At 66.6% G+C, this 57,671-nt stretch carries 42 protein-coding genes (1 of these 42 running past the window's edge); 5 read left to right on the forward strand and 37 right to left on the reverse strand.

The window, feature by feature from the left end; all coding sequences use genetic code 11:
* Positions 1-616: 616 nt before the first annotated feature.
* A complete protein-coding gene (locus EO174_RS05035; protein WP_126942750.1) occupies positions 617-3,496 on the reverse strand; it encodes a TonB-dependent receptor in 2,880 nt (959 codons plus the stop codon).
* Positions 3,497-3,761: 265 nt separating this feature from the next.
* On the opposite strand from EO174_RS05035, the gene EO174_RS05040 reads away from it, so the two are divergent.
* On the forward strand, positions 3,762-5,735 hold the full coding sequence (locus tag EO174_RS05040) for a transglycosylase SLT domain-containing protein (protein WP_164740090.1): 1,974 nt from the start codon (positions 3,762-3,764) through the stop codon (positions 5,733-5,735).
* Positions 5,736-6,566: 831 nt separating this feature from the next.
* Entirely contained in the window at positions 6,567-7,799 is a 1,233-nt protein-coding gene (locus EO174_RS05045; RefSeq protein WP_126943204.1) for a multifunctional CCA addition/repair protein, read from the forward strand.
* Positions 7,800-7,980: 181 nt separating this feature from the next.
* On the opposite strand, the gene EO174_RS05050 is transcribed toward EO174_RS05045, so the two are convergent.
* The 25 genes from EO174_RS05050 to EO174_RS05170 form a co-directional block, all read right to left on the reverse strand.
* Positions 7,981-10,512 carry a TonB-dependent receptor gene (locus tag EO174_RS05050; protein WP_104649715.1) on the reverse strand — a complete coding sequence of 844 codons (2,532 nt, stop codon included), beginning with the start codon at positions 10,510-10,512 and terminating at the stop codon, positions 7,981-7,983.
* A 755-nt stretch (positions 10,513-11,267) separates the two neighbouring features.
* Positions 11,268-12,638: a S41 family peptidase gene (locus EO174_RS05055; protein WP_206515041.1), complete on the reverse strand. Its 1,371-nt coding sequence runs from the start codon at positions 12,636-12,638 to the stop codon at positions 11,268-11,270.
* Between the two features lie 220 nt (positions 12,639-12,858).
* Complete coding sequence (gene nagA / locus EO174_RS05060) at positions 12,859-14,013, reverse strand: N-acetylglucosamine-6-phosphate deacetylase (RefSeq protein WP_126942753.1); 1,155 nt, start codon at positions 14,011-14,013, stop codon at positions 12,859-12,861.
* A gap of 2 nt (positions 14,014-14,015) precedes the next feature.
* Complete coding sequence (locus tag EO174_RS05065; protein ID WP_104583817.1) at positions 14,016-15,044, reverse strand: SIS domain-containing protein; 1,029 nt, start codon at positions 15,042-15,044, stop codon at positions 14,016-14,018.
* Positions 15,045-15,049: 5 nt separating this feature from the next.
* Positions 15,050-16,117, reverse strand: coding sequence for a LacI family DNA-binding transcriptional regulator (locus EO174_RS05070; RefSeq protein ID WP_104583816.1), 1,068 nt, complete (start codon positions 16,115-16,117; stop codon positions 15,050-15,052).
* A 40-nt stretch (positions 16,118-16,157) separates the two neighbouring features.
* The gene (locus EO174_RS05075; protein WP_104583815.1) at positions 16,158-17,435 is read right to left on the reverse strand and encodes a sugar MFS transporter; all 1,278 of its coding nucleotides are present in this window, start codon (positions 17,433-17,435) and stop codon (positions 16,158-16,160) included.
* A gap of 46 nt (positions 17,436-17,481) precedes the next feature.
* Complete coding sequence (locus tag EO174_RS05080) at positions 17,482-18,204, reverse strand: GntR family transcriptional regulator (protein WP_164739039.1); 723 nt, start codon at positions 18,202-18,204, stop codon at positions 17,482-17,484.
* 254 nt (positions 18,205-18,458) lie between these two features.
* Positions 18,459-19,625, reverse strand: coding sequence for a heparan-alpha-glucosaminide N-acetyltransferase domain-containing protein (locus EO174_RS05085; RefSeq protein ID WP_126942756.1), 1,167 nt, complete (start codon positions 19,623-19,625; stop codon positions 18,459-18,461).
* A 121-nt stretch (positions 19,626-19,746) separates the two neighbouring features.
* Entirely contained in the window at positions 19,747-22,170 is a 2,424-nt protein-coding gene (locus tag EO174_RS05090) for an alpha-N-acetylglucosaminidase (protein ID WP_126942759.1), read from the reverse strand.
* Positions 22,167-25,061 (reverse strand): beta-galactosidase GalA, encoded by a 2,895-nt coding sequence (galA, locus tag EO174_RS05095; RefSeq protein ID WP_126942761.1) that lies wholly within the window; start codon positions 25,059-25,061, stop codon positions 22,167-22,169. Before galA ends, EO174_RS05090 begins: the two co-directional genes overlap by 4 nt.
* Before the next feature lie 183 nt (positions 25,062-25,244).
* A complete protein-coding gene (locus EO174_RS05100; RefSeq protein WP_126942764.1) occupies positions 25,245-27,947 on the reverse strand; it encodes a TonB-dependent receptor in 2,703 nt (900 codons plus the stop codon).
* Positions 27,948-28,672: 725 nt separating this feature from the next.
* Positions 28,673-29,383, reverse strand: coding sequence for a type II secretion system protein N (gspN, locus tag EO174_RS05105; RefSeq protein WP_104583838.1), 711 nt, complete (start codon positions 29,381-29,383; stop codon positions 28,673-28,675).
* Positions 29,384-29,388: 5 nt separating this feature from the next.
* Complete coding sequence (gspM, locus tag EO174_RS05110) at positions 29,389-29,865, reverse strand: type II secretion system protein GspM (protein ID WP_126942767.1); 477 nt, start codon at positions 29,863-29,865, stop codon at positions 29,389-29,391.
* Complete coding sequence (gspL, locus tag EO174_RS05115; protein WP_126942770.1) at positions 29,862-30,950, reverse strand: type II secretion system protein GspL; 1,089 nt, start codon at positions 30,948-30,950, stop codon at positions 29,862-29,864. The genes gspM and gspL overlap by 4 nt, the downstream gene beginning before the upstream one ends.
* Positions 30,947-31,939, reverse strand: coding sequence for a type II secretion system minor pseudopilin GspK (gene gspK, locus EO174_RS05120; RefSeq protein WP_126942773.1), 993 nt, complete (start codon positions 31,937-31,939; stop codon positions 30,947-30,949). Before gspK ends, gspL begins: the two co-directional genes overlap by 4 nt.
* Positions 31,936-32,559: a type II secretion system minor pseudopilin GspJ gene (gene gspJ, locus EO174_RS05125; RefSeq protein WP_126942776.1), complete on the reverse strand. Its 624-nt coding sequence runs from the start codon at positions 32,557-32,559 to the stop codon at positions 31,936-31,938. Before gspJ ends, gspK begins: the two co-directional genes overlap by 4 nt.
* Positions 32,556-32,936, reverse strand: a complete 381-nt coding sequence (gene gspI, locus EO174_RS05130; RefSeq protein WP_126942779.1) for a type II secretion system minor pseudopilin GspI — start codon at positions 32,934-32,936, stop codon at positions 32,556-32,558. Before gspI ends, gspJ begins: the two co-directional genes overlap by 4 nt.
* Positions 32,920-33,402, reverse strand: coding sequence for a GspH/FimT family pseudopilin (locus EO174_RS05135; protein WP_126942782.1), 483 nt, complete (start codon positions 33,400-33,402; stop codon positions 32,920-32,922). Before EO174_RS05135 ends, gspI begins: the two co-directional genes overlap by 17 nt.
* 27 nt (positions 33,403-33,429) lie before the next feature.
* Complete coding sequence (gspG, locus tag EO174_RS05140; protein WP_126942784.1) at positions 33,430-33,894, reverse strand: type II secretion system major pseudopilin GspG; 465 nt, start codon at positions 33,892-33,894, stop codon at positions 33,430-33,432.
* 28 nt (positions 33,895-33,922) lie between these two features.
* Positions 33,923-35,119 carry a type II secretion system inner membrane protein GspF gene (gene gspF / locus EO174_RS05145; RefSeq protein ID WP_119130695.1) on the reverse strand — a complete coding sequence of 399 codons (1,197 nt, stop codon included), beginning with the start codon at positions 35,117-35,119 and terminating at the stop codon, positions 33,923-33,925.
* The gene (gspE, locus tag EO174_RS05150; protein ID WP_126942787.1) at positions 35,106-36,593 is read right to left on the reverse strand and encodes a type II secretion system ATPase GspE; all 1,488 of its coding nucleotides are present in this window, start codon (positions 36,591-36,593) and stop codon (positions 35,106-35,108) included. Before gspE ends, gspF begins: the two co-directional genes overlap by 14 nt.
* 4 nt (positions 36,594-36,597) lie before the next feature.
* Entirely contained in the window at positions 36,598-38,679 is a 2,082-nt protein-coding gene (gene gspD / locus EO174_RS05155) for a type II secretion system secretin GspD (protein WP_126942790.1), read from the reverse strand.
* Entirely contained in the window at positions 38,676-39,488 is an 813-nt protein-coding gene (locus EO174_RS05160) for a type II secretion system protein N (protein ID WP_126942793.1), read from the reverse strand. Before EO174_RS05160 ends, gspD begins: the two co-directional genes overlap by 4 nt.
* Positions 39,489-39,646: 158 nt before the next feature.
* Complete coding sequence (locus EO174_RS05165; RefSeq protein WP_126942796.1) at positions 39,647-42,298, reverse strand: TonB-dependent receptor; 2,652 nt, start codon at positions 42,296-42,298, stop codon at positions 39,647-39,649.
* 79 nt (positions 42,299-42,377) lie between these two features.
* Complete coding sequence (locus EO174_RS05170; RefSeq protein WP_126942799.1) at positions 42,378-43,856, reverse strand: hypothetical protein; 1,479 nt, start codon at positions 43,854-43,856, stop codon at positions 42,378-42,380.
* Between the two features lie 189 nt (positions 43,857-44,045).
* On the opposite strand from EO174_RS05170, the gene EO174_RS05175 reads away from it, so the two are divergent.
* Entirely contained in the window at positions 44,046-44,906 is an 861-nt protein-coding gene (locus EO174_RS05175) for a 2OG-Fe(II) oxygenase (protein WP_126942802.1), read from the forward strand.
* Positions 44,907-45,521: 615 nt separating this feature from the next.
* On the opposite strand, the gene EO174_RS05180 is transcribed toward EO174_RS05175, so the two are convergent.
* On the reverse strand, positions 45,522-45,938 hold the full coding sequence (locus EO174_RS05180; protein WP_104583797.1) for a VanZ family protein: 417 nt from the start codon (positions 45,936-45,938) through the stop codon (positions 45,522-45,524).
* Positions 45,926-47,179, reverse strand: a complete 1,254-nt coding sequence (locus EO174_RS05185) for an SAM-dependent methyltransferase (RefSeq protein WP_180496884.1) — start codon at positions 47,177-47,179, stop codon at positions 45,926-45,928. Before EO174_RS05185 ends, EO174_RS05180 begins: the two co-directional genes overlap by 13 nt.
* Between EO174_RS05185 and EO174_RS05190 the strand changes: the two genes are divergently transcribed.
* Positions 47,178-47,915: a pteridine reductase gene (locus EO174_RS05190; RefSeq protein ID WP_126942805.1), complete on the forward strand. Its 738-nt coding sequence runs from the start codon at positions 47,178-47,180 to the stop codon at positions 47,913-47,915. The genes EO174_RS05185 and EO174_RS05190 overlap by 2 nt on opposite strands.
* A 12-nt stretch (positions 47,916-47,927) precedes the next feature.
* Here EO174_RS05190 and folK read toward each other — a convergent pair whose 3' ends face one another.
* The 5 genes from folK to EO174_RS05215 all read right to left on the reverse strand — a co-directional run bounded on the left by folK (position 47,928) and on the right by EO174_RS05215 (position 52,945).
* On the reverse strand, positions 47,928-48,440 hold the full coding sequence (gene folK / locus EO174_RS05195) for a 2-amino-4-hydroxy-6-hydroxymethyldihydropteridine diphosphokinase (RefSeq protein ID WP_126942808.1): 513 nt from the start codon (positions 48,438-48,440) through the stop codon (positions 47,928-47,930).
* 93 nt (positions 48,441-48,533) lie between these two features.
* Positions 48,534-50,036, reverse strand: a complete 1,503-nt coding sequence (locus EO174_RS05200; protein ID WP_119129579.1) for a hybrid sensor histidine kinase/response regulator — start codon at positions 50,034-50,036, stop codon at positions 48,534-48,536.
* A gap of 3 nt (positions 50,037-50,039) precedes the next feature.
* Positions 50,040-50,480 (reverse strand): response regulator, encoded by a 441-nt coding sequence (locus tag EO174_RS05205; protein ID WP_104583792.1) that lies wholly within the window; start codon positions 50,478-50,480, stop codon positions 50,040-50,042.
* Complete coding sequence (locus EO174_RS05210) at positions 50,477-52,288, reverse strand: ATP-binding protein (RefSeq protein ID WP_126942810.1); 1,812 nt, start codon at positions 52,286-52,288, stop codon at positions 50,477-50,479. The genes EO174_RS05205 and EO174_RS05210 overlap by 4 nt, the downstream gene beginning before the upstream one ends.
* A 285-nt stretch (positions 52,289-52,573) precedes the next feature.
* Positions 52,574-52,945 (reverse strand): BON domain-containing protein, encoded by a 372-nt coding sequence (locus EO174_RS05215; protein WP_164739034.1) that lies wholly within the window; start codon positions 52,943-52,945, stop codon positions 52,574-52,576.
* A gap of 151 nt (positions 52,946-53,096) precedes the next feature.
* Here EO174_RS05215 and EO174_RS05220 point away from each other — a divergent pair, with 151 nt between their 5' ends.
* A complete protein-coding gene (locus EO174_RS05220; RefSeq protein WP_126942813.1) occupies positions 53,097-54,164 on the forward strand; it encodes an oxidoreductase in 1,068 nt (355 codons plus the stop codon).
* 204 nt (positions 54,165-54,368) lie between these two features.
* Here the strand turns inward: EO174_RS05220 and gnd are convergent, their stop codons facing one another.
* From gnd to EO174_RS05240, 4 genes are all read right to left on the reverse strand, one after another.
* Entirely contained in the window at positions 54,369-55,310 is a 942-nt protein-coding gene (gnd, locus tag EO174_RS05225; protein WP_126942816.1) for a phosphogluconate dehydrogenase (NAD(+)-dependent, decarboxylating), read from the reverse strand.
* Between the two features lie 20 nt (positions 55,311-55,330).
* Positions 55,331-56,701, reverse strand: coding sequence for a hypothetical protein (locus EO174_RS05230; RefSeq protein WP_126942819.1), 1,371 nt, complete (start codon positions 56,699-56,701; stop codon positions 55,331-55,333).
* A 141-nt stretch (positions 56,702-56,842) separates the two neighbouring features.
* The gene (locus tag EO174_RS05235; protein ID WP_104583789.1) at positions 56,843-57,223 is read right to left on the reverse strand and encodes a glycine zipper 2TM domain-containing protein; all 381 of its coding nucleotides are present in this window, start codon (positions 57,221-57,223) and stop codon (positions 56,843-56,845) included.
* Positions 57,224-57,344: 121 nt separating this feature from the next.
* Positions 57,345-57,671, reverse strand: the 3' portion of a protein-coding gene (locus EO174_RS05240; RefSeq protein WP_164740091.1) for a DUF2242 domain-containing protein. 474 nt of this gene lie beyond the right edge of the window; only the last 327 of its 801 coding nucleotides appear in the window; its start codon lies off the right edge, out of view — the gene reads right to left on this strand; the stop codon is at positions 57,345-57,347.

Genomic DNA, 57,671 nt, shown 5'->3' on the forward strand with positions numbered 1-57,671 from the left:
CCTGCAGCCAACTCACAGCGTCGAGGGCGCGGCGAGGACACCGCACCAGACAGTTGGTCGGCGCTTGTTCGAAAAGCTGTCTGTGGTGCGGTGTGCATCACGTGGAGCCGATGCTTGATGATAGAACGAGGCGCATCAGCAACGCTCTTACCCTGCACACCGACTATCTCGACTGGTCCTTGCCCGCCCACCTTCGCGGGACCTTACGCGGCATGGATGCCGCGTAAGAGCCTACACGGACGTACTTGCGGCGTGTCCCGCGAGGGTGGGCGGGCAAGGGCCCTGCAGCCAACTCACAGCGTCGAGGGCGCGGCGAGGACACCGCACCAGACAGTTGGTCGGCGCTTGTTTGAAAAGCTGTCTGTGGTGCGGTGTGCATCACGTGGAGCCGATATTTGATGATCGAACGAGGCGCATCAGCACCGCTCTTACCCTGCACACCGACTATCTCGACTGGTCCTTGCCCGTCCACCGTCGCGGGACCTTACGCGGCATGGATGCCGCGTAAGAGCCTACACGGACGTACTTGCGGCGTGTCCTGCGATGGTGGGCGGGCAAGGGCCTTGCAGCAAATCCGTAGATCAGCCGCTCTCCGCTTTACGACTGCCCAGACAAACTAAAACTTCAAGTCGACCCGCGCATACCAGAAGCGCCCACCGGGGATGTCGTAAGTGGACGCGTCATAACCATTGAGGGAGCACGACAGGCACAGCGGCGGATCCTTGTCGAAGACGTTGTTCAAGCCGGCCGTGAGTTGCAGGCCTTTGAGCCAATCGACGCGATAGCCCAACTGCGCATCATGATAGGTTATCGCATCCAGGCGGTTGGTACCCACTGCAGGATCGGAGCACACCGCAAATTCCACCGCATCGCCGCATTGCTCGGTGAGCTTGGAAATGTGGCGCGCGGTCCATGATGCAGTCCAGCGGCCCAGCGACCAGTCCAGCACCGCGTTGCTGGTCCATTCCGGGATCGCGCTGTCCACCACTTCGATGCCTGGCCCCTGCGGCTGCCGTTGCCCCGCCGCACCGAGCGCCTCGTAACGGCCCACGAAGGTGTTCTGCCAGGACACCTTGAAACGGCCAAACGCCGTCTCCGGCAATGTCCAGAACAGATCCATATCCCAACCGTCGGTCTTGATCGAGCCAAGGTTGGTCAAGCGATTGTTGAACGCATTGATGCCGCCGGTGGACGCGCGCCCGATGCCGTTGCAATACAGCGCGTCCAGGGTATCCACACACAGGTCCAGCTGCGTTTGCGCATTGATCGCCTGGATCGCGCCATCGACATGGTGCCGATAGAACGTCATCTCCAGATCGAGGCGATCGGACCAGCTGGCATTGCTGGCAAAGCCCGGGCTGAACACGAAGCCGGCGCTGAAGCTGCGCGAGCGCTCCGGATCCAGTTGCTCGTTGCCGCCGGTGGTGACCGAGATCTGCTGGTTGGCCTGCTGGTAGCCGGCCGGCACGCCGAGCGATGCGCAGTTGGCGGCGCTGCCGCGCGGCGCGGTGCCACCCAACCCGATCGAGCATGGATCGGACAACTGCAGATCGGCGCGCGCGGCCGAACCGAACAACTCGCCGATGGTCGGCGCACGGAAGCCCTCCGCGTAACTGGTGCGCAACACCAACTCATCGGTGACCTGCCAACGCAAGCCGTATTTTGGCGTGAACTCGCCGCCGAAGGTGGAGTAATCCGAATAACGGCCAGCGATGTTCAAGTCGAGTTTGTCGCCCAGCGACGAATTGGCGAAGATCGGGATATTGAGTTCGAGATAGGCCTCGTTGACGTCGTAGCTGCCCGAGGTCGGCAATGACGGTACACCGTTGTAGCGCCCCGCCACGGTGAGCGGATCGGGTTGGTACGACCCTTCGTACTTGCGGTACTCGTAGCCGGTGGCGAACGACACCGCGCCGCCTGGCAGCTGGAACAACTCGCTGCTGAGATTGGCGGTGAACAGGCTCAACTCGTTCTGGCTGCGGTCGCGCACCACCGGCTGGATCCACCGCAACATCTCCGGCGTGATGCTGCCGGCGCCGCCGAAGATATCCAGCGGCACGCAGCCGGCCACCGCCGCGCACGCGGCCGGATCGCCCAGGCCCAGATTGATGTTGTAGAGGTTGTAGCTGCCGTAGTTGGTCTGTTCGGCCTTGTTCTTGCTGTACATGCCGTTGACGTCCCAGTACCAGGTCCGCGCCGCGCCTTCGAAGGTGCCCACCAGGCCGGTGCCGAAATACTGCGTGTCGACCTGCTGCTCGAACCGGCGCGCGCCGCCTTCCACCGGGCGGCGGCCAATCTGGATCAGGTTGGTGGCCGAGTTCAACGCGAAGCCGAATGGATTGAAGGGATTGAGCGCGGAAATCACGATGTTGTCGGCCAGCGGATTGCCGGTGCCGGCATCGGGGCCGAGAAAGATCGGCTCGGGCGCGGCCTGGTTGGTCGACTCGCGCCGGTTGCCCAGCGCCTTGACGTACCACTGCACATCGTCGTTGAAGTAATAGCGAAATTGCGCGAACACGCCCTTGCGCTCGGACGGCGTCAGCAACAGATTCTGCTCTGCAAAGTTGTAGCGGTCCGCGGTGCCGAAACAGTGGTAATCGTCGCTGCGCGTACAGCCGGCACTGCCATCGTATTGCGGCGTGCCAACGCCGGCGTTGGGCGTGAGGTTCTGGCGCACGCCGGTGTTGGGGTCGACGAACTGGAAGCGGCCATCCGGCGTTGCCGAACTGGCGAAGGTCAGCCCGGTGCCCGGAATCGGGAAACGGGCCTGCGCACGATCGCGCGCGTAGATGGGATCCTGCTTGACGTAGCTGGCCCCCAGAAACAGGCTGAAGTCCTCGCCACTGGTACCCCAGGCCAGGTCCATGCCCTGGTTGGTGCCGTCGCCCTTGCCGTATTGCCCGTAGTTGAGCGTGACCTGCGCACCGTCGAAGCTGCGCCGGGTGATGATGTTGACCACGCCGGCAATCGCGTCCGAGCCGTACAACGACGAGGCGCCATCCTCGAGCACCTCGATGCGCTCCACGATCGCCAACGGAATGGTGTTGAGATCGGTCGACGAGCCCACGCCCGAGGCCGAGGATTCGTTGACCCAGCGGATGCCATCGACCAGGACCAGCACGCGCTTGGAACCGAGATGGCGCAGATCCACCTGCGCCGAGCCGGCGCCCACACCACCGCCATCGGGCGGAAAGCCGAAGTTGCCGGACGAATTGAATTTGGCGTTGAGCGCCGACCCCGAGGCGGTGAGTTCCTGCAGCACCTCGCCGATCGAGGTCAGGCCGGTGCGTTCGATGTCGGCGCGGTTGAGCGTCTGGATCGGCACCTGGCCCTGCAACTCTGCGGTCCGGATGCGCGTGCCGGTGACCTGTACGCTGTCGAGCGTGCGCGTGCTCGGGGCGGCCTCGGGCTGTTGCGCCCAGGCGAGTGTAGGAACCAGACACAAGGACAACGGCACGGCCAGGCATGACCGACGGGGGCCAATCAGACGCTTCATCCTTTCTCTCTCCAGAAGGATTCTTGAGTGTCCGCACGCCCCCGTGCCCTGCGGTCCGCCCCCACTTTTAAACGAAACCTTAACGCCCCGCAAGCCAGCCGTGACGCAGTGGGAAGTGGTCCGCAGTGCTCCGCAGCGGCAGGCCACGGTGCACATGCGCGGTGCGCACCGGCATCGCACGCCCATCGCTGCCGTCAGCGACGGTCGGCACCGGTCTGCTGCGCATTCACTCAGGGGCGCCGGCGTGCTTCGGTATCATCGCGCAATGACCTATACCCCCCGTCTTGCCACTGTTTTCGTCGGTTTGCTGTGCCTTGGCAGTACTGCGCTGCATGCCCAGAGCCTGGACCCGCAACTGACCGCCATGCGCGATGCCATCGCTGCTGCAGAGCGCGGCCAGTCCGATGCCGGTCAGCTGGCCGCGTTGAACCGCCACCCGCTCTATGGCTGGCTGGAATTTGCCACGCTCAAGCGCAACATCGACAACGTCTCCACGGCACAGGCGCAGGGATTCCTGCAGCGTTATGCAGGCCAGCCGGTGGCCGAGAGCTTCCGCGGCACCTGGTTGCCGGCGGTGGCACGCCGCCAGGACTGGAACACGTTGCTGGCCAACTGGAAGCCCACCGACAACCTGGGCCTGCGCTGCGCGCAGCTGACCGCGCGCCAGGCGACCGGCAAGCTGGATGCACAGTGGAGCCGCGACGCGTTGACCCTGTGGCGCACCGGCAAGGGCCTGCCCGATGCCTGCGATCCGGTGGTTGCCGGGCTGGAAGCGCGGGGCGAACTCACCCCGGCGCTACGCTGGGAGCGCGTAGAGGCGGCGGCCGATGCACAGCAGCCTGCGGTGATGCGCACGGCCGCGCGCGGCTTGCCGGCGGCCGATCTGGCATTGGCTAACGATTACGCCGCGTTTCTGGACAAGGTGCACCCGCGTGCACTCGGTTGGCCAAAGACCGAGCGCAGCCGACGCATCGCCGTCGACGGCCTGGCCAAACTGGCCAAGAGCGATCCGGACGCGGCCGAGCAGCAGTTGCCACAGCTGGCTAGCGCACTCGGCTTCAGCGAGGCGCAGCGCGGCCAGGTGCTGTACCAGATCGCGCTGTGGACGGTGGCGTCCTACCTGCCGGATTCGGCACGGCGCCTCAATGCAGTCCCCGATGCCTCATACGACGAGCGCCTGCACGAATGGCGCGCGCGCGAAGCGATGTCGCGTAGCGACTGGCCGGCGGCCCTGGCGGCGATCCGCAAGATGCCGGCGACCCAGCGCAGCGATTCGCGCTGGCAGTACTTCGAAGCGCGCCTGGCCGAGAAGACCGGCGCGGCCGCAGCCGCACAGCCGCTGTATCGCGCAGCCGCGCAATCGCCGACCTTCCACGGCTTCCTGGCCGCCGACCGTCTGCAGCAGCCCTATCGGCTGTGTCCGTGGGAGCCCAAGGACAATTCGCAAACAAAGGCCGCCGTTGCACGCGATCCGGCGTTGATCCGCGCCATCGCCCTGTTCCAGATCGACCGGCCGGGTTGGGCGGTGGCCGAGTGGAACGATGCCGCGAGCCGCTTCGACGACACCCAGCGCCGGCTGGCGGTGCAGGTAGCCAGCGAAAACGGCTGGTTCGATCGCGCAGTGTTCGCGCTCGGCAAGCAGCCGGACGAACAGCGCCTGTACGCGTTGCGCTTTCCGCTGCATCACGACGACAGCATTCGCCGCGAAGCGGCCAAGAACGCGATCGACCCGGCCTGGGTGGCAGCAGAGATCCGTGCCGAGAGCATCTTCAATCCACGCGCGCGTTCGCCTGCCAACGCGATGGGCCTGATGCAGGTCTTGCCGGGCACCGGCGCGGCGGTGGCAAAGGGCATCGCCCTGCCCGGCTACGCGGGCGCCACCAGCCTGTACGAGCCGGACACCAACATCGCCATCGGCACCGCCTATCTACGCCAGTTGCTCAATACCTACGGCCGGCCCTACCTCACCATCGCCGCCTACAACGCCGGCCCGGGGCCGACCGGGCGCTGGCAATCGCAACGCCCCAACTTCGAGCCGGATTTCTGGATCGAGACCATCAGCTACAAGGAAACCCGCGAGTACGTCGCACGCGTGCTGGCTTTCAGCGTGATCTACGACTGGCAACTCAACGGCGACATGCTGCCGCTGAGTGATCGCCTGATGGGCAAACTGGTGGACAAGCGCCTGAAGCCGGTGTGCACGCCAGGCCAGGCGACCACCAACGCGGCGCAGGACTGAGCTTCAAGTCAGCCGCCAGGCACCACCGCCGGATGAGGTGGTCGCGCCTGCGCGGTTGCGGGTGGTTGTCGCTCGGCCACGGGTGCGAGAGTTGGGTGGGCGCGCCATTACCGAACAACGCGTTCCAGGCAGTGCTTGCCCCATGCACACCGACCATCTCGACTGGTCCCTGTCCGCCTACCGTCGCGGGACCTTGAGCGGCATGGATGCCGCGCCAGAGCCTACAAGGACGTACTTGCGGCGTGTCCCGCGATGGTGGCCGGGCAAGGACCCTGCAGCACACTCACGGCGTCGAGGGCGCGGCGCCCTCGCCGCTCGCGGGACATGCCGTGAACCCATCCCTGGGGGCTCGGGGGCGGCATCCATGCCGCCACACGGTCCCGCAACCGGCGAGGACACCGCACCAGACAGTTGGTCGGCGCTCACTTGAAAAGCCGTCTGTCGTGCTGTGTGCATCAGACGTGGAGCCGATGCGTCATGACTAAACAAGGCGTATCGAGCACTGCTCTTAACCTTGCGCCCCGACCATCTCCATTGGTCCTTGCCCGCCCACTGTCGCGGGACCTTACGCGGCATGGATGCCGCGTAAGAGCCTCCATGGACGGATTCACGGCGTGTCCCGCGATGGTGGGCGGGCGAGGGCCCTACAGCCAAGCCGCAGATCCGCCGCTCTCAGCGCTACGACTGAATGACCCGCATTGACCAATCGGGACCAGCTGCCGAGATTTGCATGTTGGCGTCACCTGGCATTCCAAAAACGCTGCGCGGAAATCCCACAGCAATTGATGCATGGTGTTTCGACCCGCGCACCGCATCGGGCATCATGTCGCGATGAAGATCTATCTCGTTGGCGGCGCAGTCCGCGATGCCCTGCTTGGCCAGCCCGCTGGCGACCGCGACTGGGTCGTGGTCGGTGCCGATCAGGCGCAGATGGAACGCCTGGGTTTCAAACCGGTGGGGAAAGATTTCCCGGTATTCCTGCATCCGCGTAGCGGCGAGGAATATGCGTTGGCGCGTACCGAGCGCAAATCCGGGCGCGGCTATCGCGGCTTTGTGGTGGATGCCGATCCGTCGGTGACGCTGGAAGAAGACCTGCTGCGCCGCGATTTCACCATCAACGCGATTGCACGCGACGAAGACACCGGCGAGTTGTTCGACCCATATGGTGGCGCGCGCGATCTGCAAGCGCGCGTGCTGCGGCACGTGGGGCCGGCCTTTGTCGAAGATCCCGTGCGTGTGTTGCGCGCTGCCCGCTTCATGGCGCGGCTGGCGCCGCTCGGTTTCACTCTTGCGCCCGAAACTGCCGCATTGATGCGCGAGATGGCCGCCAGCGGCGAGCTAGACAGCCTGGTGCCCGAACGCGTGTGGCAGGAATTACGCCGCGTGCTGGAGAGTGGGCAGCCGTCGGCCTTCCTGCGCACGCTGCACGACACCGATGCGCTGCGCGTCATCCTGCCCGAGATCGATGCGCTGTATGGCGTGCCACAACGTGCCGAGTTTCATCCGGAGGTGGATACCGGCATTCACCAGGAAATGGTCAGCGACATGGCCGCGCGACTGGCGCCCGGCGATGCGCTGGTGGGCTTTGCCGCACTGACCCACGACCTGGGCAAGGCGCTCACACCGCCGGAGGAATGGCCGCGCCACATCATGCACGAACAGCGCGGTGTCGCCCCGCTGCAGGCAGTGTGCGAGCGCCTCAAGGTGCCGCAGGATTATCGCCAGCTCGCCATCACCGCCTGCCGCGAACATTTGAACGTGCACCGCCTGGCCGAGCTGCGCGACCGCACCGTGCACGAGCTGCTGGTACGCTGCGATGCCTTCCGCCGCCCCGAGCGTATCGCACAACTCGCGCTGGTGTGCGAAGCCGACAAGCGTGGCCGGCTGGGCAGCGAAGAGGCCGCGTATCCACAGGGCGAACAACTCAAACGCCTGCATGCTGCTGCGCTGGCCATCAATGCGCGCGACCTGGCCGAAGAAGGCCTGCAAGGCCCGCAAATCGGCGAGGCGTTGGCGAAGGCACGGATTGCGGCGATTGCGGCGGCGCGCAAGACCAGCGCATAGCCAAGCGTCGCGCATACCGTCGTAGCAACGCAACAAAAATGCAAGAGCGCCAGGCAGGACGTGACTGCATCGCTCCGGGCTGGCGACCACCCAACCCGGTCGACGTCAGGGATGCAGGGCACACGTGGGGTGTTCGCCATTCAACCAGGCGGCTGCAGAACAGCAGCCGCCTGGCCATGCGTCACAGCTTGAAGTTCAGACTCAGCATGAAGGAGCGGCCGTTCTTGTAGATGTAGTACGGCTGGTTCTTGTTGCCGATGTAGCTGAAGTAGGTTTCGTCCAGCAGATTGGTGGCTTCCAGCGCCACGCGCAACCGCTCGGTGGCCTGGTAGCCGAACGATGCATCGACCTGGGTGAACGCATCGGTCATCTGCTGCCCGTTGAGGCGACCGATCTGGGTGAAATATTCCGAGCGCCAGCCCAGGTTCACCCGTGCGCTCCATTTGCCCTGCTCGTAGTACGGGCTGATGTTGTAGGCGTTGCGCGAGTTGTACGGCAGGCTGTAATCGCCATCGGTTTTCGAATCGGAATAGGTGTAGTTGGCCACCACGCCGAACCCGTTGCCGAAGTTGTGCTGCAAGTTGAGCGCCACGCCCTGCACCTTGGCATCGCCGGCGTTGGTCGGCACGGAGGTCTGGTAGGTGCTTGAGCCGCCGGTGGCGTTGTTGAAGAACACCCGGTCTTCCACCGTGGTGAGGATGTAGTTGGAGATATCGCGCGAGAAGAACTCGCCGCTGAGCAGGCTGCTGTCGGAGAAATACCACTCCAGCGAAGCGCCCAGGTTGGTGGACTCGTACGGGCTCAGGCCGGGATTGCCCGTGGACGCGGTAAGCGTGGTGTCGTCGGTGGCCACGTACGGGGTCATGTTGGTGTAGCGCGGCCGCGCAATCACCTTGGAGGCAGCCAGGCGCAGCATCAGGTCATCGCGCAGGTCGTAGGCGATGTTGAACGACGGCAGCCACTTGCCGTAGCTGTTGAGGAAGTTGACCGGTGTGTAGCCGCCACCGGGCGCGTAGCTGAAACCATCGGTGGAATCACGCGTGTGCACGTACCGCACGCCGATGTTGCCGCGATAGCGCTCGCCGGAAAAATTGCCCTGCAGGAACCAGGCGCGGTTCTGCTCCTCGATGCTGTAGTTGCCGGCGTAGCTGATCGGCAGGCCGGCATCGCCTTCCAGGCCACCGATGTAGCGACCGATCGCACCGCGGCCGATGGTGGACCAGCGTTGCATGTCGGCGCTGGTGGACAGGCCGTCCAGGTAGCCGGACGGCGTGGTGCCTGGCGAAAAATCTGCGAGCGTGCTGCCGTCGTTCGGTGTCCAGGTACGGCTGTAGGACGACTGCCCGGTGGCGTGATTGGTGAGCTTGATGCCGGTCAGTATCTGCGTGAACGGCCCCCACTCCACCGCATGGTCGAAATCCAGCTGCAGGTAGCGCTCCTTGTCGTACTGCGGGCTGTGGCTGGCCGAGGCGTTGTTGAGTTGCATCGCCGCCGCGTTGGTGGGGTCGGTGCTGTAGTCCATCGCGGTGCGGCGCCCGTCGATGTCGTAGCTGTAACCGGCCAGGTTGCGGAACTGGATGCCGTAGATGCGCTCGGCGCCGCCTTGCGAACTGGTATACCCCACCTGGCTGGATGCATTCCAGCCGTCGCCATGCCAGTCCGCGCGCAGATGGATGCTGCCGGTGCTGACATCGCTGTTGCGCAGGTAGCCATCCAGGAATGTGGTGGACTGATCGCCGAAGGTGCCCGAGGTCGCCACGCCGTTCTCGAAGCCCAGCGCCTGCGCATCGCCAGGGTTGGAGCCCCAGTACCCGTAGCGGCTCTGGTTGTAGTTGTCGAAACTTTCCTTGACGTACAGGCCGGTCAGGTTGAGCTCGAAATCGGCATCCGGCTTCCACTGCAATGCAGCGCTGACACCATCGCGTTTGCGCGTCTGCTGAAACAAGGCGGTGTTGATCGAGGTTGGGAACACGCCGGTGTTATTGCCGACCACGGCCGGCGGAAACGCAGCGCCGGCGACATCGTCGTAGCCGAAGATCTCCACGCCATCGCGACGCAGCACGCGCTGCGAATGCATCACCGAGGTGAGGACACCGAACGTTTCATCCTGGTTCTTCCAGCTGTACAGCGCTGACGCGTTCGGCTTGCCTTCGTCGGACCGGTCGTTGTAACCGTAGCTCACCGTACCGGTCAGCGTATTGCGTTCGAGCTCCAGCGGCTTGCGCGTGTGCACGATCACGGTGCCGCCGATCGAACCTTCGTCGATGCGCGCCTCCGGTGTCTTGTAGACCTCCATCAGGCCGACCACTTCCGGCGCCAGCGTGCTGTAGTTGAACGAGCGGCTGTCCGGGTCGTTGGGGTCGCCGCCCCAGCTGGTGGAGGCAATGGTCTGGCCGTTGAGCAGCACACGGTTGAGCGCCGGATCGGTGCCGAGGATGCTGACCTTCTCGCCTTCGCCGAACTGCCGGTCCACGGTGATGCCGGAAAGGCGCGACAGCGACTCGGCGACGTTGGTATCGGGGAATTTGCCGATGTCTTCGGCGCTGATCGCATCGACGATCGCATCGGCATTGCGCTTGACGTTGAGTGCCTTGCCGAGGCTGGCCTGATAGCCGACCACCTTGACCTCGTCCAGCGTGGACACCGATGGGTTGGTCTGCGCGGGCGGCTGTTGCTGGGCGGGTTCCGCCTCCTGCGCAAACGCGGGAAGCATGCCGGCACCGGCAAGGGCAGCGCCACCCAGCAGCAGGCGACGGACGGCAACGCTCAGTCGCGAGCGACATGGCGCACGCTCGGCAGCGTTGGCGGAATCACGGGATAACTCACACACACGGGCTTGCAGCATTGCGTGGACCTCTTGGCTGATGCGTCGGGTCGCAACCGTCCGGTTGCTTGAGAACGCGCAGAGCGCGCGCCACACCCGCGATCCGTCCCCCTGTACACCGGACGGCGAGCAGCGTCTTCCCGCAGGCCGGTGGCAGCGTGCGGGGCAAGGCGCCAGGCCGATGCATGACCGGCCGGCAACGTCTTTCATGAAGTCGGAGCACGCTCCTGATCGCTGACAACGTTATCAGCGAAGGTGCCTTCCCCACGCGGCGCTGTCAACTCAACGACACAAATAGCCACTTTCATGCCTGAAACCGCGCCTTGAGTGCAGATATTGGAATGACAACGCAATCGTGGCCGCATTCCCTCGCCTCGATGAATAGACCACTGCCGTTAGAGGACGGCCGCCATAGGCCGCGCGGCCGAATGCCGCAATGCAGCGTGTTTGCAGACATCGATGTGGTGCGTGCAAGCGTTTGATGTTCCGCAGGCAGTGTTCGCGCACTGCAGATCGCCTTGCGATCGCGGCACTCGGCGGCGAAGCAAGCCATTGCAACCACGTCGGGTCCATACGGCTGAAAGCGCACCGACACCGGTCGATCGTCACATGTCTGGCGGATACGTCAGCCCTCGAACAGGCGATCACCTAGATCGGATGCAGGCCTGCGTCCGCAGCCACTGTGCAGCAGCATCGATCATATCCACCTGCGAGCCAAGCAGGACATCCGGCTGCAGCCGGCCGTCGGTGCGACGCCCGTTGCGATCCTGCGTGTGGCTACTGGCAATCGCAAGGACAGCGCCGCCAGGCAGGTCCACAGAGCGATTGCCGGTGGTCTGGCCGGCGCTTGGCTGACCGAAGCTGCGCGTATTTGCACGGCCGCGAAAGGAGATCGCGACCATCTCGCCCGCACTTGCGGTCCTGGGGCCGATCAAGATCGCGACCGGGCGATCTATTTGCAGCGAGGCAGTCGCGCGTGCCGAAGATCGTGCCCGCCAGGGCGATTGCTTGCCTGCCGCATCGACAAAGCTGCCGAGCACTGCATCACCCAGTAGCGGATGCAGCCCGTTGATCATTGGCCACATCGTGCCGCCGGTGTTGTTGCGTACATCGACGATCCAGCCACAGCTGGCCTGTGCGGCGACTTGATCCAGCGCCGTTGCAAGCGATGTCCCGTAAGCATTGCTGACTTCCTTGGAGGACGTCATCAGGCCGGGGACCTCGAGATAGGCGATGCCGGATGGCAGCAGACGCGCCTGCATGGTGGGCCGCTCGCGCTGTGCAACGGCTTCCACGGCATGTCGCCTGGAAGGACGCATCAGGAAACTATGGCCGTCATCGAGCTGGGCGACCAATGCATCGATGGCGACATAGGCGTCCACTTCGCGCATGTGTGCGGCCTGCGCACGCAGCTGCGGTTCACGCGTGGTCCAATCGATGCGGGCGCTGTGCAAGGCGTTCTCCCGGATCGCGGGGATGGCGACATCCAGGATCGCGCTGGCCGATGCCGCATCGGCCAGCGGCTCTGCAATCAAACGCAGCTGGCTTACGTCCAGCGCTCCATCGCCTCGCAGCACAACACCGATCAACACCTTCTGCGCACCCATCGGTACCTGTAGCGCAATGGAGCGGCTTGCACGCGTCGTACCGACGACCGGGTCGGTTTGTGAGCTTTCGAACGCCAGGCGTTTGCCATGCGCATCGTCGGCGCGCATCCACAACGTAGCGCCCTGCGGTGCGTTGGAGGTTGCCAATACACCGGACAACAGCAACGACTGGCCGCGCAAGGAAACCGCGTCCAACGCTGCGGAGGCAGCCCCGAACTGCGCAGTGCGCGCGGCAACTGCGGTCAGACGCAATTGCGCCCCTTCACCGGACTGCACGTCGCCTTGCACGGCAGTCAGTTGGTAATCAGCGCCACCGGCAGCCGCGTACCAGTGTGGAATCGCTGCCACCGCATGCACGCTGCACAACAGGCTCAGCAGCAGCCACCATCGCGTCCATGCGTAGTTCATCCTTCACCCGTCGCAAGCTGAGGTCGGACGCAACTCTAGCAGTCATCTGAATGCGCTGCATGCCGTACGCGAGCTGCGACATCCAACCCGCCGGACGTGGCGACGAGGGGCACTGCAGCCGCAGATCGCGCGCAACAACCGCGGTGGTTGAACAACACATGCGGCGTCGCGCAGTCATCAAGCCCGCTTGACGCGGGCGTCTGCGGCCCGGCCGATATGCTTACGCGCCCTGCCCGGCCACCCAGGTGCCGAGCACCTGCACATCGGCATCCACCAGCACCAGATCGGCCTGGTAGCCCGGTGCGATGCGCCCCAGCCGGTCGCCCAGGCCGATGCATTGCGCAGGATAGGTCGATGCCATGCGTGCGGCTTCGGCCAGGTCCACGCCCAGCCACTGCACGCTGTTGCGCACTGCGGTGGCCATGTCCAGCGCCGAGCCGGCCAGGGCGCCGTCGGCATTGCGCACCACGCCGTCGACGGCAGTGATGGTTTCGCCGTACAGGTCGAAGCTGGGGCTGTCGGCACCGACCATCGGCATGGCGTCGGTGACCAGCAACAGCTTGCCGCGCGGCTTGGCGGCCAGCGCCAGGCGCAGGCTGGCCGGATGCACGTGCACGCCGTCGACGATGATGCCGCACCACACAGCGGGGTCTTCCAGTGCGGCGCCCACCGCGCTGGGCTCGCGCCCGGTCAGTTGCGACATCGCGTTGTACAGATGGGTGAACCCGCTGACGCCGGCGGCAATGCCAGCGTGCGCCTGCTCGTACGTCGCCGCCGTGTGGCCGGCGAACACGATCGCGCCACCGGCGACGAAGGCGCGGATGTCGTCCAGCGGCACCCGCTCGGGCGCGAGCGTGATCAGGGTGACGCCGTTGTCCAGCGAGGTATCGACGGCAATCTCGTGCGCGTCGGGCAGGCGGAACTTGTGCGCGTCGTGCGTGCCCTTGCGGGCCGGGCTCAGGTACGGGCCTTCCAGATGGATGCCGAGCACGCCGGGTACGCCTTGCGTGATGGCCTTGCGCGTGGCGTCGATCGCCTCGGCCATGACCTCGGCGGTGTCGCTGATCAGCGTCGGCAGCATGCCGGTGGTGCCGTAGCGGCGATGTGCTGCGGCAATGGTGGCAAGCGCCTGCGGGTCGCGCGCGTTGTTGAACAACACGCCGCCACCGCCATTGACCTGGATGTCGATAAACCCGGGCAGCAAGGTGCCGCCACCCAGATCCACGCGCGTGTGCGCCTGCGCAACACGCGCATCGTCGGCTGCCACGATCGCCAGGATCTGCGTGCCGGCCAGCAATACGGCCAGTCCATCCTGCAGGCCGTCGTCGGTGAGCACGCGTGCATTGCATAACGCCTGAATCGGGGAAGCATCCATGTTCAAACGGTTTCCGTGACCTTGTTCAAATGCGGCGGCAGATCGGGATTATGGCCGCGCTGCAGGGCCAGCGCGTTGATCGCGCGGTAGAAGCTCTGCACGGTCAGCAGCGGTGCGCTGGCCGGATGCACGGCATCGACGAGCGGCAGATCGCCATCGGGCGCGGCCAGCCACACCTGCGCGCCACGGGCGCGGAATTCGGCAGCGAGCGCACGTGTGCCGGCGCCGGTCTCGTCGGGCTGGGCGAACACCAGCACCGGGAAGCCCGGCCCCACCAGCGCCATCGGGCCATGCTTGACCTCGGCCGAGCTATACGCTTCGGCATGCAGGCCGCAGGTTTCCTTGAACTTCAGCGCCGCTTCCTGCGCCGCGCCCAGGCCCAGGCCACGCCCGAGCACGAACAGGTTGTGCGCAGGCACCAGGCCGGCGGTGAGTGCGGACCAGTCGGCCTGCCAGGCGCTGCGCAACTGCTGCGGCAATGCATCCACCGCCGCGAGCAGGGCCGGGTCGTTCTTCCACACCGCGCCCAGGTGCAGCACGGCGGCCAGCGAGGCGAGATAACTCTTGGTGGCGGCGACGCTTTTTTCCGGGCCGGCGCCGAGCGGAATCACCACCTCGGCCAGTTGCGCCAGCGGCGAATCCTCCACATTGACCAAGGCGACCACGCGCGCGCCGGCCGCCTTGGCGGCCTCGGCATTGCGCAACAGGTCCGGGCTCTTGCCCGACTGCGAAATCACGATGTACAGCGCGCCGCGCAACTGCAGCGGCGCTGCGTAGACCGAGCCCACCGACGGCGATGCAGAGGCCGTCACGATGCCGAGCTGGGTTTCGAACAGATACTTGGCGTAGGTTGCGGCGTGATCGGAACTGCCGCGTGCGCAGGTCACCACGAACGGCGGCGGCGTATCGCGCAGCGACTGCGCGAGTGCGGCAACGGTGTCGGCATTACGGGCGAACTGTGCGGCGACCACGTCGGCAGTCTGCGCCGCCTCGCGGAACATCAAGGTCTCGGTTTCGGTGGGAAGGCTCATCAGGCTCAGGCGGATTCGGGGGGAAAGGATTTGGCGGCCGGCGTCTGCGCCGGTGCGGTGGAACCGCGCACCACCAGCTGCGGCACGAAGCCGCGGTTCTGCAGTTGCGCGGGCTGGTCGTCGTAGGCATCGCTGCGCAACTGGCTGATCAACAGGCGTGCGGCATGCCGTGCGATGTCGTCGGTGGCCTGCTTGGCGGTGGTCAGCGCCGGCCAGGACTGGCGCGAGAACGGGCTGTCCTCGAAGCCGGCGATCGACAATTGGTACGGCACGTTCATGCCGGTGGACTTGGCCGCGGCCAGCACGCCGGCGGCGATTTCGTCGTTGCTGCCGAAGATGGCGGTCGGCGGCTCGCGCAGCGACAGCAGGCGGCGCGCGCCACGGAAGCCGTCGTCGAAGGTGTAATCGCCGGGAATCACCAGGTGCTTGTCCAGGGTGATGCCGTAGTCCTTCAACGCGGCTTCGTAGCCGGCGTAGCGCTCGCCACTGGAGCGGTGCTGCGGGCCGCCCCACAAAAAGCCGATGCGCTGATGGCCCAGCTGCACCAGATGCTCGGTGATCTCGTAGGCGGCAGCACGGTCGTCGATATACACGCAGGGACCATCGCCCGGATCGTCGGTGGCGGCGATGATGCGCACGCTCTTGATGCCGCGCGCGGCCAGGCCGGCCATCAGCTCGGGGCGTTCGGACATCGGTGCGGTCAGCACCACGCCGGCCAGCCGCGAGCGCTGCACCCATTCGGCCAGTTCCTCGGCCAGCAATGGCGAGGTGGAATCGCAGGGATGGATCTGCAGGCCGAAGCCGGTCTCGCGACAGGCGGCCAGCACGCCATTCTGGATGCCGATGATGTGGTACGGGTTGGGGTTGTCGTAGACCAGGCCGATCACGAACGGCGTGCCGCTGCGCAGGTTGCGCGCGGACGGATCCGGTTCGTAGTCGAGATCGGCGATGGCGCGCAGCACGCGCGCGCGCGTGGCCTGCATCACCGACGGTTCGTTGTTGATCACGCGCGACACGGTCTTCAACGAGACCTTGGCGCGCTCGGCGACATCTTTGATGGTGGGCCTGCGCATGGGTGTACCTTGTTCGTCGGAACGCATCATGCCGCCCGGTTCACTTGGCCTGGGCCGGCAGGCCCACACGGTAACCGCGCAGCGAATAGAACAGGATGTACAGATAGCACGGCACCATCAGCGCAGCGAACACGACCTGGAAGTCGTAGTGCTGTTTGAGAATGGCAAACAGCTGCGGAATGATCGCGCCGCCGGCAATGCCCATGACCAGCAGTGCCGAGCCGATCTCGGTGAAGCGGCCAAGCCCGCGAATGGCCAGCGGAAAGATCGCCGGCCACATCATGGCGTTGGCAAAACCGAGCGCGGCCACGAAGCCCACCGACACATAGCCATGGGTCAGCAGCGCGCCCAGCGAGAACAGCACGCCCAGCACCGCCGACACGCTGAGGTAGCGCGCCTGCGAGATCACCCGCGGGATCAACACCAGGCCGGCGAGATAGCCCAGCAGCATCGCGCCCAGCGTGTAGGAGGTGAAGATCTTGGTGCTGTCCAGCGGCAGATCGAAACCGTGGCCGTAGGTACCGATCGCATCGCCGGCCATCACTTCCACGCCCACATAGACGAACAGGCACAGCACGCCCAGCCACAGATGCGGGAACTGGAAGATGCTGGACTTCTGCACGCCGGCCGCGCTGCCGGGCGTGGCATTGGCTTCGGAGGCCCGCAGCTCCGGCAGTGGCGAGAACAGCACGCCGATCGCCAGCAACAGCAGCACGCCGGACATCACCAGATACGGTGCGTGGATCTTGGCGGCGAAGGCGGTAAGCAGTTGTTCCTTGGTGCCGGCATCGGCGCTGGCCACCTGCGCGGACAGATCGCCGATGCCGTGCAGCACCAGCGAACCGATCAGGATCGGCGCCAGGATGCCGGCGATCTTGTTGCAGATACCCATCAGCGCGATCCGCCGCGCTGCGCTTTCGATCGGGCCGAGGATGCTGATGTACGGGTTGATCGCGGTCTGCAGCAGCGCCAGGCCGCTGCCGATCACGAACAGGCCGCCCAATGCGCCCGGATACCAGCGCTGGGTGGCGAACTGGCCAAAGCCGGCCGCGCCCACCGCCATCACCACCAGGCTCAGCGCCAGCCCCTTCTTCATGCCGGTGCGCTTGAGGATCCACGACGCCGGCAGCGCCAGGAAGAAGTACGACAGGTAGAACACCATCAGCACCAGGAAGGCATTGACCTCGTTGAGGTCGAACGCCAGCCGCACGAAGGTGATCAGCGGCCCGTTGATCCAGGTGAAGAAGCCGATGATGAAGAACAGCACGCCGACGATGGCGATCGAGACAACGGGATTTGCGGGCCTGGCGGTAGTCATGGATCGGCGGGCTCTTGAGTTGTCGGTTGGGGGGCGCCGCGCTGGATCAGCGACGCAGTTCGGCGACGAAATCGTAGAAATCGTTGTGGCAATAGGTGTCGGTCAATTCGATCGCACTGCCGTCGCGCGCATAGCCCACGCGCACCACATGCAGGATCGCCTCGCCGGTCTTCATGCGCAGGTGCTCGGCCAGCCGCGCGGGCAGATTGATCGCGCGGAAATACTGCAAGGCGCGCACCACCGGGGTGCCCTGTGCATCCAGATAGCTGTAGAGCGAATCGCCGATCTGCTGCGGGTCGGCGACGATGCGTTGCGGCAGCACCGCGTGCTCGTAGGCCATGACGCGCTCGTCGGCGCTGCGCAGGCGGGTCAGCGAGGCCACCGCCGCGTCCGGCGACAGCCCCAGCCGCAGGATCTCTTCGCCATGCGCCGGGCGCAGCCGCCGCTCCAGCCAGCGGGTGCCGGGCTCGTAGCCCTTGATGCGCAGCGTCTCGCTGAAACTGGTCAGGCCGCTGAGCTGATGCTGGATCTGCGTGGTGACGAAGGTGCCGGCGCCCTGCCGACGCGAGACCAGGCCCTGCTCGACCAGCACGTCCACGGCCTGGCGCAGGGTCACCCGCGAGATCTGCAGCCGCTCGCACAGCTGGCGCTCGGCCGGCAGCGCTTCGCCGGCCTTCCACTGCGCGCCGCGGATCTGCTCGTCCAGCTTGCTCGCCAGTTGCAGATACAGTGGCGTCGGCGCGGAGGCATCCAGCGTCAGCGCGTCCATCCGGGGGTCGGTGTCCGTCCTGGCTTCGGTTTTCGGTTTGGCCATTGCCTGTCCTCCGGACCGACTTGGATTCGTTAGGTCCAATATAGTACCAATTTGCCTGCAGCGCATTAGCCGCAGTCGGCTCCGGCAGCGTGGCTGGCGCTGACCTGCTGCCCAGCGGCCGCTGACACGACGCCGTGGTAGACGCCCGTTTCCCGTCACCGGCGCATGCAAGCGCCCAGTGGCTGCGCCATCGCCTGGCTGGCGATGCGTCACAGCCGCAGGTACCAGCGCCGCCGGTCCATCCACCAGCCCACGCCCCAGCACAGCAGCGTGTAGCTCAGCGCGCACAGCAGCGACCCGAGCGGGCCCGGCGCGATGGTCTGGAACACGCGGATGCCGGCCCAGGCGTAGAGGTCCAGGCCGGAGCTGCCGGCCGGCAGCAGCCGCAACACCACCACGAACAATTCCGAGAACAGATAGATCGCCAGCGGGTTGCGCCCCAGCACGGTGAAAAACCCGCTGCCGCCGGTCCAGCCACGCAGCTCCAGCAGGTAGACCAGCACGCCCAGCGCCAGCAGATCCAGGCCCACCGTGCAGGCGACGAAGGACCCGCTCCAGAGCTTCTTCGACAGCGGCCAGGCCGGGTGCCAGAGCAGCGCCAGCAGCACCAGCCCCGCGCCCGCCAGCAGCATGCTGCGCGTGGCGGCAGCGGTCTTGCCGTGCCGCTGCAGGAAGCGCCCGCTCAGATAACCGGCCAGCACGTTGACCGTGGCCGCCAGCGTACCGAGCAGGCCCTCGGGGTCGAAGCCGTCATCCTTGCGATACAGATGCGCGCGCCCGTACAGCCACAGATCCAGCCGGGTGCCGGCATTGCCGGTCTTGCTCAACTCCGCGCCGGGCTGGCCGAACGCATACAGCGCTGCCCAGTAGCCCAGCAGCAGCGCCACGCAGACCGGCGCGATACCGCGTGGCGGCAGATAGCGCACCAGCAGCGCCGCGAGCAGATAACACAGGCCGATCCGCTGCAGCACGCCGGTCAGGCGGAGTTGATCGACCGCCGTGAACGCCCAGCCACCGTCGGGCTGCGGATGGAAGAACGGAAACCAGTACATCAGCACGCCGCATAAGAAGATCAGCGCGGCGCGCCTGCCCACACGGCCGAGCAACTGCCGATGCGGCATGCGGGTGGCCAACGCAAAACTCATTGCGCTGCCGACGGCGAACAGGAACGAGGGAAACACCAGATCGGCAAGCGTGACGCCGAACCAGGCCGCATGGGTCAGCTGCGCGTACGGCTGTGCACCCGGGCCGGCGGTGTTGACCAGGATCATCAGGAAGATGGTCAGGCCGCGGAACACGTCCAGCGACAGGAAGCGTTCGCGCGTCGGCGGTGTGGTTGCGGTGCCAGCTGCAGCAGGGAATGGGTTTGCGTTCATCGCAGCTCCTTGCCCAGTGACTGCCGGTGGGGATGACATGCATAGGTGCTGCCTATGCCCTGCGTCCTTGCATCGGCGCTACCGTGCTCTTGCACGAGCATCAGGTGCAATGCGGATCCGTTCATTGCGCAGTTCCTTGCGTGGTGCTGTGCGCGGCGCCGTGCGCAATCTCTTGCAGGTTGCCCTGGTCGAAGCCTTGCGTCGCGTCTTGCCTGGCGCTTTCCGCTGCGTTCTGCACGCCATCCTGCGCATCCACCTGCGCCAGCAACGTACGCAGCAAGGCCAAGGGATCGCGCGGTGGCTGTCGCTTCGGCAGCGCGTCCTGCTCGGCCCATTGGCCTTCCCAGGCTGCAAGCTGCGTGTTGACCGCCGCTGCGTCGAACGGCGTGCCGGCCTTGCGCGCGGCGCGGTACGCGCGCAGAAAGCGTGTCCAGCGCTGCAGATAGAAATCCGCGTACATGCCCTGCCACGCCTTGGACGCGTAATCGGCCAGGTTGCCGTCGCCGCCCCAGATGCTGACCTGCGCACGTGCATTGCCGACATAGGCGCGACGCAATGCGGCATCGTTGCCGGCGGCCGCGGCGGCCTGGCCGGTCCAGTCGGCCAGGGTTTCATGCTGGCCGCCGACCAGTGCATCCAGCCCCTGCACCAGTTGCGTGGTGCGCGCCAGCAGCGCATCGCCACGCGCGAACTCGCCGGCGTCGTAGGCCTGCACCACCGCCTGCAATTGACGGTCGGCATGCAGGCTCAGGTAGTGCCGCGCGTCTTCGACCAGGTCGTAGCGGTACAGCGGTGCATCGGCATAGCGGTCGGCCTGCTGCAGCAAGGCATCGATGGCGCGGCGCAGGCGATGCGGATCGCCGGGGCGGTCGTCGAAGCCGACGATGTCGGCGGTCGGCCGCTTGAACAGCAGATACGCACCGGCACGCTTGTTCCACCAGCGCGGCGACCAGTAGCGGGTCTGGTAGATGCCCGCTTCCAGATCCGACCAGGCCTGCAGCAATGCCGTATCGCTGCGGCCGTAGCGCGCGCGGGTGTATTGGGTGAGCCATTGCGACCAGGACTGCCGCGGTCCTTCCCAGGCCAGCGCGTAGAGATACTCGTAGACCACCGAGTTGCTGTGCAGCCCTTCCGGGAACACACCGAAGCCGCGCAGATTGCGTTTGTCCGGATCGGCCAGCAAGGCCTGCAGATCCTGCCGATAGAACGCGAAGTCGCCATACAGCGGATTGCTGGCGCCATAGTTGTGCACGTAGCCGTAGATCCACTGCTTGTTGTCGAAGGCCTGCGAAGCCTTCCAGGTGCCGGGATAGCGGTCGTTGCCGATGTCCAGCACCATCAGCCGCGCGTCGGGCACCTTGCCGAGAAACGCGGCAATCGCCTGCGGTTGCCAGAACGCTCTGTCGGCACCGAACAGCCAGCCCTGCATCACCCAGGTGGCCTGCGGGTTGACCTGCGCGATCGAGCGATACAACGCCTGCCCGTACTCGGCCAGGCGTGCGTCGCGTTGCGCTGGCGGCACGGCCTTGGCACGTGCGGCATCGGAGTTGGCGATGCTGTCGCCGTACCTGGCGGCGGCCACGTCGCTGCCATCGTCGGCCACCGGCGGCAGCATCTCGTTGAAGGCATCGGCCAGATAGAACTCGCCTGCACCGTAGGCCTGCGTGTACAGCTCCAGGAACCGGCGCGCGACCTGGGCGAACAAGGGATCACGCGGATCCAGCCAATAGGTTTCGTGGAAGCCTTCCCAGGCGCGCATGCGGTAGATGCGCGCGTTGGGATGCGCCTGCGCGAATGCCTTGGGCACGTAGCCGGCAAACGCCGGCAGCACCGGCTGCATGCCCAGCTCGCGCATGCGGGTGAGGATCTGCGTCTGCAGCACGCGCTTGCTGTCGATCCATTGCTGCGGCAACGGTGCGCGATAGCCTTCGATATTGCCCATGCGCTGCCACGGGGTAAATGCGGGGCCGGAGAAATACTCCGCCAACGCGTCATCGCCCACGCCGAACTCGCGCCACAGCGCCTGCCAGATCGCCTCCTGGCCTTCCATCGCCAGCGGCATGTCGATGCCATGCAGCGCCATCCAGTCGATCTCGCGCTGCCAGCGCGGCCAGTCCCAGAACGGCGTGGTGTAGCCGTAGGTGCAGGTGTTGAGATAGGCGCGGTGGGCAAACGGCGTGCGCACCTGGCCGCTGTTGTAGGCCGGCCATTGCGCCGGCAGCGCCACGCGGTCGCCCTCCCAGCTCATCGAGGCCGCACCGGCCTGGCCGAGATAGGCATAGGCGCCACGCGCCAAGGCCACCTGCGAGGAGCCGGCAATGCGCACCGCATCGCCCCCGGCGTCGATGCGGTACCAGTCCGCGCCGTCGCCGCGCGGCGCCATCGTCATCTCGAACTGTGCGGCGCGTGGGCCAATCAGGCGTTGCAGCACCGCCTGTGCGGGCGGCTCGGCCAGCACGGTGAGGGGAATGGAGAGCAATGCGCCCAGCACGGCACCGGCGAACAGGCGCACAGGCGTCGACGGAGAAAACGGTGAGGCAATCATGGCGAGTTCCGGTAGTGCACGGTGACGACGTCGTGGAATCCAAACGGCTGATCGGCAGCGACCTGCAGGATCACCGCCAGCGTGCGCGCGCCGGTCGCGGAGGCAAGCGTCAATTGAATCGGCGTGCCGGCAGGTGCCTGGGCAACTGCACGGCCATCCAGAAACACCTGCGCCGGCCCGCTGAGACGACCCAGGTCAAGCATGCCGCCGTGGGTCTGCACGCCCTGCCACGGCGTGAACTCGGTGCGGTACAGCACGTAGCCGGCGCGTTCGGGTGCGGTTTCCAGCGTGCCGGGCAGCGTATTGCTCCAGCTGTTGTTGTCGTTGGGGCGGCGCGGCAGATCCGGCGCCGGCGGCTGCGCGAAGGCGGCGGTGTGGCGCCAGCTTTCGACCACCATCGCCGGCGCCACGATCGGCACCGTGGCTGGCAGCGGCACGGCCGCGCACGCGATCTCGAGCACCGCATCGCGCAAGCCTGCGCTGCGCGCCTGCAGCCGTAACACGCCTGCGCCACGCCCGGCCTGCACGATTGCCTGCGCCAACCCGTTGAACAAGGCCACCTGCGTGCCCTGATCGGGCGTGTGCGCATTCGGGTCGCCATTGCCGACACCCAGCAAGCGGCCACCGCTGATCTGCAGCGTCAGTGGCGCATTGCAATCGGGCACGTGGCGGCCTTGCGCATCCAGCGATTCCAGGGTGACCGGTTGCGCATCGCGGCCATCGCCGCGTAGCCGGGTGCGGTCTGGCGTGAGCCGCAGCGCGACCGCTGCGCCGGTGGTTTCCACCCGCGTACGCGCCACCTCGCGGCCATCGCGCCAGGCCACCGCTTCCAGCACGCCCGGCGCATAGTCCACCTGCCACTGATTCATCTGCGCCCGATCCACCACCTGCTTCCCCAGCGAGCGGCCGTTGAGCCACAGCTCCACCTGCGCGGCATTGCAGAACGCCATCACCTTGATCGGCTGGCCTTCGCGGCCTGGCCAGTTCCAGTGCGGCAACAGGTGCAGCACCGGCGCATCGTCGATCCACAACGCGCGGCGCAGCCAATACGCCCCCTTGGCAAATCCGCATTGGTCCATGATGCCGAAGAACGACCCCACCGACGGCCATTCGAACGGGGTGGGTTCGCCGCGATAATCGAAGCCGGTCCACACGAAGCTGCCGGCGACGAACGGGCGTTCGGCAATCAGCTGCCAGGCGCGGCGATGGGTGTTGCCCCAGTCCGCGGCCAGGCTGTCGTCTTCGGCCACCACGTGCGCGTCCAGGTCGGTGAACCACGCCCCGCGCGTCTGGAATGCACTGGTGTCCTCGCTGGACAGCATCGGCGTGCGTGGCCGCGCGGCATGCACGCGGTCGTAGTTGTACTGGCGGTAGTTGAAGCCGAGCACGTCCACCGCATCGGCCGCGCCGCGGGTGGCGAACATGCCGTCGTTCATGCCGGCGGTGATCGGGCGACTGTCGTCGAGCGCACGCACGGCGCTGGCGGCGCGCGCCATGATGGCGTAACCGGTGGCGGTGCCCTGCAGCGGCTCCTCGTTGAGCAGCGACCACAGGAACACGCTGGGATGGTTGCGCTGGCGCCGCACCATGCTGCGCAGCAGCGCCACATACTCGGGTGCGGGATTGAACAGCCGGTTCTCGGCCATCACCAGCATGCCGAGCCGGTCGCAGGCCTGCAGCAGTTCCGGTGCCACCGCGTGATGCAGGCGGATGGCATTGCAGCCCATCGCTTTCAGGCGCTGCAGGCGAAACGCGTGCAAGGCATCGGGCAGCGCCACACCGACGCCGGCATGGTCCTGATGCAGGCAGACGCCCTTGATCTTGAGCGGGCGGCCATTGAGGAAGAAGCCGTGGTCGGCATCGAAGCGCAGGCTGCGAAAGCCGATTTCGCACCCGGCACGGTCGCTGCGGCCGTCTGCGCCACGCACGCTGGCCTGCAGGCGATACAGCACCGGCGTGTCCACGCTCCAGCGCTGCGGTTGCGCCACCGCGACGCTGACCGTCGCCTGCGCGGTGCCGAATGCAGCCACGCGCAGTTGCGTCTGGCCACTCGCCACGACAGCACCGTTCGGGTCGCGCAGCGCCACATCCACCCACGCCTCGGCAGGCTGTTCGCCGCTGTTGACCAGGTCCAGCTGCACCGGCAGCTGCCAGAGATCGCCCGGGCCTTCGCGCGGCACCGCCGCCAGGCCATCGCCGGCGATATGCAAGGGCGCACGCAGCACCAGCCAGGTGTGCCGGTAGATGCCGCCGCCTTCGTACCACCAGCCATCCATGGCCTCGGCATCGACGCGGATGGCGATGCTGTTCAAGGCATTGCCGTAGCGCACGACCGGCGTGAGGTCGATGACCAGCCCGGTGTAGCCGCTCCAGCTGCGCGCCATCAGCATGCCGTTGACCCACACGGTGGCATGGCTGGCAATGCCGTCCAGACGCAGCTCCACCGCCTGGCCGCGCAGGGACTCGTCCAGCCGCAGCGTGCGTCGGTACCAGGCAATCCCGCGCGGGCGATACCCCTGCGCGATATTGGCGTCGGCGCGCACCGCCTGCTCCACCACGAAGTCGTGCGGCAACTGCAGTTGCCGCCAGCCGGTGTCGTCGAAGTCCGGTGCCGCCGCGCCCCAGGCGCGGCCGGCCTTGGCGTTGTCGTAGGTCTCGTCTTGCGCAAGCAGGCGTGGCAACGCCAGATCGCCGGCATGGAAGCGCCAACCTTCGTCCAGATCCAGCCACTGCCCGGCGCCATCGGTGCCCGCTGGCGGTGGCGCGGGACGCGGCGTGCCGCCACTGCCCGCGCGCGGCGCTACAGCGTTCGCCGCGCCTGGCAGCAGCGCCGGCACGCCAAGCAGCGACGAGGCGCAGACGCTGCCGGCAAGGAACTCACGCCTGCGCATGACAGCGCCCGCTCGACTGCGCTGCAGGCGTCCCATGAGGGGCGCGCGGCGCAGCCACTTCCGCGGCCGCGGCATGGCACGCGCCCATCCCCCGTGCGGCGTTGTACTGACCAACGGCGTTGCACTCACCCCTGGCCGCCGCACGCAGCGATGCACGGCCGCACCACACTTGCTCGCCCGTCATCACAGCATGTCCCACTGCATCGACAGGTAGTAACTGCGACCGGTGACACCGGTCATCTGCCAACGGCTGGCGATGTCCTTGTAGGCCTCCTCGGTGCGGTTGGTGAGATTCAAGCCGCCGAGCTGGAAGCTCAGCCTGTCGTTGACCTGGTAGCCGAGCACCGCATCCAGCTGGGTGCGCGCCTTCATGGTGTGGCCTTCGCGCGCGAAGAAGCTGTCGCTGCTGTCCTGTTCGTACTCGCTGCGATGGTTGAGCGAGACGCGCGCCGAATAATGCGTGCTCTCCCAGTACGCGGTGGCGTTCCAGGTCTGTTCGGACAGGTTGCGGATCTGGAAATCGGTATCGCGCTGCGGAATCACCCGGGTGAAGTTGGTGGTCACCCCGAAGCCGTCGATCGGCAACCAGGCGTCCAGCGATTGCGTCCAGCCCAGTTCGTAGCCGCGGATCTTGACCTTGCTCGGATCGTTGGTGGTGGCAGTGATCTCGTAGATATCGCCGCCGCTGTCCACGCAGTCGCCGGCCGCGTTGCTGGACAGCGCAGTGCCGTTGAAGGCGGCCGGGCAGACGATGCTGTTGAAGGTGCCGTTCTTGATGTTCTTCCAGAAGCCGGCCACGGTGAGCGCGCCACCGTTTCCGTAGTACCACTCCAGGCTCAGGTCGGCCTGGTCGGCGGTCAGCGCCTTCAGATCGGTCTGGCCCTGGGTGACGACATAGGTCGTCGTGCCGCCGGTATTGGTGCCGGTGGAAATGGTCGAGGCGATGGCGGTATTGCTGTCCAGGATCGGCCGCACCAGTACCTTGGCGGCGGCAAAGCGCAGCAGCAGGTCCTCGCGCATGTCCAGCACCAGGTTCAGGCTGGGCAGCCAGTTGGAATAGTCGTACGGCGCACGCGCGGTGCCGATCACCACATTGGCATCGTCGCTGGCGGCCTGTGCCTGGGTCAGGTAGGTGTCGGTGGTGCGCTTGGTGTTTTCGTAGCGCAGGCCAAGGTTGCCGCGCAGGCGCATGCTGCCGATGTCGGTGTCGATGCGCGCCATCGCATAGGCCGAGGAAATGTCGTTCTCGATGCTGTAGCTGCTTTGCGGCGCGAACAGCACCGGCACGCTGATGCCGGCGGCCGCCAGCGAGCGCGCGTAGGCGGCGATATCCGGAGTGACCCAGCTGTCCTGCGAGGCGAGCTGCCCGTCGAGGAAGTTGCTCACCGTGCTGTTGGCGGCCGACAGTTCCGGGAACATGTCGAAGCCCGACACCGCACCGGTCCTGAGCAGATACAGGAAGTCGCGCCGGCGCACGTCGCGCTCGAAGGTCTCGCGGCGGTATTTGGCACCGAAGCGCACCGCGTTCAATGCACCCAGCTCCAGATACCGTTCGGCATCCAGTTGCAGCGACCATTCCTTGTTGCTGAGCGACTGGATGGAACCGTTGGGATACTCGCTACGCACCAGATTGGCCTTGTCCCAGGCGCTGGCATCGGTGGCGTCGGCATCGGTGGTCAGCGAGATCGCGTCGGGATTGGAGGTATCCAGCAATGTCGCCAACGGAATCCGGCCCAGGATCGCGGCGCGCTCGTTTTCGTCGGTCTTGCCCTGGGTGTAATTGGCCGCGCCACTGAGCGTCCAGGCATCGCCCTTCCATTTGAAGTCGTAGGTGAGCAACTGCGTGGACAGGTCGTGTTGTTCGATCTGGCGATTGTTTTCCAGCCAGTAGTCCGATGCCGCCACCTGCGTGGCGGTCAGGCCGTTGGTCTGCAGCACCGTCAGCGGGGTGCGCTCGAACGAGTACACCAGCTGGTTCATGTCGTTGGCGGTCTTGTCCTGCGAATACAGCGCAGTGAGGTTCATCTCCAGCTGGTCGTTGGGCTTCCACTGCAGGCCGCTGTTGAACATCTTGCGCGTGGTCTCGCGCTCGATCGAGCGATAGCGCGGGCGGCGCGGAATGTACAAGCTGCCGGCGTCGGTGTCCTGCGTGTACCAGCGGTCGATCCACAGATAATCGGCGCGGTCCTTGAGCTTCTGGTAGCCGGCGCTGAGGAACACGCCCAGCTCGCCGCCACCGGCCTTGAACTGGTCGATGTAGGTCAGCACGCCCTTGGGCGTGGGCGAGCCACCGGCGAACTCCGCATATTGCGTCTTGGCCGAGAACAGCAGCTTGGTCTGCTGGTAGTCCAGCGGTTTGGTGGTGTTGATGTTGACCGTGCCGGACAGGCCACCGGCGTCCATGTCCGCCGACGGCGATTTGATCACCTCGATCCCGGCGGCCACTTCCGGCTGGATGATGTCGTAGCGGAACCCATCGGTGAAGTCGGCGCTCTTGATCACCTGGCCGTTGATGGTGGTGGCCGAGTACTGCGGGCCCAGGCCACGCACGCTGATGGTGGAACCGCGCCCGTTGATGGTGGAGATCTGCACGCCCGGGATGCGCTGGATCGCCTCGGCGATGTTTTCGGCGGGAAACTTGCCGATGTCCTGCGCGGAGATGCCATCGGTCATGCGCACGTCGTCGCGCTTGTTGTCCATCGCGGTGATCAGGCTCTTCTGGTAGGAGCTGGTGACCTTGACGGTGTCGAGCTGGGAAATCTGCGCCGCCGGCGGCGATTCCTGCGCCTGCGCGTTGGCGCCGCAGGCAAGCAGCGACAGCGCAATGGCGAGGGACAGCGAGGAGGGCGAACAACAACGCAACGCGGCACGCGGGACAGGTGACATGGGAGATCCTGAGGTGGAATGGCTGGACGACGACGCGGCTGGCATTCCGATCGATCAGCGCTGACAGATCCCGGCGTTGGGCAACCCACCCACGCGCGCACAGGCCACCAGTTCCGGACGTCCGGAACCGCCTGCGATCTGTTGTCTGCGAGCACCCCGTACGGCCCCCCGTGGGTGCCGATGCCGTCTCCCTCCCAGGACGGTCATCGCCTGCCATTGCTGATCAACGGCCCTGACTGGCAAATACCAATTCAGTAGATTTGATTCTTATGGTCTTTAAAAGATCCTGTCAACAGTCACTGTCGAAAGCGTTTTCCGCCCGGCCGGGATCGCGCCCTAAGGCTTGTTTTCAAAGACCTTCGACGGTGCGTACAGGGTCATTTGGGTGCGGCGCGGGTATCGTTGTCACAGGACCAGTCACCGACCAATCGTTGGTAACCAGACCAATTTCTCGAGGATCCGGCGGTAGCCGATGCAGCGGAAGCATTGTGGGTGGCATCACAGTCCAGTGCCGCGCGCTTCTACGTCATCGAGGGCGGCATGCCTGCCGCGTCGCCGCAGCCACGCCCTGCAGCGATGACTGCAAGCCGCGCCAGGGCGACAACGATGTCAGCGGACTGGATAGAAGCGGCGCTGCGTTGGCCGGGACAAGGACACCGGCCGTGCCCATGCACGCGAATGGTGCAGATGGAAGATCGCGCCACGCCCGGCGAGCAAAGCTGCGCTCAGCGCAGTTGCCCCTGGTCGACGCGCAGCAAGGTGCGCTCCGGGGTGGCGGCAAAGCCCAGCAGTTGCAGGCCCACGCCCAGCACCGCGTCCTGCCCCGGATCGACACGCGACTGCAGCTGCCAGCGTCCATCGCCCCACAGCTGCAGCTGTGCATCGGCCTGTACGCCGGCAGGCAGCGCGGCGTCGGGCAGCAGGGTGAGCACGGCGGTATCGCCCATGCAGCGCGGTTGTCCGGTCAGGCGCAACGGCGGTAGCCCGGGCAGCTCGCCCGCCCCACTTGCCAGCACTTGCAGGCCAACCCGCCCAGCTGCCTGCACGCAGCCGGTGGCATCGAACAACAGATCCACCTGCTGCAGCTCCAATGCCAGATCGATCAACGCCATGCCCCCTGGCTGGCGCAACAGCAACTGGCCCTGCGCATCGCGGATGCCGTGTTGCGCGCCATCCACCAGCAGCAGTTGCAGCTGCGTGGCCTGCAGGTGCACCTGGCGCTCTCCGCGCACCAGTGGCCACAGCCGCGGCCGTACCGTGACATCGCCGAAGGCGATGCCTTGCCATTGCACCTGCCGCAAGGTGCCGGCCCATACCGGCCCCTCCACGTCCAGCGCCGAGAATGGCAGGCCCTCCCGTGGCAGCACCAGGCGCAGCGGCAGCCATGCCAGCAGCGCGACACCCACCATCAGCAGGAAGATCAGGATCCAGCGCAGGCGCGTCACGGTGCAGGCTCCGCAAACCCGCAGCGTACCCGGAGTTGGCCCTGGTCGCGCACGATGCTCAGCTGGGTCGGCACCAGTCCATGCGCCTGGCGCAGCCGCTCCAGCCAGCCGAACAAGGTGACGGCACTGACCGCATCGATCTGCACCTCCACCCCACCCGCTGCACTGCGCTGCTGCGAGGTGATGCTGACGCCGGCATCGCGTGCGCTGCTGGCGATGCGCTCGTTCAGTGCCGTCGTACCAGGTGCCGCCGTACGCCTGCTCGCAGATGCCTGTGCAGATGCATCGAGCACCAGCTGCGCCGCAACGGCATAGCGCGCCTGCGCCTGGGCGTGCCAGTGCCGCAACGGGGTGTAGAGCGCGTACCAGCCGACAAACGCGGCCAGCGCGGCGCACATCACGCCCAGCATCAACCGCTCGCGCGGCGCGCGCGCCTGCCACCACTGCGTGCTGCGTTGCAGGTAGGCATTCATCGCGACGGCTCCAGTGCGAACGGTGTCCGCATGCGCTCGTCTTCGGTCTGGCTACTGCCCGGCTGCAGCTGCCATCCTGCTTCGGCCAGCCGCCCGGACAGCTGTTGCAGGCTGGCGCCATCGCTGTGCAGCAGTGTGCCGCGCAGCGGCTGCGCGGCCTGATAGTCGAGCTGGTCCAGTTCCGCCGCCGGAACGGCATCGACTGCTGCGAACAAGCTGCCGAGCTGCACGGCCAGGACATCGGCGGCCGCACCCGCGTGCCGGCGTGCCTGCAATGCGGCCGGTACCGCCGCCGCATCGCGCACGCCCACCTGTGCGGCGGCGCGTGATTGCAGCAGGCGCGCGCCGAGTTCGTAGCGCAGTGTCTGCGCCAGCAACAGCACCAGCGGCGACAGCAGCACCAGCGCGGCCAGCGCCGCAAGACGGCGCGGAGTGACCGTCTGTGCAGCGGCCGGCCTTGCGGCGAATGCGTGTTGCAGCAGGTTGATCGGCGCGCGCATGGCGCATCGCGCAAAGCCGGCAATGGCTTGCGCGGCGTCAGGTGTCGGCGGCGGTACCGGCGCGCGTTCGCCCAGCAGCATGCGCGCGGCCTCCGGCTCCAGGCTGCAGGCCAGCCCTGCGCCGCGGATCAGCAAGCGGCCATCCCAGTCCATCACTGCCGCCGCAGCGTCCGGACCGGGCTCCAGCAACAGGCAATCGGGCACCACCGCGTCGGGAACGACACCCAGCTGCGCTGCGCGCGCCAGCCACTGCTGCATCACCGCGTCGTCCACCGCAGCGACCAGACGCGTGCCATCGGCCTCGACGCGATCGGCAATCACCACATGCAGGCCCGGCGTCTCGACCGCCAGGTGCTCGGCCAGGTGCAGGCGTGCAGCCGCGACCGATTGCGCGATGCTGCGGCCGGGCAAGCACAGCCAGCGCAGATGCACATCCACGCCCGGCACCACCAGCACGGTACGTGCGGACGGTTCATACGGCGTGCTGGCCGGGCGCTGCGACAGCACCTGACCCTGCGCATCCACGCGCACGGCAATCGCCGGCGCAGTGGCATCGGCGGGCAGCAACAGCAAGCTGGTACTCATTCGTCGGAACTCCATTGACGCGCCACCAGCCGCACACGCCCCGCAGGGTCTTGTTGCAGCAAGGCATCCAGCATCACCTGCGCGCCTGCATGGTCGACCTGGCTGTAGAGCGAGAAGTAACTGGTGCGTAGTGCGATCTGTTCCAGTACCGCATTGGAAGGCTCGGCCTGGATCAGCGCAGGCTGGCTCAGGAACGTCCTGACGTTGCGCCATCCTGCGGCCGGCCGCGCGGCGATGACGCGGCGCGCGGTCGGCAATTCCAGCACGCCTTCGGTCAGTGCCACCAACACTGGCGCATCTTGCGGGCGCAGCGTATTGATATTGATCGGCGACAGGCGCGCTTCCGGCAATGCACACACATACGGCCGCAACTGCGCGATCAGTTGTGGCGTGTAGCCGGCGATGGCGCGCAGTTCGCCGACGCCCGCCAGCAGGGTCGCACCAGTGCGTCGCGGCACTGCCAATTGCAGATAGTGTGCGTCTTCGGCCCCCTGTGCGCCGGGTTGGCTGTCGCTGTCGATCCAGTCCACCAGCGCATCGGTCAGCGCCTGTGCCTGTTGCGGTGCGATGCCCAGCACGTCCAGCAATGCGCGGTACTGGCCTGCGCCATCGTCGCTGCGCTGCCATTGCTCGGGCGCACCGGCGACCACACTGTTGAGATTGAAGCAGCCGCCGCGATCGCGCAGGCGCACGCTCACTGTGCCGTCGTCCAGCGGGAAGATGATCGGCTGATCGTTCCAGCCGCCTTCCAGCGTGGTGCGCATCGGATCACGCCTGGCCAGTGCCTGCAGGCGCGCGCGCGCAAGGGTTTCGGTGCCCAGCGCATACCACTGCGCCTGCGTCATCGCCTCGCCGTTGCCGGTGCGACGCAGGCCAAAGCGCAGATCGTCCAGCACCGCGACCATCAGCAGCGTCATCACCGCCACCAGCAACAGCACCGTCAGCAGTGCGACGCCGCGTTGCTGCCTGCGTGCATTCAAGGCCGTCATCCGCGCCCCTCCGGCAACAGGAACAACTGGCGTACGCGGCCCCATTGCTCCAGGTCCAGCTCCAGCGAGATCGCATCCGGCAGCGCGTCGAGCCCCCCGCTCCAGCCGTCGCTCCACTGCGCGCGATAGTGGAACCCCACCACCGCCGAGCGCACGCCATGCAACACCACCTGCGGCGTGCCGGCGACCGCACCGTCGAGGGCCGGACGCGCACTGCGCTCCAGGCGTCCGTCGACCAGGCGGTATTCCACGTATTGCAAGGACGCGCGCGGCGCCTGATCCGGATTGCTCCAGCCGCGTCGCACAAAACCGAACAGGGGCCCGGGCACACCGGGCGGGCTTGCGACGAACGCGGTGCGTGCAGCGCTGCCTTCGCTATTGCGCGTGCGCCGCACTGCGGCCTGCTGCAGGTCGCTGCGCAGCAGGCCATGGGCAAGCTGGAACTCGCGCACGTGCTGCAGGCGCGCACGCACGGCATCGCGCTGGTCGATGCTCTGCCGCATCACCACCACCGCCGCCACTGCCACCAGCGCGAACACCGCCAGGGCGACCAGCAGCTCGATCAAGGTGAAGCCCGCGCTGCCACGGACACACGCTGCGCTGCGACGCGCGCGGCTCATTCGGCACCCCGCAGCACACTCAAGCTGGCGAGTTCCTGCGCCTGCGCTGCGGCCCGCACCTGCACCTGGATGCGCACGATGCCCGCAGCACCGGCCGGCATCGACTGACGCTGCCAGTCCCAGCTGCGTCCGCCCAGCGTTTCCTGCCCGTTGGCCGGTATCAGTGCTGCGGCCGTGGGCGCGAGCATCGCTTCGATCGCCTGGTTTTCCGCCACCACCGCGGCCAGCGCACGCTCTTCCAACACCACCGCGGTACGCGTGCTTTCGCCGGACACGTTCAACAGACCGACCACGGCCATGCCGAAGATCGCCAGCGCGACCATCAGTTCGAGCAGCGAGAATCCGGCGCAGGCATGCGGGTTACGGCCGTGGGGCATCGACCCGTACCACGCCGGCGGCGTCCACTACGACCTGCAGCTGTTGTTGGCCGTCGGCCAACGCGATGCGTTGCGGCGTGGCCGCACCGGTGGGGTCGAAGCGCACGCTCACCTGCGTACCGCCCACCGGCATCTGCGCCTGCACGCCGGCAGGCCAGCGCATCGCGGCGAAAGGTTTTTCATCCAGCGGCACCCAGCGTTGCTGCGCCTGCCGCCGGAATGCATAACCACCGGCATCGATGCTCACCTCGACCATGCGCAGGCTCAGGATCGCCTCGTCGCGTGCATGGCCCAAGGCACCGGCCAATGCATCGGCCTGGTCGTGCAGTTCGCGCCGCGTATCCGGCAAGGTCAGCACCACCAACGTGCTGGCGAGTGCGGTGATCACCAGCACCGCCAGCAACTCGAGCAAGGTGAAGCCGCGCGCAGGCGCCAGCGACGCGCGTCCACGGGATTGGCTTGCCATGGCGGCTTGCGCGACCACTGCCCGGCCTCAGCGCCAGTTGCCGATATCGGCATTGTCGGCGTCGCCGCCTTCGGCGCCATCGGCACCGAACGAGTACACATCGAAGCCACCGTTGCGGCCCGGGCGACGGTACTGGTATGCGTGGCCCCACGGATCTTCGGGCAGGCGGCGGATATAGCCGCCCTGGCGGTAGCGCTCCGGCCGGGTCAGGCCGCTTGGCGCAGTGAGCAAGGCCTGCAGGCCCTGTTCGGTGCTCGGGTAGCTGAGGTTGTCCAGGCGATAGGTTTCCAGTGCCTGTTCCAGCACAGCCACGTCGGCGCGCGCTTTCTCGACCATGGCGCGGTCCTGGCTGGGCATCACGTTGATCATCACCACCGTGGCAAGCAGGCCGATGATGACGATGACCACCATCAACTCGACCAGGGTGAAGCCGCGCGTTCGCGCTTGCGAGGACAGCGAGCAAGGACATTGGCGGTGACGGATGGACTGCATGAGGATCTCCAGAAATAGGCGGCCGCGCTCAACCAAGCGCGAGGGTGTTGAATTGCAGGATGGGCAGCAGGATCGACAGCACGATCACCGCCACCACCCCGCCGAGCAGCACGATGATGGCCGGCTCCAGCAGGCTCATCGCCGCGGTGGTGAAGGAGGCGAACTCGCGCTCCAGATAATCGGCGGCACGTTCCAGCATCGGCGCCAGGCGCCCGCTGTTTTCGCCGCTGGAGGCCATGTACAGCAGCGTCGGTGGAAACACGCCGGCGCGCTTCATCGCCGCGGCCAGGCTGCCGCCTTCGCGGATTGCCGTGACCATGCTGTCGGTGGCCAGCCGCAAGGCGCGGTTGTCGACGGTGCGCGCGGCGATCATCAGGCCTTCCATCAGCGGCAACCCGCTGTTGACCATGATCGCCAGCGTGCGTGCCATGCGTGCGGCGTGCAGGTCGCGGATCAGCCGGCCGAGCAAGGGCGCGCGCAGCACCGCACGGTCGGCCGCCAGGCGCAGCTGCGGGCGCTTGAGCAAGCGCAATGCGGCGATCACCGCAATGACCAGTGCCGCCAGCAGCGGAATGCCCGCATGCAGCAGGAAGTTCGACACGCCGATCACCGCGCGCGTCAGCAGTGGCAATGCGCGGCCCATCGAATCGAACTGATCCACCACCTTGGGCACCACGAAGGTCATCAGCACGATGACCACCGCACCGGCGGTCAGGGCCAACGCGGCCGGATAGACCAGTGCAGACTGCAGCTTGCTGCGCACCTGTGCCTGCCGCTCCAGCAGATCGGCCAGGCGCTCGAGCACCTGCGGCAACGCGCCGGCGCTTTCGCCGGCGGCCACCATCGCCCGATACAACGGCGGAAACGCACTGCCCTGGCGCGCCATCGCATCCGACAGGCGGAAGCCTTCGACCACCAGCCCATGCGTCTGGCTGGTGACCCGGCGCACGCCGCGACGCTCGGACTGCGTGCCGATGGTGCGCAGCGCTTCCTCCAGCGGCGCGGTCTCCACCAGCGTGGCCAGCTGGCGGGTGAACAGCACCAGATCCTTGCCGCTGAAACGCGCCGGACGCACGCTGCTGGCCGCCACCGCCGCCTCCACGCGTACCGGCACCCACTGACGCTGCTCCAGTTGCGCGCGTGCACCCTGCGCCGAGTCGGCGGTGATCACGCCCTGGCGGCGATGCCCGTGCAGATCGAGCACGGTGTAGTCAAACCGCGGCATGCGCATCGTCCTGCTGGCGGGTCACCCGCAGCGCCTCTTCCAGTGTGGTGAGGCCTTGCAGCACAGCGGCGCGCGCGGCATCGCCCAGTCGCGCTGAACGCGCGAAGGCCGCTGCCGCCAGGGCATCTTCATCGGCGTTGTCGCCGATCAGCCGACGCATCGCATCATCCACCGCAATGGCTTCGTAGACGCCCACGCGCCCGGCATAACCGCTGTGGTGGCAGGCTGCGCAGCCCACGGCGCCGTAGATGGTTGCATCGTCGGGCGCCTGCAACATCTGCCGCGCGTTGGCATCCAGCGGGCGCGGGGCGCGGCACTGCGTGCACAGGCGCCGCACCAGCCGCTGGGCCAGGATCAGCCGCAGGCTCGATGCGAGCAGGAACGGTTCGATGCCCATGTCGCGCAGGCGCGTGACCGCGCCCACCGCATCGTTGGTGTGCACGGTGGACAGCACCAGGTGACCGGTCAGACTGGCCTGCACGGCGATCTGCGCGGTCTCGGTGTCGCGGATCTCGCCGATCATCACCACGTCCGGGTCCTGGCGCAGGATGGCGCGCAAGCCGGCCGCGAAGGTCATGCCCACACGCGCGTTGACCTGGGTCTGACCGACGCCGTCGATGGCGTATTCCACCGGGTCCTCCACCGTGAGGATGTTGCGCGAGCCATCGTTGAGCAGGCTCAGCGCCGCATACAGCGTGGTGGTCTTGCCCGAGCCGGTCGGCCCGGTCACCAGCACGATGCCGTTGGGCACCTGCAGGGCGCGCTGCACCGTGTGCATCACCGCCGGTGGCATGCCGAGCTGGGCCAGCGACAAGGTGCCCTGCTCCTTGTCCAGGATGCGCAGCACCACCCGCTCGCTGCTGCGCGTGGGCAGCGTGGACACGCGCACGTCCAGTGCCTTGGCACCCATCACCAGCGACACGCGGCCATCCTGCGGGATGCGTTTTTCGGCGATGTCCAGCCGTGCCATCACCTTGACGCGCGACACCAGCAACGGCGCGATGCGTCCGGGCAAGGTGGCCGCTTCACGCATCACCCCGTCCACGCGCAGCCGCACGCGCAGCCGCGATTCGTAGGATTCCAGATGCACGTCCGAGGCACCCAGGCGCGCGGCCTCGGCGATGATGCCGTTGATCAGGCGGATGATCGGCGCATCGTCCTGGCTGTCGAGCAGATCGGCGGTGGGGATGTCGTCGATCAACGAATCCAGGCTGCCGTGCAGGTCCAGCGCCTCGACCTGCACGCCCTGCTCCATGCCGGCATCGGCATAGATCTCCGACACGTGCCGGTCGAACACCGACGGTGCCAGCGTGCGGACCTGCAATGGCAGGCCCAGCGCACGCCGCAGCTCGATCAGGGCCTGCACATCGCCGCCTTCGCGCAGGCCGATCTGCGCGGCGCTGTCGCTGCCGAGCAGCACCACGCCGTGGCGCTTGGCGAACGCATAGGAAATGCTGGCGCGCGCAGTGTTCATGGCATCAGCGCTGCGCGGGACGCGCGCCGGGCGCAGGCGTTGTTGCCGGCGCCGGCACGGCTGGCGACGGCGCCCCCGGCAGCTGCGGCGGTTGTGCGCGCAGGTAGTCGCGCACCAGTGCATCGAGCGCGGCTTCCGGGTCGCCATCGGCCAGCTGGCGATCGCGCAGGTAGCTGTAGCGCGGTGCGGTCATGCGCTGCGCATCGGCCGCGTCGCGGATGATGGTCGGGCGGATGAACACCATCAGGTTGGTCTTGTCGCGGTTGCGCGACTTGTGCCGGAACAGCGCGCCCAGCCCGGGCACATCGCCCAGCAGCGGCACCTTCTCCACGGTCTGCCGGTCGTTCTGGTCGAGCAGGCCGCCGAGCGCGACGATGGCGCCGTTTTCCACCACCACGCGGGTTTCGATCTGGCGCTTGTTGAACACCAGCTCCGAGGACTGCGCGCTGACCGGCCCGGCAATGGCCGAGACTTCCTGCTTGATCGCCAGGGTGATGCCGCCGGCGGTGTTGATCTGCGGGCGCACTTCCAGCTCCACGCCCACGTCCTGGCGCTGGATGGTGCGGAACGGGTTGTCGTTGGCCGCGCCCAGCACTTCGCCGGTGGTGATCGGCACTTCCTGGCCGACCAGGATGCGTGCCTGCTCGTTGTCCAGGGTCATGATCGACGGGGTGGACAACAGGTTGGAGCCGGTGTCGCTCTTGACCGCATCGATGATCATGCCGAACACCGCATCGTTGCTCTGCCCGGCCAGCCCGATCAGGCCGCCGCTCAGGCCCAGCAGCGATTGCGCGGCCACATTGCGCGCCTGTTCCAGCACCGAATCGTCGTCGCCGTTGTTGCTGCGCGTGCCGGCCGCTGCCGCGGCCAATGGCACGATGCCCGGCGACGCGCCGCTGTACTGCGTGGCGATCAACGGCACCGTGCCATTGCGGCCGGCCAACAGCAGCTGCACGCCCAGGCGCTTGGCGGCGGTGTCGGAAATCTCCACCACGATCGCTTCGACCAGCACCTGCTCGCGATGCACGTCCAGCTGACGGATCACATCCATCAAGGCGCGCTGGGTTTCCGGGTCGGCATTGATGATCAAGGCGTTGGAGCCGGGGTAGCGCACGATCACCGGGCGCTTGCCGGCGGCCGGCGTGATCACCTGCGTCTGCGCAGCGCCCGCAGCAGCGGCGGCCACATCCACCGCGCTGGAGCGCGTGTCCTGCCCGGGCTGCGCCTCGTTGCCCGGGGTCTGCCCGACCAGTTGCTGCAACACCGGCAGCAATTGCTCGGCGCTGGCGTGTTGCAGCCGCACCACGCTGACATCGCCGCGACGTTCGGCACGCCCATCCAGATCCATCGCAGTGCGCACCACGCGCTGCACCAGTGCCGGGTCGCCGCGCACGATCAGCGAGTTGCTGCTGTCCACCGGCAACACCGACAGCACGTTGCTGCGTTCGCCGGCCTGCCCGAACAGCGAGGTCAGCGTGCGCGCCAGTTCCTGCGCGGAACTATTGCGCAAGCTCACCGTGTCGATCGCCGCGCGGTCGGTGTCGATCTGTGCGACCAGGCCACGCACGCGGCGCAGGTTGTCGGCGTAGTCGGCAATCAGCAGGCTGTTGCCCTGCGGCATCGCCATGATCACGCCGCCACGGCCGATCAGCGGCTTGAGAATCTCCGCAGCGCTGCGCGCATCCACGCGTTGCAGGGTGAACACCTGCGTGGCGAACCCCAGGTTGCCGTTGGCCGCGCTGCCAGGCTGCTGCGCAGCGGTATCGTCGGGAATGATGCGGTAGGTCGACGGCCCGCTGGACACCGCAATCAAGCCATTGGCACGCAAGACCGCCAGCAGCATGCCAAGCAGGTCCTGTTCCGACATCGCCTGCGCGCGCGCCACGTTGACCGTGCCCTGCACGCGCGTGTCCACGATGAAGGTGATGCCGGTGGCACGCGACACGTCCTGGATGAAGGCACGCAGGTCCACGTCCTGCAGGCGCACGGCCGGTGCGTCGGCGGCATGCAACGACACCATCGGCACCGCCGGCAGTGCGAGCAACAAGGTGGCCGAAAGCAGCCATGCGGGGCGGGCAGCAGTCATTGCGGGCGCTTCAAGGTCATGGTGTGGGTCTGGCCGTCGCGGCGGTAGGTCAGCGTGGCCGCCTGGCCATCGCGCAGTTCGTCCTGCAGCTCGCGCAGGTGTTCGGCATCGAGCGTGCGGCCATTGAGCTGGGTGAGCACATCGCCTGGGGCCAGGCCGGCCTGGCGCAGCAAGGCCCCATCGCCGCGCGGCATCACGGTGAACCCGCTGCCGTCTTCGCTTGCACGCAGGCCGGCGGTGGTGAGCAGTTGTTGCGGGTCGACAGCCATTGCCGTGGCCGTGCCAGCCGCAGTGCCGACATTCGACATCACCGCAGGTGCGGCGCTGGTGGCTGCTGCCGCGCTCGTTGCTGGCGAGGGCGGCGCCGACGACGCTGTGGATTCCACCAAGGCCAGACGTCGCACGCCACCACCGGTACGCAGCAGCACGTGATCGCTCGCGATCGCCTGCACTGTCACGCCAGCTACCACGACATCGCCAATGCGATACGCGCCTTGTCGGCCATCGCCACTGCTCAGGAACGCGGCCGCTTGCGTGCCGCCTGCGCGGACACCATGCAACACGATGCCGTCGCTGCCGGCCTCCGGAACGCTGCGATGGAACACATCGCGGCGCAGTGCGGGCAGCTCCGCCTGTGCAGGCGTGGCGACCTGGGCGGTGCCCAGCGGCCCGATCGGGATGATCACCACCCACAACACGCGCGCGCATTGCAGCGCCAGCAAGGCGAGCAGCACGCAGGCCACCGCGCTGCGGCCACGCGCCGACATCAGGGGTTTCAAGGAGGGCAAAACGCGCTGCAAAGCGGACATCCGTCTCAGGATTGCGGTCGGATGACAGAATGCGGCCGCAATGTGTCAGTTCGAAGAAAGCGATGACACAGGCCGACACACGGCAACACACCCGCAGACGCAAACGCCCGCCATGCGAGGCAGGGCGGGCGTTTGCGATACAGGCAGCGGGAGTCGGATCAGAAGCGCGCTGTCACACTCAGGTCATACGTCACGCCAGGCTGGTACTCGTACAGGTCTACCCGGTTGCTGCCCAGGCTCTGGTACTCCTGGTAGCGGGTCTTGAGCAGGTTGCGTGCGGCGAAGTTCAGCGACAGCGTATTGCCCGACCACACCAGGCCTTTCTTGATCACCAGATCCAGCGAAGTACCCGGCTTGTCGATGTAATCCGGTTGCCCGGGGCGACCACGCGCGGATACCCGCTCGCCGACATAGTTGGCGATCAAGGTGGCCTGGCTGTGGGTGCTTTCGCTTTCCACGCCGATCTGCAGGTTGGCGATGTCGTCGGACTGCCCCTGCAGGGCCGAGCCATCACGGATGAACAAGGTCGCCTGCACCGGCGCAGTGAAGCCGAACGGCTGCACGGTGTCGCCATCGCTGGCACTCACTTCCGACGTGGTGCGCGTGTAGTTGCCGGACAGGAACACCCGGTTGTCACCCCACCAGTCGGCCGCGATCGGCAGGTCCAGATACTTCTTGGCTTCCAGCTCGATGCCGTACAAGGTGGCTTCTGGCGCATTGATGAAGCTCTGCACGATGCCGCCGCCCGGTGCATCGTTGACGATGGCCTCGATCGGCTTGTCGATGCTCTTGTAGAACGCGCCGACGGTGAAATACTCACCCGGCTCGAAGAACCACTCGTACCGAGCATCCAGGTTGACCAGCTCGCTATCGACCAGGAACGGGTTGCCGAAGAACTGGCGGTCGATATCCGGGTCCAGGTACTGCTGCGGCGCCATCTCGCGGAACTGCGGGCGGGCAATGGTCTTGGACGCACCAAAGCGCAGCTGCTGGTTCTCGGCAAAATTCCAGGTCACCGTGGCCGATGGCAGCGCGTAGCTGTTCTCCAGCGGTGCCACGCTGTCCTGGCGCACGCCGGTGAAGATGTCGTACGGATGCACCGCCTGCGTGGCGTCTTCGTAACGCACGCCGACGGTGGCCCGCAGCGTCGGCACGATCTCGCCTTCGGCCTGCAGATACGCCGCCTTGACCTTCAAAGTCGCATCGTACGCGGCCGCACCGAAGCTGCCGGTGGTCTCGCGCAGGCGCAGCAGATCGTTGCTGAGGTTGTAATCGGAGATCAGGTAATCCACACGCTGGAACTGGTTGTAGAACGGCAACGGGCCGTCCAGTGCCAGGAAGCGGAATTCACGGCTCCATGCGCTGCGGTCGTTGTCCAGATAGGCCAGACCGCCCTTGAGAGTGACATCGCGCTCGATCGGCAAACGCCAGGTCACATCCACCCCGCCGCTGGCCACGGTGTCGTCGACCTTGCTGAAGCGGGTGTAGTTCTGCACGCGCGAGGCATCGTGCGCCCAGTAGCCATCCAGCAGCTCGTAACGGATGCCGGTTTCGTACGGCACATCGCGGCTGGCGTTGGCCACCGCTGCGCGCCATTCAATCTTCAAGTCGTCGTACTCGCCGAACGCGTGCGTGCCGCGTAGCTGGTTGTTGATCAGCTGGCGCTCGTACCACTCGGTGTTGTCGTCGCGCACATCGAAACCGGCCAGTTCGTCGCGGCCGGCGCGGCTGCGCGCGACCTTCAACGCATCGTGCACATACAAGGTGGTCCAGCCGATGGTGTGGCTGCCGTACTCCCAGCCCAGGCCCAGCATGCCGTTGGTGCGCACGTTGTTGCGGGTGGTGGCGAAGTCGTAGTTGGAATTGAACTCGACCGTATCGCCGACAAAGATGCCGTCCTGCTGCTTGCCGGTGCGCGTGCGCCACTCGTTGTCGTAGCTGGCCACCGCGATGATGCCCAGCTTGGCCTCGCCCACGTCCATGCTGTAACCGGCGCTGCCGCCGACATTGACGTCCGGGGCGATGCTGTCCTTTTCCTGCAGCACGTACAGGTTGGCGTTGTTCAAGCTACGGCCGATGCTACGGATGTCCTCGCGCGAGAAACTGCCCAGGTCCACGCGCCGGCCGCTCTGGATTGCATCGCGCAACGCGCCGGGCTGCTTGCGGGTGCCATCGTCATAGCCCCACTCGTCATCGCCGGAGCCGTAGTAGGTCAGGCCTTTTTCGCCGGTGCTGACACTGTTGACGCCGCCGCCCACGGTCAGCGACAGGAACGGCTTGTCCGGCACCGCCATCGATTGCAGATCGATCACGCCGCCGCCGAATTCGCCCGGATAATCGGCCGAATAGGTTTTCTGCACGGTCACGCTGTCCAGCACATCGCTGGGAAACAGGTCCAGCGGCACCACCCGCTGCATCGGCTCGGGGCTGGGCAATGGCGAACCATTGAACAACGCCGAGGAATAACGCTCGCCCAGGCCGCGCACATACACATACTTGCCGCGCGACAGGCTCAGGCCGGTGACACGCGTCAGCGCCACCGCCGCGCTGCTGTCGCCGGTGCGCTCCATGTCCTCGCGGGTGACGAACGAGGCCACCTCCGAGGTCTGCAGCATCGGTTCGGGAATGTATTCGCCACGCACCACGACCTGGTCGAGTTGCTTGGGCGCACTGGTGGTGCTGCTGGTGCCAGTGGTGGAGCCGGCATCGGTGGTGGTCGACTGCGCCAGCGCAGCACCGGAAAACAGCAAGGTGGAAATGGAAAGAGACAGGCCCGTCCGCGAGAGACGGGCGACAGCGGAGGTTCGCATCGTGGGAGCCCTGGCAACTGAAAGATGAAGCTGGACGCATCGCAAGGCAGCAGCGTGGGCTGCCTGGCGATGCTGTGCCTCAGCAGGGACGATCGGCGGTCAGGCCGCAGGTCCAGCCCTGCCACCAGGTGTCGTTGGCGTCGCGCACGCCACCGATGTAGTTCACCTGCTGGAAGAAGCTGCTCACCCCGTTCAAGCCCTGGAAGGCCGGCACGGCGCTTTCGTTGGCGCCATTGACGAAGGTGTTCTGCAACGTGGATACGCCATTGGCGACATTGTTGGTGCCGGCCGCGAACTGGGTGGCCGCACGCGTATCGCTGCCGAAGGCGGTCGGGCAGGCGAAGAACACCGAATTGAAGGTCCCGAGCGTGTCGGCATCGGCCAGGTTGAAGCACACCAGGCCATCACCGGTGCCACCGGCCGGACGCGTGACGACCGAGTTGTAGAACGCGGCCTGCGTGCCCTGGTTGAGCATGATTGCCGCACCGGCACGCGCATTGCCCACGTAGGTGAAGTTGGCCACCTTCGGACGCGAATACGGCTGGCGACGCAGGCTGCTCCACTCGTTCATGCGGTCGCCACCGCCGGCGCGCTGCACCACGATGCCGAACTGCAGAGCACCGCTCCAGCCGGCGTCGGTATCCAGCGAATCGTCGTCGGCGCCGGTGATCACGATGTGGCTGCCATTGACGGTGCCACCGAACCATTCGATCCCGTCGTCGGAGCTATTGTGGATCTGCACATGATCCAGGCGCGTGCCGCTGCCCACGCCGGCCAGGGTGATGCCCTGCAGCTCGTTGTTGGGCGAAATTTCGAAGCCCGAATACATCACCCGCAGGTAGCGCAGGGAACCGCTGTTGTCGGTGGCGCTGTTACCGCCGTAAAAGGCGTTGGTGCCTTCCACCTGCGCCTGACATTCCGGCGTGCCGGAGACCGTGGTGCCCGGGCAGTTGTTGATGGCCGCGCGGCCCAGCACCACGATGCCGCCCCACAAGCCGATGGTGTTGGCGCTGACCTGGCCCTCCAGGGCCTGGCGTGCAGTGAACACGATCGGGGCAGTGGCGCTGCCTTCGGCAAAGATCTGCGAACCGCGGTTGACCACGATGTAGTCGCTACCGGCCGAACCGAACAAGGTCACGCCCGGTTCGATGGTCAGGATGCCCTGCGTGCTGCCGGCGGCCGGAGCGATGGCATTGCCGCCGCGGTCGGTGCCCACGTTGACGCGTCCGCTGATCGAATACGCCGTGCCCGCACGTGCCGCTACCACCAGATTGCCGTTGATGGTGTCCGGCAGCTGGCAGGCGCGCAGCGTGTTGTTGGCGATGGTGCCGACATTGGAAAAACCGGTCGGGCAATCGGCGGCCGGGCCGGTCGGTGCCGGAGCCGGCGTCGGTGCCGGCGTGGGCGCCGGGGTGGGTGCGGGAGCCGGCGTCGGTGCCGGCGGAAATGCGCCCTCGCCGGGCGAGGCGACACGATCGGCACCACCACCGCAGGCCGACAACGCCAGCGCGGTACCAAACGTCATGAGAAGTGTCTTGCTGCTATTGCGAACGGACATGCGGCTGATCTCCAGGTCAAAAAAGGTCCGGTATGAAGAGGAGTCGTCAAGAATTGGCTGCGTTCCGCCCACTGCAGTGGCGAGCACGTTCTAGATCCCCGTCACTTTTATAGGGGGTGTCTGTGTCATTTGTCTTACCACGACACAATTGACATATGCCTGCCACACAGTGACATGCACTGTAGCGAGATGACCTCGACCACCATCCCCGCCGCCCTGGGCGACTGGATCATTGCGCAGGCAATGGCCGGCCAGCCGCCCGAACAGGCGCTACAGCCGCTCCTGGATCAAGGCTGGAGCGAACAGGACGCCATCGACGCAGTCGAAGCCCTGGTGCGTAGCCACATCCAGCACCACGCGCAGACGCATGGCCTGCCGGTGCCGGTGCGCGTGCCGGCGGTGCTACAGGACAACGATGCCTCGTTACTGGACCTGGGCGATCGCCAGGTACGCGTGCTGGTCAGCCTGTTGCTGCCGCGCGTGGTGGTGCTGGGCGATTTTCTGTCCGATGCCGAATGCGATGCATTGATTGCGCTGGCGCAGCCACGCCTGGTGCGTTCGCGCACCGTGGACAACGACAACGGCGCGCAGATCGTGCATGCCGCGCGCACCAGCCACAGCATGTGCCTGCAGCTGGGGCAGGACGCGCTGTGCCAACGCGTCGAAGCACGCATCGCACGCCTGCTCGACTGGCCGGTCGACCACGGCGAAGGACTGCAGGTATTGCGCTATGCCACCGGCGCCGAATATCAGCCGCACTACGATTACTTCGACCCTGCTGCCGCAGGCACACCGGTGTTGCTGCAGGCCGGCGGTCAGCGCGTCGCATCGTTGGTGATGTATCTCAACACGCCGGAACGCGGCGGCGCCACGCGCTTTCCCGATGCGCATCTGGACGTGGCCGCCGTCAAAGGCAACGCAGTGTTCTTCAGCTACGACCGCCCGCATCCAATGACACGCAGCCTGCACGCCGGCGCGCCGGTACTGGCCGGCGAAAAGTGGGTCGCGACCAAGTGGCTGCGCGAGCGTGCAGTCCGCCTGCCCGGCTGAGCGCGGCGGTCATACGCGTACGTAATCGCCCGGTCGTCGACGATCGTGATGCAACCGGATTATTCCCATGCAGATCCACTCAGATACACGACGTACAACGCAGCCGAGATCTGCAACGGCATGGTTCTTCAGTCGCGATCGGATGTTTGAATCAAAAGCACGGTGAGTCGATGGCGCGGCGCCCTCACCACCTGCGGGACACGCCGTGAACCCGTCCCTGGGGGCTCGGTGGCGGCATCCATGCCGCCACACGGTCCCGCAACCGGCGAGGGCACCGCACCAGAGGGTTAATCGGCTGTTTTCTTGAAAGCGTGTTACTGGGCTTGCGGTGAGCAGACAAGACGCTTGCAGGTTGCGTGTTGGAAGCTTGTCTGCCGCTCGGCCTGCGCGAGGAACGGATCGGACACAACATGACTCAAACAAGGCACGCCATGCCCTGCTTGTAACTGCGCATACCGACCATCTCCACAGGTCCTTGCCCGCTCACCGTCGCGGGACCTTACGCGGCATGGATGCCGCGTAAGAGCCTACAAGGATGTACTTGCGGCGTGCCTGCGAGGGTGGGCGGGCAAGGGCCCTGCAGAAAAACCACAGATCAACCGCTCTACACGAGACCTATCCGCGCCGTCCGAACATGCGCTTGTCCATCCGTAGCATCACCCACCGCAGCGGCGTCCACGCCAGGCACAAGCCGGCGAGGATGCCCAGCGTATCGGCCAGCGCATCATAGGGATCCGCGCTGCGGTTGGTGGTCAGTGCCCCTTGCGCGATCTCGATGCCGATTCCCAGCAGCACCAATCCGAATGCCGCAGACAACAGCGCGCGCCGGGTGGCGAACAGCTGCACCGCCCCCCAGCACAACAATGCGAACGTCAAGAAGTGCTCGCCCTTGTCGCTATTGGACGGCAGTTCCGGAAACTCCGGCGGCGGCCCCATGCACACTGCAATCACCACCAGGATTGCGGCAATCCACAGGCCTACCCACAACCGTGGTCGATGGAACGGCCGCAGCGCCGGGCTTACAACCGCCATGTGAGATCGCCCGCCAGAAATGCCGGCGCAAAATCGACATCGCGCGCAAACCCCATCACCTGGAAGCGCTCGCCCATTTCGCTGGGCAAGGTCAGCCGCTTGATCTGCTCGCGCAAGCGCATGCGCCCTACTTCATCGGTGCGCGTATCGGCCTGTGCCAGCAACGCATCCAGGCCGTTGCCGAGCAGGAAGCTGGCTTGCGTGCAGTAGCCAGCCAACTCGAAACCGGCCCCGGTGCCGGCCTCGGCCAACGCGGTGAAGTCCACCGACGCGGTCAGATCCTGCAGGCCCGGCCAGCGATACAGATCCTCATGCATGCGATGGCGATAGAACGCGCGCAAGGTGCCGTCTTCGCGCTGCGCACGATAGAACTCGCCACGCGGGTAACCGTAGTCGACGAACAGCATCGCGCCGCGCTTCAACCCGCCGGCCACGGCCTGGATCCAGTACGGCAACTGCGGCAGCAACTCGGAGCGATAGCCATCGGCGAAGGGCTGCTCCAGATAGCGTTCCAGGTGCCGTACCGCCGCGCCCAGCAATGCGTCGGCAGGCTGCTCGCCGCGCGCGAACTGCTGCTGCGCATCCAGCACCACGGTTTCCTCATACACCTCGCCGTCGCGCAGCGTGAAGCGTGGCGTGGGCAATGCGTCGATCACCTCGTTGGCGAACAGCACCCCATCCCAATCGTCCGGGAACGGACCGTCCAGCCATTCGACCAGGTCAAAGACCGGCGGGATCAGGCTACGTCCCAAACGCTCACGCTGACGCTCGCGCAGGTCGGCGCTGGGCTCCAGGATCGCGTAACGCTCCGGCAGCGCATCCAGCTCGAGCAGGCGCTTGAGCGTGACTTCGGCGAATGCGCCGCTGCCACCGCCCACTTCCAGCACGCGCGCCTGCGGCCCGAGCTGCTGCAGCACCGGCGCCAGCGCACCGGACACGGTGGCCGCGAACAAGGGTCCCAGCTCCGGCGCGGTGACGAAATCGCCGGCCTCGCCGAACTTGCTGGAGCCGGCGCTGTAATAGCCCAGGCCCGGCGCATACAACGCCAGCTCCATGAAACGCGAAAACGGAATCGCACCACCGGCGGCGGCAATCTCGGCGCGCAGATGCGCGGCCAGCTGCTCGCTGTGCGCCAGGGCGTCCGGATCGGGAATAGGAAGGTCGGCGTGCATGCGGGCACCGGTTGCGGGGACAATGCACAGGATAGCCGAGCCCTTTGCAACGCCGAGCGAGTACGCCATGACAGACAGTTCCAAGGTGGTGTTGATCACCGGTGCAGCACGCCGTATCGGCGCGCAGATCGCCACCACGCTGCATGCGGCCGGCTACCGCGTTGCCCTGCATGCGCACCGCTCCGGCGAGGCGCTCGGTGCGCGTGTAGCGGAGCTTTGCGCGCAGCGCGCCGGCAGTGCGCAGGCCCTGCACGCCGACCTGCGCTTGCTGGAGGCGCCGGCGCAGCTGGTCGCCGACTGCATCGCCGCGTTCGGCCGCCTGGATGGCGTGGTCAACAATGCCTCCGCGTTCTATCCCACCGCGCTTGGCGCAGCGACGGCGGCGCAATGGGACGAGTTGTTCGCCGTCAACGCACGCGCGCCGTTCTTCATCGCCCAGGCGGCCGCCGCGCAGCTGCGCCAGCACCGCGGCGCCATCGTCAACCTCACCGACCTGCATGCGCAGCAGCCGATGCGCAACCATCCGCTGTATGGCGCGTCCAAAAGCGCGCTGGAGATGCTCACCCGCTCGCTCGCGCTGGAGCTGGCCCCAGAGGTGCGCGTCAACGCGGTCGCGCCCGGTGCGATCCTGTGGCCGGAGCAAGGCAAGTCTGCAGACGCCAGGCAGGCGCTGCTGGCGCGCACGCCGCTGGCGCGCATCGGCACGCCCGAGGAAATCGCCGAGGCGGTGCGCTGGCTGCTGGACGATGCCGGCTTCGTCACCGGCCACACCCTGCATGTGGATGGCGGCCGCCAGCTCAGTTGAGCTGCAACGACGCTAGCGCGCCACATCCAGCGCCGGGGCCGGACCCAGCTGCACCGTCGTGAACACGACGCCGTGCTGCGGATGCGCCTGCCACAGCGCGGCCAGGGTCTGCCCGCTCAGCGGGTCGACGAAGTCCGGCGCGATATCGGCCAGCGGCTTCAACACGAAGGCATGCTTGAGCTCGGGCCGCGGGATGCGCAGATGCCCGGGGCCTTGGACGATGCAATCGCCGAAGAACACCACGTCCACATCCAGGGTGCGGTCGCTGAAACGCGGGCCGCTGCGATCACGGCCGTGCGCATCTTCCAGCGCATGCAGCCAGTGGTCCAGCGCCTGCAGGTCCATGTCCGTGTCCAGCGCCACGGCGTTGTTGACGAAGTCCGGCCCGTCGAAGCCCACCGCCGGCGTGCGATACGCCGGGGAGATGGCAAGTGGGCCGAAGCGCGCGCGCAAGGCGTCGACGGCCAGGCGCAGGTAGTGGGTCGGCTGGACATTGCTGCCGAGGCTGAGAAGCACGGTGGTCATGCGTTATTCGCGCATGCAGCCCGCATCAGCGTCAACTGTTGCCATCGTGCCGCATGCGCCCATGCCCCGCCCGCAACGCGCCAAACCCTGGCCTCAGGCCACTTCGAGCGCGTGCGCCACAGCGCGGAACACCCGGCGCATCTCCAGCGGTTTGCGCAGCACATGCACCGGGATATCCGGCGGAAAGTACGAACGTTGCAGCGGCGCGCCGACATCTTCGAGCACGATCGCCGGGCCGTGATAGCCCAGCTCCTGCATGCTCAACAATACGCTCACCGCCGACAGCTGGATGATGTCGCTGTCGATGATCACCAGGTCCGGCATCGCGTGCTGCTGCACCAGCTGCAGTGCCGCTGCGCCATCGCTGGCCAGCTGCGGTTGGTAGCCCTGGCTGGACAAGGCATTGCCCAGCAGCGACAGGCGCGTGGCCTCGCCATCCACCAGCAGCACGCGCTGCCCATGCCCCAACGCCAGCGGCGGCTCGGTGTCGGCAACCGTCACCGCGGCCGCACGCATCGGCACGATCATGTCAAAACGCGTGCCCTCGCCCAGGCGGCTGTCGACCACGATGCTGCCGCCGTAGCTTTCCACGATGCGCTTGCAGGAAATCAGCCCCAGGCCGGTGCCATCGGCCTTGGTGGTGAAGAAGGGACTGAACAGGCGCGCGCGGGTGTCATCGCTCATGCCCACGCCGGTATCGGCCACGCTCATGCGTACCCGCGTGCCATCGTGGCGATCGGCCGACAGGGTCAACATCCCGCCACCGGGCATCGCCTGGATCGCGTTCAGCCCCAGATTGAGCAGGCACTGCTGCAACTCGGTGTAGTTGGCCTCGATGGTCAGATCCAGCGGGATCGTGTCCATCTGCAGGCGCACGCCGTCGGGCAGGCTGCTCTTGAGCAACATCTGCACCGCCTGGAACAGGCTGGCGATCGACACCTGCTCGCGCGGCTTGTTGGAGCCACGCACGAACGAGAGCATCGACTCGGCCATCTCATGCCCGCGCCGGCCGCATTCGGCCACCACGTTGGCCAGCTGGCGCAGCTGCGGATCGTCGGTGCGTCCGGCCAGCAGGTCGGGCACGATCAGCAACGGCTGCAGGATATTGCGCAGGTCGTGGCTCAAGCCGGCCGCCAGCATCGCCAGGCTTTCCAGCCGCTGCGCGCGCATCAGCTCGCTTTCCACGCGCTGGCGTTCCAGGTCGGCGCGCGCCTCGCGGATCGCACGGATCACCGCGCTCGGCAGGCGGGTCGGGTTATGCTTGATGATGTAGTCGTTGGCGCCATCCTGCAGCGCCTTGACCGCAGTCTCTTCGCCCATGGTGCCGGAGACGAAAATGAAGGGCGTGGCGCCGTTCTGGCGCACCAGGCGCAGTGCCTGATGACCGGAAAAACCGGGCATGCTCAGGTCCGACAGCACGATGTCCGGCTGGAATGCATCCAGCGCAGCGCGCAGCGACGGCTCGCTGTCCACGCGCTCGAATGCCGCATCCAGCCCGGCATCGAGCAGCTGGTCGGACAACAGCTCGGCGTCTTCCGGTGAATCTTCCACCAGAAGGATCTTCAGCTGCTCCAGTTTGCCCCCCTCATGCAGCATGGGTCAGTCCAGCTCCGGTGCCTGATTGATGACCGCCCAGAAGGTGCCGAGCGTCTTGACTGCGTTGAAGAACTGATCCACGTCCACCGGCTTGACCACGTAGGCATTGACGCCCAGGTCCCAGCTGCGGGCCAGGTCGCTCTCTTCGCGCGAGGATGACAGGATCACCACCGGCAGGCGCTTGAGCGTCTCCTCGCTGCGGATCTGCTTGAGCACTTCCAGCCCGTCCAGGCGCGGCATCTTGATGTCCAGCAGCAACACGGCCGGCAGGCCTTCCTCGCGATCGGCGAAGATGCCCCGGCGCAGCAGGTAGTCCATGGTTTCCACGCCGTCCTCGACGTGCACGATGGGATTGGCCAGGCGGGCTTCGCGCAAGGCATCGACGGCCATTTCCGCATCGGCCGGGCTGTCTTCTGCCAGAAGAATGGTACGGATGGCGGTCATACAGTGAACTCTTGGTTGGGCGCTTCAAGCGCAGGGGGAAGCACGAAATAGAACGTGGCGCCTTCATCGACCGCGCCCTCGGCCCAGATCCGGCCGCCGTGACGCGTCAGCACGCGCCGCACGCTGGCCAGGCCGATGCCGGTGCCGGCGTATTCGCTGGCCTTGTGCAGGCGCTGGAACACACCGAACAACTTGGCGCTGTATTCCATGTCGAAGCCGGCGCCGTTGTCGCGCACGCTGAACTGATGGCCGCCGTCGGCCATCGGCGTGTAGGTGACCTCGATCCTGGCCACCGTGCGCTTGGCGCTGTATTTCACCGCGTTGCCAAGCAGGTTCATCCACAGCTGGCGCATCATGTTTTCGTCGGCCACCAGCACCGGCAACGGCGCGATGTGCCAGTCCACCCGGTGGCCGGTGTTCTCGCTCTGCACGTTGGAATCCAGGATCGCGCGCGTTTCCGACACCAGCGACTGCATGTCCACCGCCTGCAGCCGCAGCGCACTGCGGCCCAGGCGCGAGTACACCAGCAGATCGTCGATCAACGAGGCCATGCGCCGCGCCGAGCTGCTGATCACTTCCATGTAGTGACGCGATTTCTCGTCCGCCGCATCGCCCAGATGGCGCGCCAGCTTGTCGGAGAATCCAGCCACATGGCGCAGCGGCGCGCGCAGATCGTGCGAGACCGAATAGCTGAAGGCTTCCAGCTCGCGGTTGACCTCCGACACCTGCTCCACCTTGCCTTCCATCTGCCGGTTGAGCTCCTGGATGCGCAGCTGCGAGGCCTTCTGCAGGCTGATGTCGCTGACCGTCATCAGTACCACGTCTTCATCGCTGGTGTCCGGCAGCGGCATGCGCCGCGCGTTGATCAGCATGGTGCGCAGCACGCCATCGGCGGCGCGCTGCTCGTGTTCGTAATCCCACAACTCGCGGCCGCGCAGCAGCACGTCGGCCAGCCGCTGATGGATCTGCGCATCGCGCCACACGCCCTCGCCCACGTCGTCCAGCGCCATCGATTCGTTGCCGCGCTCCTCCAGCCCGTACAGCTCGGCAAACGCCGGGTTGTGCAGCAGGATGCGCTGACTGGAGTCCAGCAGCACGATCGGCTCGCGCACGGTCTGCAACACCGACGACGCGCGGCCGTTGGCGCGCAGGTATTCCTGCTCGGCCGCCAGGCGGCGACGGATCTGCCGCTGCAGCAACCAGGTCACCGTGCCCAGCAGCAGCAGCTGCACCACCAGCGTGGCCCAGCTCAACACCGCGTAATGCGCCCGCTCGTTCTCGGCACGCACGTTGCGCAACTCCAGCAGCTTGCCCTCGGCCTCCTGCAACTCGTCGATCAGCACGCGGATCGGGTTGTTCAGGGTCATGTCGTTGATCAGCGCGCGGATCTGCTCCGGGTCGGTGGTCACCGCAACCCGCTCGGCCAGCAACAGGCGCCGCTCGATGGTGCTCTGGATACGCCCCATCCGCACCTGTTGCGCGGGGTTGTCCTTGGTCAGCACGATCAACCGCTGCACCGCGTCCATTGACTCGCGCCGGCCGCGCCGCATGCGTTCCAGCAGGGCCGGGCGCTGCACGCCATGCGAGCGCATCAAGGCCGCCGATTCGGTGTCGCGCATCGCCGCTTCCAGACGCTGGGCGGTCTCCTGCACGTCCTGGCTATGCGAGACCCACACTGCGGCCTGGTTGGCGTTGTGCGCCATCTGCTGCAGCAGCAACGACGGCACCACCACAATCAGGAACACGGCAACCGCCAGTAACGGCAGGCGCCAGCGATCCCATTTGTCTGCTTGGACCGTTGTCTGCATTGCTAGGTCTGTGTCCGCTCGCTGCCAGGGCCCCGAAGGCAAGTCGGTATTGTGTCCGATCAGGCCAGAGATGAGATTAACGATTCAGCCTGGTCGCTCCGATGGCGACATAGCTGAATGGGCATATGATAAGTGCAGTAAACGTGAAAATGGCGCGAGCGCCCCGCCGCCCGTCGGCCTGCCTGCGTCGGGCGCAGACAACAAAAAGGCGCACTCCTGGGAGTGCGCCTCGTGCTCGGATCAGCCGCCTCGCCTCGGCTGGCCCGGCATTCACTACCTCTGCAATTACATCTTTGCAGCGACCACCTTCAGACCAGTGGACTTGACGCTCTTGACGCCTTCGATGCCCTTGGCAACTGCCACGGCCTTGTCGTGCTCGGCCTTGGTCGCAACCGTGCCGGTCAGGGTGACGATGCCGTTCTTGGTCTCGACCTTGACGTCGGTACCCGACACATTGTCGGTCGCCAGCAGGTCGGCCTTCACCTTGGTGGTGATCCAGGTGTCGGTGACCGGCTTCTTGGACTCGTTCATGCCGGCGGCATGGTCCTTGTGGTCGGCGTGTTCCTGCGGCGCGGCAAATGCCTGCGAGGCGCCCAGCGCCAGACCCAGCGACAGCGCCACGGCCAGCAGCTTACGTACCTGTGTGATGTTCTTCATCGGATAGTCCCTCCTGTTGAATGTGGCTGGAGTCTGCAGTGGCGCTCGTCGTGCACACGTGACTGCCGGATGCAGGGGTTGTGAACCCGGCGCACACGGGTGTGTGCAATACCATGCAGGCCTCTTCCGTCGTTGCGATGAACCGTTTTCAATGCCTAAACCGTTCAATCTGGCCGTCGTCGGCTATGGCTATGTCGGCCGCACCTTCCATGCCCCGCTGATCGCCAGCACTCCGGGCCTGACACTGCACAGCGTGGTGTCGTCCAAGCCGCAGCAGGCACAGGCCGACTTTCCCGAGGTCGCCGTGCTTGCCGATCTGGACACGGCACTGGCCGATCCCGCGCTGGATGCGGTGGTGCTGGCCACTCCCAACCAGACCCATGCGCCGTTCGCGTTGCAGGCCCTGGCAGCCGGCAAGCATGTGCTGGTCGACAAGCCCTTCGCGCTGGACGCCGCGCAGGCGCGCGCGGTAGTGGCTGCCGCCGCAGCGGCCGGGCGCATCGTCAGCGTGTTCCAGAACCGGCGCTGGGATGCGGACTTCCTGACCGTGCGCCGGCTGATCGAGGAAGGCCAGTTGGGCGAGGTGGTGGAATTCCATTCGCACTTCGACCGCTTCCGGCCGCAGGTGCGCGACCGCTGGCGCGAGAGCGACATCCCCGGCGCCGGTCTCTGGTACGACCTGGGGCCGCATCTGCTCGATCAGGCGCTTCAGTTGTTCGGCACGCCGCAGGCGATCGGTGCGGATCTGCAGCGCCAACGCAACCAGGCGCGCAGCGACGACTACTTCCACGTCACCCTGCGGTATCCGCGGCTGCGCGTGATCCTGCATGCCGGCTCGCTGGTGGCCGACAGCGGCCTGCGCTTTGCCGTGCACGGCACCCGTGGCAGCTATCTCAAGCACGGGCTGGACACGCAGGAAGACCAGCTACGTGCCGGACGCCGCCCCGGAACTGCCGGTTGGGGGGTGGACCCACTCCCGGGCACGCTGACCCGCGTGGACGACGAAGGCCGCGTGCACACCCATCAACCCGACACCACGCCGGGCGACTACCGGCAGTGCTACGCCGCCTTCCGCGATGCCCTGGCAGGCACCGGCCCGGCGCCGGTCAGTGGCGCCGACGCGGTGCAGGTGATGGAGCTGCTGGAGCTGGCGCAACGCAGTGCCGCCTCGGGCCAGGTGCAATGGCTGGAAGACACGAGCGCGGCTTCGCGCGGCTGATGCACGGCCGGGCGCCGGTGCAGGCGCCCAGCCGATATTCGGCATCGGCAATGGCGCGCTCGCGTCCTGCGGTGCCACGTGCGGGCACCGCACCAATGCGCACTGCACTCAGTCAGCGGGCACGCCAGCAGTCGCCAGACACAGACGCGATGGAACAGACCTGCACTGCGCGCCATGCAGGCGCGCAGGCGTCGGCGCGATCGCTCAGACGTCCTTGCTGCCGATCGTCGGCGCGGCTTCCGTGGTGGTCTTGACCGCATGACCACCGAACTGGTTGCGCATTGCGGCCAGCAGCTTGTCGGTGAACGAATCCTTGTCGCGCGAGCGCAGGCGCTCCATCAGCGACAAGGTGATGATCGGCGCCGACACTTCCAGGTCGATCGCCTCGGCCACCGTCCAGCGGCCTTCGCCCGAATCGGCCACGAACGGTGCAATCCCGGCCATGGTCGGATTGTGCGCCAGCGCATCGGCGGTGAGGTCCAGCAGCCACGAACGCACGACGCTGCCATCGCGCCAGATCTCGGCGACCTGGTGCAGGTCAAGCGCAAAGTCGGTCTTGTGCTGCATCAGCGCGAAGCCCTCGGCATAGGCCTGCATCATTCCGTACTCGATGCCGTTGTGGACCATCTTGGTGAAGTGGCCCGCACCGCTCGGACCGACCGGGCCCCAGCCCTTGTCCGCGGCAGGCGCCAACGTGGCCAGCACTGGATGCAGCGTGGTCACCGCCGCTTCGTCGCCGCCCACCATCAGGCTATAGCCTTCCTGCAGGCCCCAGACACCGCCACTGGTGCCGCAGTCGACAAAGGCGATACCGCTGGACCGCAACAACGCGGCGCGGCGTTGCGAATCCTTGTAGTACGAATTGCCGCCGTCGATGACGATGTCGCCAGGCTGCAACAGCGGCAGCAACTGCGCCAGGGTGTCGTCGACGATCTTGCCCGCCGGCACCATCAACCACACCACGCGCGGGCTCGGCAGCGCGGACACCAGCGCGGCCAGCGCATCAGCGGTGACAATGCCCTTGGCCTGCGCACTGCGACGCGCGCTTTCGCCCGGATCGTAGCCATGCACGCGGTGTCCGCCGTGCACCAGGCGCTCGGCCATGTTGGCGCCCATGCGGCCCAAACCCACCATACCCAGTTCCATAATCGCTCCTCATGATCTGATCAGTGCAGGGTGCCATGCCCGGCGTACGCCGGCGTGGCGGAATTCTCAATGGATTGTTCCGCGGCGGTGCCGGCGCCGCACTGCTGCAGCTGCCAGTCGATCCAGCGCCAGTACAGGGTGCTGCGCAGGTTGTGCAAGGTCAGGTCGATGGCATACGGCGTGCGCGGGTTGCGATCGAGCAGGCGCGCCACGTGGTACCCGATCGGCTTGATGCCCTTGGGATGCACGTACACCAGAAAGCCCTGGTAGAACGGGTCATCCAGCAGGCCTTGCAGCGTTTGCAGGCGTACCTGCTGCTGCGGGTCGAGCGTGGCACGCAGCGCGGCATCGCGCTCGTACAGCAGCCGCTCGAAGCGCCGCTTGCCCGGCCCGCGCAGCTCCCTGGCCAGCTCCCAGATCTGCCGGTTGCGCGCGTCGTAATGCGCAAAGCCGCCGTGCTGGGCCAGCGCCTGCGCGGCTGCGTCGCTCACATCCACCACCACGAAGTTCTCGGCCTGGTTGTGGATGTCGTCCAGGGACGACTTGTCGAACACATGCGCAATGAACCCCGGCGCGCCGACAAACGCCTGGCGCCCCAGCTGCGCGGTCCTGACCGCCTTGCCGTCGGCGAAGAAGTCGCCGGCATGCGCACCCAGCAGGATGCTGTCGGTGTCGTGCAGGGTCAGAAAGGTGCCGATCGACAACTCGCCGGCGCTGAACACCTGATCGAATCCCGCATCGCCATACAGTTCGCGCTGCGTGGCCAATTGGGCCACCTGCCGTCCCACCCCGCATTCGGAGCGCACCTGCCCGTGGTAGAACGCATCCAGCGCCTGCGCGTTGCTGCCGCGCGGTTGATAGCCGCGCCCGAAACTGCGAAAGCCGCTCCAGCCCTGCGACGCCGCGCCGCGCCAGCCGAAGCCGATCCAGCCCAGTTGCAGCGCCGAAAACCGGTAGCCCGGGTTGTCCTGCAGCCGTGTGGCTGCGCGCCGCGTGGCCGCACCGAGTTCGAACGCATACGCGCATTGGGTCGCCGTATCGTCCAGCAAGGCCACGAGCGTGGCGGCGCGTTGTTGCGTGTTCCAGCTGGCCGGCAGCGTCAGCTGCAGATCTCCGGCCGCGCGTGCCTGCGCCAGCGACGCGCGCGTGCATGGCTCGCCGCGCTGGATCACCGGCGCACTCACCGCAGCGTTGCCGATCTCCCAACCGAGCTGGCGCAACAGGATATCGACGCAGTCCACCGGGGCCTTGCGCGCGGCCTCGCTCGGCGTGGCCAAGGCGGACTGCAGCAGCTGCGCGGCGAGCAACGCGGCAGCGCACAGGCGCACGCCAAGGCGACCGCGCCGTCCATGCGGTGCAGCCGCAGGTGCGGCTGCGAACGCAAGCCGCATGCGTCCTGCCTGCAATCGCTTGCGGGAGCTGCGGAAAACACTCATCTAGTTGCGGTGACGCGGATCGGCAGCAAGGCGCTGCACCCTCAGACGTAGAAAGCCCCGGCAGGACCGGGGCTCGCAGGATTCAATGCACCATTCTCAGCGACGTTCGCAGACGCGCTCGACCTGACGATTGCCATTGGTCTGCTGGCGATTGCCCTGGATGGTGCGGCCCGCTGCACCACCGGCGACCGCGCCAGCCACGGTGGCCAGCTTCTTGCCGTTGCCGCCGCCGACCTGATTGCCGAGCAGTCCGCCGATGGCAGCGCCGGCGACGGTGCCGCCGATCCGATTCGGATCGGTCGAGTTCTTCTGCACTTCGACATTGCGGCAGCGCACGCGCGTTCCGTCGCCGAACTTGCGGCCTTCATCTGCTTCGGTATAACGCTGCTGATGCGACCGCGTCTGCGCCTGCGCCAAGGTGCTCGTCGCCATCAACGCGATCAGGGACATACCCACGAGGGAATTGCGCATCTTCATCGTCTGTCTCCATCTCGCCCCTTCGGCGAGTCATGGTTCCACTTTCGCCAGTTGGTCGAGAACGCAACGTGAAGCGTGCGGCCAGCGATTCAGGCTTTGGCACAGAGCCTGAATCACGTCCTCACGGCTGTGTTGCCGGCCCGGTTTGCGGCACCTCGGCCGGCGTCGGTGGCGGGTCTTGCGCTTCCACCGGCAACGGTGCCACCGGCGGCTGCGCGACAGGGGGCTGAGCGACCGGCGCTGCAACCGGTGACGGCGCGGCAGCGGGCGTGTTGGTCGCCTCGCCCGTCTGAGCGGCCGCAGTCGCCGCAGGCATGGGGACCGCCGGTGCCACTGGCATTGCATGCGCAGGCGATGGCGGCACCGCAGCTGCAGCCGCCGACACCGCCTCGGTGACCTTGGGCAGATACGAATTCAGACGATCGAAGAACCGCTTGTAGAAGGCCGC

It is taken from the genome of Xanthomonas sp. BRIP62418 (assembly GCF_003993495.1).
GTDB classification, from domain to species: domain Bacteria; phylum Pseudomonadota; class Gammaproteobacteria; order Xanthomonadales; family Xanthomonadaceae; genus Xanthomonas; species Xanthomonas euroxanthea.

What these genes read in the sequence shown, in the direction of transcription:
- gspF (WP_119130695.1), bottom strand. Translation starts at nt 35,119, where the DNA reads ATGCCGCGGTTTGACTACACCGTGCTCGATCTGCACGGGCATCGCCGC.
- EO174_RS05200 (WP_119129579.1), bottom strand. Translation starts at nt 50,036, where the DNA reads ATGCTGCATGAGGGGGGCAAACTGGAGCAGCTGAAGATCCTTCTGGTG.
- gnd (WP_126942816.1), bottom strand. Translation starts at nt 55,310, where the DNA reads ATGGAACTGGGTATGGTGGGTTTGGGCCGCATGGGCGCCAACATGGCC.
- nagA (WP_126942753.1), bottom strand. Translation starts at nt 14,013, where the DNA reads ATGGATGCTTCCCCGATTCAGGCGTTATGCAATGCACGCGTGCTCACC.
- gspE (WP_126942787.1), bottom strand. Translation starts at nt 36,593, where the DNA reads ATGAACACTGCGCGCGCCAGCATTTCCTATGCGTTCGCCAAGCGCCAC.
- EO174_RS05100 (WP_126942764.1), bottom strand. Translation starts at nt 27,947, where the DNA reads ATGTCACCTGTCCCGCGTGCCGCGTTGCGTTGTTGTTCGCCCTCCTCG.
- EO174_RS05135 (WP_126942782.1), bottom strand. Translation starts at nt 33,402, where the DNA reads ATGGCAAGCCAATCCCGTGGACGCGCGTCGCTGGCGCCTGCGCGCGGC.
- EO174_RS05170 (WP_126942799.1), bottom strand. Translation starts at nt 43,856, where the DNA reads ATGTCCGTTCGCAATAGCAGCAAGACACTTCTCATGACGTTTGGTACC.
- gspK (WP_126942773.1), bottom strand. Translation starts at nt 31,939, where the DNA reads ATGACGGCCTTGAATGCACGCAGGCAGCAACGCGGCGTCGCACTGCTG.
- gspI (WP_126942779.1), bottom strand. Translation starts at nt 32,936, where the DNA reads ATGCCCCACGGCCGTAACCCGCATGCCTGCGCCGGATTCTCGCTGCTC.
- galA (WP_126942761.1), bottom strand. Translation starts at nt 25,061, where the DNA reads ATGCGCAGGCGTGAGTTCCTTGCCGGCAGCGTCTGCGCCTCGTCGCTG.
- EO174_RS05165 (WP_126942796.1), bottom strand. Translation starts at nt 42,298, where the DNA reads ATGCGAACCTCCGCTGTCGCCCGTCTCTCGCGGACGGGCCTGTCTCTT.
- gspG (WP_126942784.1), bottom strand. Translation starts at nt 33,894, where the DNA reads ATGCAGTCCATCCGTCACCGCCAATGTCCTTGCTCGCTGTCCTCGCAA.
- EO174_RS05040 (WP_164740090.1), top strand. Translation starts at nt 3,762, where the DNA reads ATGACCTATACCCCCCGTCTTGCCACTGTTTTCGTCGGTTTGCTGTGC.
- gspM (WP_126942767.1), bottom strand. Translation starts at nt 29,865, where the DNA reads ATGAATGCCTACCTGCAACGCAGCACGCAGTGGTGGCAGGCGCGCGCG.
- EO174_RS05090 (WP_126942759.1), bottom strand. Translation starts at nt 22,170, where the DNA reads ATGATTGCCTCACCGTTTTCTCCGTCGACGCCTGTGCGCCTGTTCGCC.
- EO174_RS05035 (WP_126942750.1), bottom strand. Translation starts at nt 3,496, where the DNA reads ATGAAGCGTCTGATTGGCCCCCGTCGGTCATGCCTGGCCGTGCCGTTG.
- EO174_RS05205 (WP_104583792.1), bottom strand. Translation starts at nt 50,480, where the DNA reads ATGACCGCCATCCGTACCATTCTTCTGGCAGAAGACAGCCCGGCCGAT.
- EO174_RS05175 (WP_126942802.1), top strand. Translation starts at nt 44,046, where the DNA reads ATGACCTCGACCACCATCCCCGCCGCCCTGGGCGACTGGATCATTGCG.
- EO174_RS05075 (WP_104583815.1), bottom strand. Translation starts at nt 17,435, where the DNA reads ATGACTACCGCCAGGCCCGCAAATCCCGTTGTCTCGATCGCCATCGTC.
- gspJ (WP_126942776.1), bottom strand. Translation starts at nt 32,559, where the DNA reads ATGAGCCGCGCGCGTCGCAGCGCAGCGTGTGTCCGTGGCAGCGCGGGC.
- gspD (WP_126942790.1), bottom strand. Translation starts at nt 38,679, where the DNA reads ATGACTGCTGCCCGCCCCGCATGGCTGCTTTCGGCCACCTTGTTGCTC.
- EO174_RS05185 (WP_180496884.1), bottom strand. Translation starts at nt 47,179, where the DNA reads ATGGCGTACTCGCTCGGCGTTGCAAAGGGCTCGGCTATCCTGTGCATT.
- EO174_RS05085 (WP_126942756.1), bottom strand. Translation starts at nt 19,625, where the DNA reads ATGAACGCAAACCCATTCCCTGCTGCAGCTGGCACCGCAACCACACCG.
- EO174_RS05070 (WP_104583816.1), bottom strand. Translation starts at nt 16,117, where the DNA reads ATGCGCAGGCCCACCATCAAAGATGTCGCCGAGCGCGCCAAGGTCTCG.
- EO174_RS05210 (WP_126942810.1), bottom strand. Translation starts at nt 52,288, where the DNA reads ATGCAGACAACGGTCCAAGCAGACAAATGGGATCGCTGGCGCCTGCCG.
- EO174_RS05045 (WP_126943204.1), top strand. Translation starts at nt 6,567, where the DNA reads ATGAAGATCTATCTCGTTGGCGGCGCAGTCCGCGATGCCCTGCTTGGC.
- EO174_RS05235 (WP_104583789.1), bottom strand. Translation starts at nt 57,223, where the DNA reads ATGAAGATGCGCAATTCCCTCGTGGGTATGTCCCTGATCGCGTTGATG.
- EO174_RS05055 (WP_206515041.1), bottom strand. Translation starts at nt 12,638, where the DNA reads ATGAACTACGCATGGACGCGATGGTGGCTGCTGCTGAGCCTGTTGTGC.
- EO174_RS05160 (WP_126942793.1), bottom strand. Translation starts at nt 39,488, where the DNA reads ATGTCCGCTTTGCAGCGCGTTTTGCCCTCCTTGAAACCCCTGATGTCG.
- EO174_RS05180 (WP_104583797.1), bottom strand. Translation starts at nt 45,938, where the DNA reads ATGGCGGTTGTAAGCCCGGCGCTGCGGCCGTTCCATCGACCACGGTTG.
- EO174_RS05220 (WP_126942813.1), top strand. Translation starts at nt 53,097, where the DNA reads ATGCCTAAACCGTTCAATCTGGCCGTCGTCGGCTATGGCTATGTCGGC.
- EO174_RS05065 (WP_104583817.1), bottom strand. Translation starts at nt 15,044, where the DNA reads ATGAGCCTTCCCACCGAAACCGAGACCTTGATGTTCCGCGAGGCGGCG.
- EO174_RS05215 (WP_164739034.1), bottom strand. Translation starts at nt 52,945, where the DNA reads ATGAAGAACATCACACAGGTACGTAAGCTGCTGGCCGTGGCGCTGTCG.
- EO174_RS05190 (WP_126942805.1), top strand. Translation starts at nt 47,178, where the DNA reads ATGACAGACAGTTCCAAGGTGGTGTTGATCACCGGTGCAGCACGCCGT.
- folK (WP_126942808.1), bottom strand. Translation starts at nt 48,440, where the DNA reads ATGACCACCGTGCTTCTCAGCCTCGGCAGCAATGTCCAGCCGACCCAC.
- EO174_RS05230 (WP_126942819.1), bottom strand. Translation starts at nt 56,701, where the DNA reads ATGCGGCTTGCGTTCGCAGCCGCACCTGCGGCTGCACCGCATGGACGG.
- gspL (WP_126942770.1), bottom strand. Translation starts at nt 30,950, where the DNA reads ATGAGTACCAGCTTGCTGTTGCTGCCCGCCGATGCCACTGCGCCGGCG.
- EO174_RS05050 (WP_104649715.1), bottom strand. Translation starts at nt 10,512, where the DNA reads ATGCTTCCCGCGTTTGCGCAGGAGGCGGAACCCGCCCAGCAACAGCCG.
- EO174_RS05080 (WP_164739039.1), bottom strand. Translation starts at nt 18,204, where the DNA reads ATGGACGCGCTGACGCTGGATGCCTCCGCGCCGACGCCACTGTATCTG.